This window comes from Dyadobacter sp. AC419, from assembly GCF_979253085.1.
In genome coordinates, this window is record NZ_CEEDCD010000019.1 from 228440 (window position 1) to 286110 (window position 57671).

43 protein-coding genes and 2 pseudogenes (2 of these 45 running past the window's edge) are annotated in these 57671 nt (G+C 48.1%); 18 read left to right on the plus strand and 27 right to left on the minus strand.

Annotated elements, in window-relative coordinates:
* The 6 genes from AC0IYG_RS14590 to AC0IYG_RS14615 all read left to right on the plus strand — a co-directional run.
* Nucleotides 1-1033, plus strand: partial view of an enolase C-terminal domain-like protein gene (locus AC0IYG_RS14590; RefSeq protein WP_471711795.1) — the 3' portion only. The gene continues 200 nt to the left of window position 1, outside the view; 1033 of the gene's 1233 nt are visible here — the last part of the coding sequence; its start codon lies off the left edge, out of view; its stop codon occupies nucleotides 1031-1033.
* 15 nt (nucleotides 1034-1048) lie between these two features.
* A complete protein-coding gene (locus AC0IYG_RS14595) occupies nucleotides 1049-2704 on the plus strand; it encodes a sodium:solute symporter (protein WP_471711796.1) in 1656 nt (551 codons plus the stop codon).
* Between the two features lie 137 nt (nucleotides 2705-2841).
* A complete protein-coding gene (locus tag AC0IYG_RS14600; protein ID WP_471711797.1) occupies nucleotides 2842-5919 on the plus strand; it encodes a SusC/RagA family TonB-linked outer membrane protein in 3078 nt (1025 codons plus the stop codon).
* Nucleotides 5919-7436, plus strand: coding sequence for a RagB/SusD family nutrient uptake outer membrane protein (locus AC0IYG_RS14605; RefSeq protein ID WP_471711798.1), 1518 nt, complete (start codon nucleotides 5919-5921; stop codon nucleotides 7434-7436). The genes AC0IYG_RS14600 and AC0IYG_RS14605 overlap by 1 nt, the downstream gene beginning before the upstream one ends.
* 42 nt (nucleotides 7437-7478) lie before the next feature.
* Nucleotides 7479-9827 carry a glycoside hydrolase family 95 protein gene (locus AC0IYG_RS14610; protein ID WP_471711799.1) on the plus strand — a complete coding sequence of 783 codons (2349 nt, stop codon included), beginning with the start codon at nucleotides 7479-7481 and terminating at the stop codon, nucleotides 9825-9827.
* Complete coding sequence (locus AC0IYG_RS14615) at nucleotides 9779-12835, plus strand: T9SS type A sorting domain-containing protein (protein WP_471711801.1); 3057 nt, start codon at nucleotides 9779-9781, stop codon at nucleotides 12833-12835. Before AC0IYG_RS14610 ends, AC0IYG_RS14615 begins: the two co-directional genes overlap by 49 nt.
* 62 nt (nucleotides 12836-12897) lie before the next feature.
* On the opposite strand, the gene AC0IYG_RS14620 is transcribed toward AC0IYG_RS14615, so the two are convergent.
* The 7 genes from AC0IYG_RS14620 to AC0IYG_RS14650 all read right to left on the minus strand — a co-directional run bounded on the left by AC0IYG_RS14620 (nucleotide 12898) and on the right by AC0IYG_RS14650 (nucleotide 22956).
* Nucleotides 12898-13563, minus strand: coding sequence for a VTT domain-containing protein (locus AC0IYG_RS14620; protein WP_471711802.1), 666 nt, complete (start codon nucleotides 13561-13563; stop codon nucleotides 12898-12900).
* A 106-nt stretch (nucleotides 13564-13669) separates the two neighbouring features.
* Nucleotides 13670-14071: a GreA/GreB family elongation factor gene (locus AC0IYG_RS14625; RefSeq protein WP_471711803.1), complete on the minus strand. Its 402-nt coding sequence runs from the start codon at nucleotides 14069-14071 to the stop codon at nucleotides 13670-13672.
* A 92-nt stretch (nucleotides 14072-14163) separates the two neighbouring features.
* Complete coding sequence (locus AC0IYG_RS14630; protein WP_471711804.1) at nucleotides 14164-15129, minus strand: hypothetical protein; 966 nt, start codon at nucleotides 15127-15129, stop codon at nucleotides 14164-14166.
* Between the two features lie 201 nt (nucleotides 15130-15330).
* Nucleotides 15331-17553 carry an alkaline phosphatase family protein gene (locus AC0IYG_RS14635; protein WP_471711805.1) on the minus strand — a complete coding sequence of 741 codons (2223 nt, stop codon included), beginning with the start codon at nucleotides 17551-17553 and terminating at the stop codon, nucleotides 15331-15333.
* A 161-nt stretch (nucleotides 17554-17714) separates the two neighbouring features.
* Nucleotides 17715-19193: a SusD/RagB family nutrient-binding outer membrane lipoprotein gene (locus AC0IYG_RS14640; RefSeq protein WP_471711806.1), complete on the minus strand. Its 1479-nt coding sequence runs from the start codon at nucleotides 19191-19193 to the stop codon at nucleotides 17715-17717.
* A 12-nt stretch (nucleotides 19194-19205) separates the two neighbouring features.
* Complete coding sequence (locus AC0IYG_RS14645) at nucleotides 19206-22361, minus strand: SusC/RagA family TonB-linked outer membrane protein (protein WP_471711807.1); 3156 nt, start codon at nucleotides 22359-22361, stop codon at nucleotides 19206-19208.
* A gap of 148 nt (nucleotides 22362-22509) precedes the next feature.
* On the minus strand, nucleotides 22510-22956 hold the full coding sequence (locus AC0IYG_RS14650) for an SRPBCC family protein (protein ID WP_471711808.1): 447 nt from the start codon (nucleotides 22954-22956) through the stop codon (nucleotides 22510-22512).
* Between the two features lie 150 nt (nucleotides 22957-23106).
* Here AC0IYG_RS14650 and AC0IYG_RS14655 point away from each other — a divergent pair, with 150 nt between their 5' ends.
* Together AC0IYG_RS14655 and AC0IYG_RS14660 are read left to right on the plus strand one after the other, a co-directional pair.
* Nucleotides 23107-23568, plus strand: a complete 462-nt coding sequence (locus AC0IYG_RS14655; RefSeq protein WP_471711809.1) for a DJ-1/PfpI family protein — start codon at nucleotides 23107-23109, stop codon at nucleotides 23566-23568.
* Nucleotides 23520-24086: a GlxA family transcriptional regulator gene (locus AC0IYG_RS14660; RefSeq protein ID WP_471711810.1), complete on the plus strand. Its 567-nt coding sequence runs from the start codon at nucleotides 23520-23522 to the stop codon at nucleotides 24084-24086. The genes AC0IYG_RS14655 and AC0IYG_RS14660 overlap by 49 nt, the downstream gene beginning before the upstream one ends.
* A 34-nt stretch (nucleotides 24087-24120) precedes the next feature.
* Here AC0IYG_RS14660 and AC0IYG_RS14665 read toward each other — a convergent pair whose 3' ends face one another.
* The 4 genes from AC0IYG_RS14665 to AC0IYG_RS14680 form a co-directional block, all read right to left on the minus strand.
* Entirely contained in the window at nucleotides 24121-25602 is a 1482-nt protein-coding gene (locus tag AC0IYG_RS14665) for a RagB/SusD family nutrient uptake outer membrane protein (protein WP_471711811.1), read from the minus strand.
* 25 nt (nucleotides 25603-25627) lie between these two features.
* Nucleotides 25628-28957: a SusC/RagA family TonB-linked outer membrane protein gene (locus AC0IYG_RS14670; RefSeq protein ID WP_471711812.1), complete on the minus strand. Its 3330-nt coding sequence runs from the start codon at nucleotides 28955-28957 to the stop codon at nucleotides 25628-25630.
* A 294-nt stretch (nucleotides 28958-29251) separates the two neighbouring features.
* Nucleotides 29252-30451: a FecR family protein gene (locus AC0IYG_RS14675; protein WP_471711813.1), complete on the minus strand. Its 1200-nt coding sequence runs from the start codon at nucleotides 30449-30451 to the stop codon at nucleotides 29252-29254.
* An 88-nt stretch (nucleotides 30452-30539) separates the two neighbouring features.
* Nucleotides 30540-31127 (minus strand): RNA polymerase sigma factor, encoded by a 588-nt coding sequence (locus AC0IYG_RS14680; protein WP_471711814.1) that lies wholly within the window; start codon nucleotides 31125-31127, stop codon nucleotides 30540-30542.
* A 239-nt stretch (nucleotides 31128-31366) separates the two neighbouring features.
* Between AC0IYG_RS14680 and AC0IYG_RS14685 the strand changes: the two genes are divergently transcribed.
* From AC0IYG_RS14685 to AC0IYG_RS14700, 4 genes are all read left to right on the plus strand, one after another.
* Nucleotides 31367-31516, plus strand: a complete 150-nt coding sequence (locus AC0IYG_RS14685) for a hypothetical protein (protein WP_471711815.1) — start codon at nucleotides 31367-31369, stop codon at nucleotides 31514-31516.
* A gap of 192 nt (nucleotides 31517-31708) precedes the next feature.
* Complete coding sequence (locus AC0IYG_RS14690; RefSeq protein WP_471711816.1) at nucleotides 31709-33556, plus strand: ABC transporter permease; 1848 nt, start codon at nucleotides 31709-31711, stop codon at nucleotides 33554-33556.
* Nucleotides 33481-34161: an ABC transporter permease gene (locus tag AC0IYG_RS14695; protein ID WP_471711817.1), complete on the plus strand. Its 681-nt coding sequence runs from the start codon at nucleotides 33481-33483 to the stop codon at nucleotides 34159-34161. Before AC0IYG_RS14690 ends, AC0IYG_RS14695 begins: the two co-directional genes overlap by 76 nt.
* Nucleotides 34162-34268: 107 nt before the next feature.
* Nucleotides 34269-36062: a hypothetical protein gene (locus tag AC0IYG_RS14700; protein ID WP_471711818.1), complete on the plus strand. Its 1794-nt coding sequence runs from the start codon at nucleotides 34269-34271 to the stop codon at nucleotides 36060-36062.
* On the opposite strand, the gene AC0IYG_RS14705 is transcribed toward AC0IYG_RS14700, so the two are convergent.
* The 14 genes and pseudogenes from AC0IYG_RS14705 to AC0IYG_RS14770 form a co-directional block, all read right to left on the minus strand.
* Complete coding sequence (locus tag AC0IYG_RS14705) at nucleotides 36043-37107, minus strand: response regulator (RefSeq protein ID WP_471711819.1); 1065 nt, start codon at nucleotides 37105-37107, stop codon at nucleotides 36043-36045. The genes AC0IYG_RS14700 and AC0IYG_RS14705 overlap by 20 nt on opposite strands.
* 20 nt (nucleotides 37108-37127) lie before the next feature.
* On the minus strand, nucleotides 37128-38357 hold the full coding sequence (locus tag AC0IYG_RS14710) for a PAS domain-containing sensor histidine kinase (protein ID WP_471711820.1): 1230 nt from the start codon (nucleotides 38355-38357) through the stop codon (nucleotides 37128-37130).
* A 78-nt stretch (nucleotides 38358-38435) separates the two neighbouring features.
* Nucleotides 38436-39800, minus strand: coding sequence for an oxygen-independent coproporphyrinogen III oxidase (gene hemN / locus AC0IYG_RS14715; protein ID WP_471711821.1), 1365 nt, complete (start codon nucleotides 39798-39800; stop codon nucleotides 38436-38438).
* 119 nt (nucleotides 39801-39919) lie between these two features.
* Nucleotides 39920-40624, minus strand: a complete 705-nt coding sequence (locus AC0IYG_RS14720) for a sulfite exporter TauE/SafE family protein (RefSeq protein WP_471711822.1) — start codon at nucleotides 40622-40624, stop codon at nucleotides 39920-39922.
* A 2-nt stretch (nucleotides 40625-40626) separates the two neighbouring features.
* Nucleotides 40627-41067, minus strand: a complete 441-nt coding sequence (locus AC0IYG_RS14725) for a FixH family protein (RefSeq protein WP_471711823.1) — start codon at nucleotides 41065-41067, stop codon at nucleotides 40627-40629.
* A gap of 18 nt (nucleotides 41068-41085) precedes the next feature.
* On the minus strand, nucleotides 41086-42450 hold the full coding sequence (gene ccoG / locus AC0IYG_RS14730) for a cytochrome c oxidase accessory protein CcoG (RefSeq protein WP_471711824.1): 1365 nt from the start codon (nucleotides 42448-42450) through the stop codon (nucleotides 41086-41088).
* Nucleotides 42425-43438 (minus strand): c-type cytochrome, encoded by a 1014-nt coding sequence (locus AC0IYG_RS14735; RefSeq protein WP_471711825.1) that lies wholly within the window; start codon nucleotides 43436-43438, stop codon nucleotides 42425-42427. Before AC0IYG_RS14735 ends, ccoG begins: the two co-directional genes overlap by 26 nt.
* Nucleotides 43439-43442: 4 nt before the next feature.
* Nucleotides 43443-45595, minus strand: a pseudogene (gene ccoN, locus AC0IYG_RS14740) (cytochrome-c oxidase, cbb3-type subunit I).
* Nucleotides 45596-45610: 15 nt separating this feature from the next.
* Nucleotides 45611-45793, minus strand: coding sequence for a cbb3-type cytochrome oxidase assembly protein CcoS (gene ccoS / locus AC0IYG_RS14745; RefSeq protein ID WP_471711826.1), 183 nt, complete (start codon nucleotides 45791-45793; stop codon nucleotides 45611-45613).
* Nucleotides 45794-45883: 90 nt separating this feature from the next.
* Complete coding sequence (locus AC0IYG_RS14750) at nucleotides 45884-48334, minus strand: heavy metal translocating P-type ATPase (RefSeq protein WP_471711827.1); 2451 nt, start codon at nucleotides 48332-48334, stop codon at nucleotides 45884-45886.
* Between the two features lie 107 nt (nucleotides 48335-48441).
* Complete coding sequence (locus AC0IYG_RS14755; protein WP_471711828.1) at nucleotides 48442-48711, minus strand: hypothetical protein; 270 nt, start codon at nucleotides 48709-48711, stop codon at nucleotides 48442-48444.
* Nucleotides 48712-48732: 21 nt separating this feature from the next.
* Nucleotides 48733-48870, minus strand: coding sequence for a DUF2256 domain-containing protein (locus tag AC0IYG_RS14760; RefSeq protein ID WP_471711829.1), 138 nt, complete (start codon nucleotides 48868-48870; stop codon nucleotides 48733-48735).
* 75 nt (nucleotides 48871-48945) lie between these two features.
* Entirely contained in the window at nucleotides 48946-49821 is an 876-nt protein-coding gene (locus AC0IYG_RS14765; RefSeq protein WP_471711830.1) for a sensor histidine kinase, read from the minus strand.
* On the minus strand, nucleotides 49778-50170 hold the full coding sequence (locus AC0IYG_RS14770; protein ID WP_471711831.1) for a hypothetical protein: 393 nt from the start codon (nucleotides 50168-50170) through the stop codon (nucleotides 49778-49780). The genes AC0IYG_RS14765 and AC0IYG_RS14770 overlap by 44 nt, the downstream gene beginning before the upstream one ends.
* A gap of 147 nt (nucleotides 50171-50317) precedes the next feature.
* Between AC0IYG_RS14770 and AC0IYG_RS14775 the strand changes: the two genes are divergently transcribed.
* On the plus strand, nucleotides 50318-51277 hold the full coding sequence (locus AC0IYG_RS14775) for a hypothetical protein (protein ID WP_471711832.1): 960 nt from the start codon (nucleotides 50318-50320) through the stop codon (nucleotides 51275-51277).
* On the plus strand, nucleotides 51258-51632 hold the full coding sequence (locus tag AC0IYG_RS14780) for an OmpA family protein (protein ID WP_471711833.1): 375 nt from the start codon (nucleotides 51258-51260) through the stop codon (nucleotides 51630-51632). The genes AC0IYG_RS14775 and AC0IYG_RS14780 overlap by 20 nt, the downstream gene beginning before the upstream one ends.
* Before the next feature lie 240 nt (nucleotides 51633-51872).
* Here the strand turns inward: AC0IYG_RS14780 and AC0IYG_RS14785 are convergent.
* Nucleotides 51873-52334 (minus strand): annotated as a pseudogene (locus AC0IYG_RS14785) (FAD-dependent oxidoreductase); the annotation flags it as partial.
* Between the two features lie 62 nt (nucleotides 52335-52396).
* Nucleotides 52397-52810 carry an FAD-dependent oxidoreductase gene (locus AC0IYG_RS14790; protein WP_471711834.1) on the minus strand — a complete coding sequence of 138 codons (414 nt, stop codon included), beginning with the start codon at nucleotides 52808-52810 and terminating at the stop codon, nucleotides 52397-52399.
* A gap of 94 nt (nucleotides 52811-52904) precedes the next feature.
* Between AC0IYG_RS14790 and AC0IYG_RS14795 the strand changes: the two genes are divergently transcribed.
* From AC0IYG_RS14795 to AC0IYG_RS14810, 4 genes are all read left to right on the plus strand, one after another.
* On the plus strand, nucleotides 52905-53744 hold the full coding sequence (locus AC0IYG_RS14795; protein WP_471711835.1) for a hypothetical protein: 840 nt from the start codon (nucleotides 52905-52907) through the stop codon (nucleotides 53742-53744).
* Between the two features lie 351 nt (nucleotides 53745-54095).
* Nucleotides 54096-54473, plus strand: a complete 378-nt coding sequence (locus AC0IYG_RS14800) for a hypothetical protein (RefSeq protein WP_471711836.1) — start codon at nucleotides 54096-54098, stop codon at nucleotides 54471-54473.
* 139 nt (nucleotides 54474-54612) lie between these two features.
* A complete protein-coding gene (locus AC0IYG_RS14805; protein WP_471711837.1) occupies nucleotides 54613-56982 on the plus strand; it encodes a TonB-dependent siderophore receptor in 2370 nt (789 codons plus the stop codon).
* A gap of 30 nt (nucleotides 56983-57012) precedes the next feature.
* Nucleotides 57013-57671 carry the 5' portion of a PepSY-associated TM helix domain-containing protein gene (locus AC0IYG_RS14810; RefSeq protein WP_471711838.1) on the plus strand. The gene runs 463 nt beyond the window's last position, so 659 of the gene's 1122 nt are visible here — the first part of the coding sequence; it begins with the start codon at nucleotides 57013-57015; the stop codon falls past the right edge of the window.

Sequence of the window (57671 nt, forward strand, 5' to 3'; positions counted from 1 at the left end):
AAAGCTTGTGGGCAAAGACATTGAAGAAATGATGGCCGATTTTGGAACGTTATTCAGGCAATTGTCTGATGATCAGCAGTTCCGCTGGCTCGGTCCGCACAAAGGCGTCGTGCATCTGGCGCTGGCATCTGTTACCAATGCGTGTTACGATCTTTGGGCCAAAAAGCGCGGCGTGCCACTCTGGAAGCTGCTCACGGATCTTGCGCCGGAAGCAATCATCAATACACTCGACTTCTCCTATCTGGAAGATGAGCTGACCAAAGAACAGGCACTAGGGATCTTAAAACAGGAATATGCGACGAAATCAAGCCGCGAAAGCACTCTAAAAACAGGTTATCCCGGCTACGACACGTCCATCGGCTGGTTCAATTATTCCGACGAGAAAGTGCGGGAAAATTGCAAAAAGGCCATTGCCGAAGGTTTTACCGCAATGAAATTGAAAGTAGGCTCCGCTGATCCCGAGCGCGACACTCGCCGCGCGCACATTGTGCGGGAAGTCGCTGGCGAAAATGTGAAAGTCATGCTGGATGCCAACCAACAATGGACGCTGCCGAATGCCATCAAAATCTGCAAAGAACTGGCAACCATGAATCCTTACTGGATCGAGGAGCCGACGCATCCCGATGACGTGCTGGCGCACCAGACATTGGCGCGCGAAATTGCGCCCGTAAAGCTCGCATTGGGCGAACATGTGCCTAATAAGGTTATTTTCAAAAATTATCTGCAAGCCAATGCTGCTGCATTCGTTCAGGTGGATGCGGTGCGGGTGGGTGGCGTGAGTGAATTCCTGACCATCAGTTTCTTATGTAAAAAGTTTGGCATTCCGGTCGTCCCGCACGTGGGTGATATGGGGCAGCTGCATCAGCATTTGGTCTTGTATAATCACATTGCAATGGGGCACGAAGCATTATTTTTGGAGCATATTCCGCATTTGCAAAAACATTTCGTTCATCCCGCGCGCATACGGAACGGCGTTTACGAAACACCACAGGAGCCCGGCAGCAGCTGCGACCTGATCGCTTTGCATAACTAATCGACTGACTATCATATGATCCACACCCTCGATATCACGATCAGCGCTTTGTACATCACGGCGATTTTTGTCATCGGTTTGTGGGCTGGGTTAAAACATAAAAAGCAATCAAAAAGCGGCGCTAATGAAGCGGGAGCTTACTTTTTGGCTGGAAAAACATTGCGCTGGCCTACGATCGGGCTGGCTTTGTTTGCGACCAATATTTCCTGTGTGCACCTGGTAAGCCTCGCACAAAGCGGCTTCGATACCGGATTGCTGAACGGAAATTTCGAATGGATGGCCGCATTCATTCTCATCCTGTTAGCGCTTTTCTTCGCCCCATTTTACATCCGTTCCGGCGTCTCCACACTTCCTGATTTCCTGGAAAAGCGTTATGACCGCGCAAGTCGTGACTGGCTGGCTGTTATATCGGTCGTTTCGGCCGTGATTGTGCACATCTCGTTCTCATTGCTGGCGGGCGGCATTGTTTTGCAGACATTATTCGGCGTGGATATGTACACCAGCATCATCGCCATTTCGATCATTACGGCCATTTACACCATTGTCGGCGGGTTAACAGCTGTCGTTGTCACGGAATCCATTCAAGCCATTGTGCTGTTGGTGGGTGCGGTGATTATCAGCGTGGCGGCTTATCACAAGATGGGCGGCTGGGAGCCGATGGTCAATGTGCTGCAGGCGACCGACCAGCTTGAAAAACTTTCCATGATGCGGCCGCATGGCGATGCCAGCGGAATGCCATGGTATGCAGTGTTCCTCGGTTACCCGATTCTGGGCATCTGGTATTGGTGTGCGGATCAGACGATTGTCCAGCGTGTGCTCGGTGCAAAGGATGAAAACCATGCGCGCATCGGTCCGTTGTTTTGTGGTTTTATCAAAATTCTGCCCGTCTTTATTTTCGTGTTGCCCGGCCTTTTTGCTTACACATTAGCACAATCCGGCGGGCTGGATATTTCGGCATTACAATCCGTTTCGGACGGCAAAACCGTCGTCAATAGCAAAGGGATTTACACATTAATGATCACCCAGCTTTTGCCCAAAGGTCTGGTCGGCATATTGGTGGCTGCGTTGCTGTCGGGTTTGATGAGCCAGATTTCCGGTGCGCTGAATTCGATCTCCACATTGGTCAGTTATGATCTCTATCAACGCCGCAAGCCCGAAGCCTCGGATAAGCAGCTCATCCGCGTGGGCAAGATTTCGGCGGGCGTTGCACTCATCGTTTCACTGGCCACATTGCCGCTTTTGAACAGTTATGAAAGCATTTTTAATGGTCTGAACGACATTATTGCACACATTGCACCGCCGATCACCTGCGTTTTTCTGTTAGGGATTTTCTGGAAAAGGGCTTCTGCGGCTTCTTCGAAATTTACATTGTGGATCGGTTCGGCAGTCGGTGTCATTGTTTTTACAGTCAATAAAGTTTATCCGGAAACAGCCGTCGGTCAGATTCCCTTCATGATGATGGCGTTCTATTTGTTTTGCTTTTGTGTTTTGATCCAAATTATTTTCTCCTTCATTTTTCCTGTCGAGCACACTTCTGAAAGCCTTCAACTCTACTGGAAATCACCGCTTGAACCGCTGCAAACTCCCGGCTGGAAAGGGTTAGGGAATTACAAAACACTTTCGCTGCTCCTGGCGGCCATCATGTGTTTCCTCTTCTGGTTTTTCAGGTAAAACTGATTGGCTGCAATCACAAAACCCTGCATTTTTAATAATCGTATTATCCATGTTTATATCAGGTTAGTCCATTTCAATGTGATTTTCCGCTTTCTAATTTTACCCCATCAAATAGTATAAATTAATGAAAGAATATGGAAAAATCTACCTTAACCAAATGGCAGCTTCCCAGGCTGCTGCTGACTTTTTTGCTGTGCGTCGTCAGTTTGATTTCCGCGTCCGCACAGGCGGTTGACATTACCGGGACCGTTACAGCCGGAGATAATGGCGGTTTGCCGGGCGTCTCGATTACGGTGAAAGGCACCAATTCAGGCACCGTAACCGATCTGAATGGTAAGTATACCGTGAATGTCGCGGACGGAAATGCGATTTTGGTGTTTTCCTACATTGGCTATGAGGCCGTGGAGCAAACCGTAGGCGGGCGCAGTGTGATTGACGTCGTAATGAAGGAAGATTTGAAACAACTGAGTGAAGTGGTCGTAGTCGGTTACGGAACGCAGAAAAAAGTGAATCTGACCGGCGCAGTCGCAACGGTGAGCGGCGACGAAATGATCAGAAGACCGGTTACTAACCCGACCGCGATGTTGCAGGGAACCATGCCCGGCGTGCAGGTGACGCAGGGGCGGGGAGAGCCTGGTAATGAGGGCGTTTCGGTGCGCATACGAGGCTCGGGCACGTTCAGCGCCGCAGGTTCCGATCCGCTTGTGCTGATCGATGGCGTGCAAGGCAATATGTCTGATTTGAACCCCAATAACATTGAAAGTGTGTCTGTTTTGAAAGATGCTGCTTCGGCTTCCATTTATGGAGCACGTGCAGCGAACGGGGTCATTTTGGTCACGACAAAAAAAGGAAGTGAAGGGAAATTAAGCGTGCAATACAGCGGAAATTATGCCATTAACAAGCCAACGAAGCTCTTCGACCTGATCACCAATTCAGCCGAATACATGGAGCTTTATAATGAGGCGCGTGTGAATTCGGGCCTGACGTCGGGCTTGTATTCGCAGCAGCAAATTGATGAATACCGCAATGCAACCGACCGCAATCTTTACCCGAATACGGACTGGCTGGGCCTTATTTTCCAAACCGCGCCCACGCACCAGCACAACCTCACATTCGACGGCGGCCGTGGCGGAACGCATTTCAACGCCTCGATCGGTTATGTGAATCAGAAGGGTGTGATGAAGGGTTTTGATTATGAAAAATACAATGCCCGGCTCAACATTGCGTCGCAGATCAACAAGAAGATCAAGTTTGGAGCGAACATTGCATTGAAATCGGGCAAGACCGAATCGCCTGTTTTTGGCTCGGAAGATATGTTTTTGTCCGCCATGTCGCAAGCGCCAACTTACGGTCCCAGACTGGCTGACGGCAGCGGCCGCTTTACTTACAAGGCGTATGATTTGGAATACAACAACAAAAACCCGATCGCGCTGCTGGACGGGCACATTAACCGTGACAAACTGGATTACTCGGCCAACACGCAGGGCTGGTTTGAAGTGAATCTTTTGAAAGGCTTGACCTGGTATGCGAAAGGCGCGGTGAATGCTGATTTTTACAAAACAAAATCCTTCAAACCGCCTTTGCAGCTTTACAACTTCCGCACCAATGAGTTCATGGCAACATTGGATCTCGGCGGCGGTCTGGAAGTGAAAGATGAGCAGAATATTTACACCAATTTGTTCTCCTACCTTGATTATGAGCACACTTTTGGTCAAAACCATGCATTCAAAGCGCAGGTCGGTTACAGCACCGAGAAAAATACTTTCCAGGATCTAGAAGCGATCAGGAGGAACTTCCCGACGGATGTTTTACGCGAAATAAATGCGGGCAGTCCGTCTATTCAATATGCCAATGGTTCGCAAAATCAATGGGCGATCAACTCGTTTTTCGGACGGTTGAACTACAATTTCAAAGAGCGTTATTTGCTGGAAGCCAACATGCGTTACGACGGAACTTCGCGTCTGGCTTCGGGTTCGCGCTGGGGTGTTTTCCCTTCATTCTCTGCGGGATGGCGTTTAACTGAGGAGGATTTTATCAAAAACCTGAACCTGAACTGGCTCAACAGCGCCAAATTCCGCGGTTCCTGGGGCCAGCTTGGCAACCAGAACATTGGAAACTATCCGTATCAATCGATCCTGAGTTTTACGGGCAATTATTCGTTTGACGATTCCAATTTGTCGTCCGGCGTCGCGCAAACGAACCTTTCCAATGCGAATATCAAATGGGAAACCACAACCATTGCCGATTTCGGACTGGACCTGACCATTTTCCGCGGCCTGAACCTTACGGCAGACTGGTATCGCAAAACCACAACCGACATTCTCAGAAGCTCGCAAGTGACTGGGGTTGTAGGGCTTGGCGCACCGACGATCAACAATGGCACATTGCAAAACACCGGTGTGGAGCTTGGACTGTCGTATAATCATCAGGTTAACAGCGGTGTTTTTTCTGGATTGAGCTATAATGTCGGCGTGAATTTGGAACATTATAAAAACAAGCTGGTGAAATTCGGTCAGCGCGAAATTGATGGTTACCGCATCCGCGAGGAAGGCAGGGAATACAATACGTATTATATGCTGGAAATGGAAGGCATTTTCCAAACTGCCGACGAGATCGCTGCTGCACCGAAACAATATAATGATGCGACTGTGCCGGGCGACATTCGCTTCCGCGATGCCAACGGCGATGGCAAGGTTAATGACGAAGACCGCGTGGTGATGACGGGCAATTATCCGGGTTTGAACTATTCATTCAACGCATCGACCAGTTGGAAAGGATTTGACATTGCGGCTCTCTTTCAGGGCGTTAACAATGTTAAGTTTTTTGTAAATGATTGGGGAACGGTTCCGTTTGTACAAGGTTCGCCGCCAACAACGGATTGGAGAAATCGTTGGACACCTGAAAATCCGTCAACGACCATGCCGCGCATTTACTGGGGCTGGGGCGCTCCCGACCGCATCCGCAGGGCATCGTCCTACTTCCTGCAAGATGCTTCTTACCTGCGTTTGAAGAACCTCACATTTGGTTACACATTGCCGCAAACGGTCGTGAAAAAGATCGGCATTGATAATCTGCGCGTGTTTTTCTCGGGTGATAACCTGCTCACAGCCACCAAATATCCAGGTTTGGACCCAGAGCGCGGCGGAAGCGGCAGCTTTGTGCAATATCCTCAAAATAAGATTTTCTCATTCGGACTAAATATCAAATTATAATGAAAAGTCAGAAACTAAAACTGTTCGTGCTGCTGACTTTGGCGTTCAGCGCGTGCAACGATTCCCTCGATCTGAACCCGCTGGACCAGATTTCATCTTCGACATTCTGGAAAACCAAAAGCGATTTTGACAAAGCTTTAACCGCCAATTACGCCTCCATGCAGGCCGATCCCTGGGCGGTGGAGCTGCCGGTCTGGAACTGTCTGACCGACGATGGTTTCGCACAGCACAACTCAGGCGCAGCCAAAGAAATCACTTCCGGCAGCATTAGTCCGTCCACAGGCGGTTACGTTTCAGGTGTTTACAGCGAAAGTTACAAAGCCATTGCGCGGGTGAATATTTTCCTGGCGCAGCTGAATGCTTATACAAATTCGGATATTACAGAGGCAAACAGGAAGCTGTACGAAGCCGAAGTGCGGTTTTTGCGTGCTTATTATTATTTCCAGCTTTACCATTTGTATGGCGATGTGCCGCTGGTTTTGGAGCCGCTGACATTGGAAACGCAGAATCAGCCCAAAGTGCCAGCTGCCGAAATCCTTGCGCAGATCAATGCAGACCTGGATTTCGCGATTGCTAACCTGAATGCGAATGCATATCCGCAGAATGGCGGCCATGCTGCCGTGACTTCCGCGCAAGCATTAAAAGCGCGCGTGCTCGTTTTCGCTGCTTATGGAGAAACCGGAACGCCGGATGTGGCCATGTTAACGCAAGTAAAAGCCCTGACCAGCGCCGTAATGCCGAAATACAGTTTGAGCCCGAACTTCGAAGACGTTTTCCGCGACGCCGGCCAGAAAAACAATCCCGAGATCATTTACTCAACCAACTTTCTAGCGCCCAACAACACCCGGCCGTGGGATATGTATTACGGCGACTGGCTGGTTGCGAGTCCGTTACAGAATTTTGTGGATGCATTTGAATGTGTGGACGGATTGCCTTACGGCGTGTCGCCGCTAACGGATAAGAAAGAGCCATTCAAAAACCGCGACTCACGCCTGGCTAAAACCGTGTTTGTCGATCACCCAGATTTTGGTGGCGGCAGGGTGCACATTCCGTCCAACAGCCGGCCGTCGGGTTATGGTGTGATGAAATTCCTTGCACCTGAGAACATTCCATTTGGTTTCTCGACATTAAGTCAGCAAAATGCAGTAGTGCTGCGTCTGGCGGAGGTTTTATTGATGTATGCAGAAGCGCAGAACGAAATCGCCGGTCCGGATGCAACGGTTTACAAAGCAGTAAACGACATTCGCCTCCGCTCCAAAATGCCAGCATTGCCTGCCGGACTGACCAAAGCACAAATGCGTGAAAGAATCCGCCACGAGCGCCGCATTGAACTTGGTTTTGAAGGATTGCGCTATTATGATTTGAAAAGATGGCACATTGCCGAGCAGGTTTTGAACAATGTTAAAGACAGCTTCGTGCCTTATAAATTTGAAGAAAAGTTCTACAAATGGCCTATCCCGCAGCCTGAGATTGATAAAAGCGGCGGCGCTTTGAAGCAGAATGAGGACTATTTGTAAGCCATAATTTTTTGTAAAATATTCGGATCAATTGCCATTATAATGACTCAAAAATATTCAATCAGCGCATTATTTATTATTTCGATATCAGTTAATTGTCTGGCTCAGGTTAAACCGCAGCGACTTTGGTTTAACAAGCCTGCTGCGCAATGGGAAGAGACCATTCCGGTTGGTAACGGGCGGCTGGGGATGATGAGTGATGGCGGGGTGATGCGCGAGAATGTGGTGCTGAATGACATTACGCTGTGGTCTGGCGGGGTGCAGGATGCAAATAATTACGATGCCCATAAAAGCCTGCCTGAGATCCGCAGGCTGCTTTTGGAAGGCAAAAATGATGAGGCTCAAAAGCTTGTAAACCAAAATTTTGTGGCCAAAGGGGCGGGTTCCGGGCATGGCGATGGGGCGAATGTGCCTTTTGGCTGTTACCAGATTTTGGGCAATCTCCGGATGCAGTTTGCTTACAAAGGTGTTGATTCTTCAAATGTTCAATACAAGGATTACAAACGCGAATTATCGCTTAATGATGCGGTGGCAAACGTTGTTTACAATGTCAATAGCGTGAATTACAGACGCGAATATTTCACCAGCTTTGGTGACGACATTGGCATCATCAGGATCTCTGCCGACAAGCCCGGACAACTTAATCTGCGCCTGAGCCTGGATCGTCCCGAACGGTTTCAAACCATTGTAAAGAATAACGCCCTCGAAATGTCGGGGCAGCTGAATAATGGAACAGACGGCAAGGGAATGAAATATTTGACCAAAATAAAGCCGCAAGTTAAAGGCGGAAAATTGGCCGTTTCTGGCAAGCAAATTGTTATAACGAGCGCGGACGAGATCATTCTTTACATATCAGCCGGAACCGACTTCAAAACTAAAAACTTCAAATCGGAAACGCAGAAGCTAATTGATGTCGCTGCAAAAAAATCTTACACTGTTCAGAAACGAAATCACATTGCCAATTATCAGAAATTCTTCAATCGCACGACATTACATTTAGGCGGTTCAAGAGGTGATGATTTACCGACTGATCAGCGGCTTTCTGCGTTCCAAAAAAATCCCGGTTCTGACAATGAATTGCCCGTTTTGTTTTTCCAATATGGCCGTTACCTGAGCATTAGCAGCACACGGGTTGGACTATTGCCGCCGAATCTGCAGGGACTTTGGGCGAATCAGATTCAGACGCCCTGGAATGGCGATTATCATTTGGACGTGAACATTCAGATGAACCAGTGGCCGGTGGAAGTGGTGAATCTTTCGGAGTTCAACTTGCCGCTTGCTGATCTGGTAAAAGGATTGGTAAAACCGGGTGAAAAAACGGCGAAAGCATATTACAATGCCGATGGCTGGGTGGCACACGTGATCACCAATGTATGGGGTTTTACGGAGCCGGGCGAAGAAGCTTCCTGGGGCGCGAGTAATGCGGGTTCGGGCTGGATCTGCAACAATCTTTGGGAACATTATGCATTCACATTGGACAAAGATTATCTCAAAGACATTTACCCGATCCTGAAAGGCGCGGCAGAATTTTATAACAGTGCATTGGTGAAACATCCGAGAACGGGGTGGCTCGTGACTGCTCCGTCCATTTCTCCGGAAAACTCATTTTACCTTCCCAATGGCAAAACAGCCGCCATTTGCATGGGCCCGACCATTGATAACCAGATGACCCGCGAGCTTTTCACCAATGTCATCACGGCTTGCGAAGTGCTGGGCGTGGATGCGGCGTTGAAATCAACATTGCAAAACAAATTGAAACAATTGCCACCTCCCGGCGTGGTTGGAAGTGACGGCAGGCTCATGGAATGGCTGGAAGAATACAAGGAAGTGGAGCCGAAACACCGTCACATTGCGCATTTGTACGGGCTTTTCCCGGCGCCGCTCATTACACCCGAAAAGACGCCCGAGCTCGCTGCGGCGTCTGCCAAAACGTTGGAAGCACGCGGCGATGACAGTCCGGGCTGGTCGAAGGCTTATAAATTGCTTTTTTGGGCGAGATTACACGATGGTAACCGCGCTAATAAGTTGCTGAAAGAACTCCTCGTGCCCACGCTGGACACCAACATGAACTACGGCGCAGGCGGCGGGGTGTATCCCAACATGCTCGTGGCCGGCCCGCCGTTCCAGATCGATGGAAATTACGGCGGCACGGCTGGAATCGCCGAAATGCTGATCCAAAGTCACGACGGTTATATCGACATTTTGCCTGCGATGCCGGACGCCTGGAAAGCTTCTGGTGAAGTGAAAGGCTTGAAAGCACGTGGGAATTTTACCGTAAATTTTAAATGGGAAAACGGTAAAGTGACGGATTATCAGGTTTTATCAAAAACACCTCAGAAGGTGTGGGTGAAAGTGAATGGGGAGAAAAAAGAAATTACATCAACACATTAAAAGCGCTCGTTATGCTGGCTATTTCTAAACCAAAAAAATATTTAAGGTTCTTCACAATGAGCATATTACTGCTTGTTATTGCTTCTTTCTCATCATTTGCACAAAACTTTGAAGCAGAATCCGGGACGCTGGCGGATGGTGCTGATATTCAGAATTGTGACGCTTGTTCGGCACAGAAATTGGTGGGTAACCTGGGCGGCGGCTCGGTAACCGTTCCGGTGAATGTGGCGACGGCGGGCAATTACAGACTCACGCTTTCGTATGCAACGGGCGACCAGCGCACGATCAATGTGACGCCGAATGGAGGAGATTTCGTTGCCGTAACGTGTCCTGCTTCCGGCGGCTGGTCGGCGGTTGCGAGCATTGGTGTGAATGTTCCGCTGAATGCGGGCAGCAACAGCATTAAGCTCGATAATGCGTTTGGTTATGGTCCGAATGTGGACAAAATTGTGCTTACGCCACTTCAAGCAGCCAACATGCAAACCATCGCTTTTGGTACAAACAGCCGCATTGATTACGACCTGAATAACGGGACATATGATGTGTATTTTGACAATGTGAAAACCATTGGAGAAGCATTCGCAACGGCTAATTCGGATGCAATGGTCAACAGCACAGCGGGTTACATAAGCAGGACTTATGCTTCTGCCCCAATTACTGATGGTTTCGGTTCCGGAACGCGGCACGTGATCACATTAACCGGTGGCGGACAGCTCGAAATGCAGCAGGTTTTTTACACTTACACAGGGAAAAATCACTTTTATACAGAGCTCATTCTCAACGGATCCGGCGCTAATTCTTACAAAATGACGCCGCTCACTTCCAATGCGGTAGACATTCATTCCAATGGTGATCGCCGCGGACTTTTTGTGCCTTTTGATAATGACAAATGGGTGCGTTATGAAGCAAAAGAAATCGGTTACGCCAATTTTACATCTTCGGAGGCGGGCGCAATTTATGACAATGCGAGCCGTAAGGGGTTGATTATCGGCTCCGTAGAACATGAAGTCTGGAAAACGGGCGTGAATCTGGCTGGCGAAGGCCGGACCGCAACTTCGTTTATTTCCGTGATTGCAGGCTGGACGAGTGAGAATGTGACGCGCGACAAAAGGGGCCACGGATGGGTAGGCGTGGGGCAGCAAAGTTGCAAATCGCCCCGCATTATGGTGGGTTATTACAACGACTGGCGCGACGGTTTTGAACAATACGGAAAGGCCAATGCATTGGCTGAGCCGCGTTACATTTTTGACTGGACTGCCGCCACACCATTCGGCTGGAACAGCTGGGGCGCCATTCAATCGAACCTGAATTTACCCAAAGCGAAAGCCGTTGTCGATTATTTCTCAACGCAGGTTCCGGCTTTCCGGAATGGCGATAATACATTGTTCGTTGACTTGGATTCCTATTGGGATAATCTGGCTCCGGGCGGCATGACGGGTGATTTTAGTCAGTTGACCGAGTTTGCGAATTATTGCAAATCGAAAGGTTTGAAGCCGGGCATTTACTGGGCGCCTTTTGTGGATTGGGGCAAATCGGCACGGCAAATGGAGGGCAGTTCTTATCAATATGCGGATGCCTGGACCAAAGTGAATGGCGCGCCACTGGACCTGGATGGTGCTTATGCGCTCGATCCAACGCATCCGGGAACGAAAGCCCGCATTGCTTATCTGATCGCAAAATTCAAAGCAAGCGGATTTGAAATGATTAAAATTGACTTCCTCGCCCACGCTTCGCTCGAAGCGGACAGCTTTTACGAATCCGGCATTCACACCGGAATGGAAGCATATAAAATCGGCATGGAATATCTGACCGACCAGCTGGATGGCTCCATGCTCGTGTATGCGGCCATTTCACCCAATCTTGCGACCGGCCGTTATGCGCATATGCGGCGCATTGCGTGCGATGCTTATAAAGACATTAGCGAGACGGCTTACACGCTCAACAGCACCAATTACGGTTGGTGGCAAAATCAGATTTACCAATATATTGATGCCGATCACATTGTGTTTGGAACCGAAAATGCAGGTGAAAATCGCGCACGGCTGGCTTCTTCCATCGTAACCGGAACCATCATCACAGGCGACGATTATGCAGCCGACGGTGCCTGGAAAGCCATTTCTCAAACATTGCTTCAAAATACTGATCTGCTTAATCTGGCCAAAGACGGCAAAGCATTTCGTCCTGTTGAGGGAAATACGGGCTGGGATCCGAATGCGATTTTTGTCAAAACCATTGGTGTTAATAATTACATTGCTGTTTTCAATTACGGAACGGAGGCAAAGGCTTTTTCCATCGATCTGGCCAGAGCTGGTTTGAGCGGATCGGTTGAATATGCAACCAAAGAACTGTTCAGTGGAAATGACGCGTCCGCGAAGAAAGCGGCGGTTTTGGTGCAGGGAACATTGTCGGTCAATGTGCCTCCGCAGGACGCAATGATCATTCAATTGAGAGATTCCGCATTGCCTGTAACGCTTGTTAGTTTCAATGCTGAAAAATCAGGAACGGGAACACTGCTAACTTGGCAAACGGCTACTGAAACCAGCAATAAGGAATTTGTGATTGAGCGGAGTGTCGAGGCCCGCAATTTCAAAGCGATTGGTAAAGTGCCCAGCAACGGCGATTCCAAATCGGCGCAGCGTTATGCATTCACGGATGAGGCTCCTAATGCGGATTCCACGAATTACTATCGATTAAAACAAGTTGATTTTGACGGAAAATTCGAACATTCGCGCATTGTTGCGTTGAACTTCGCCAACGAAGATTCGGTCACGTTATTCCCAAATCCAGGCAACACGCAGCTCAATGTGCAAGTGCCAAAAAGCTTTTCGGGCGAACTGCAAGTGACGGTGATGAGCACAGACGGCAAACCGGTTTTGACCAAAAAATTTAATAAATACGCTGAAAAAGGACTGACAATCAGCGTTGGACAGCTGGATAAGGGAATGTATTTGATCTCCGTCAAAGACAGCAAGGGAAACAGCCAGCGGACCAAGTTTGTGAAGAATTGATAAGTTGAATCTTGCTCGGAATTGCACCGGTGACCAAGCGGCCACCGGTCATAAATGCAGTTTTACTTCACAACCGCTGGTGTAACGAACCGGCTTTTAACCAGCTGCCACACGATTGGCAATGTGGATAATACAACAATTCCGAGCACCACTTTTTCGAAGTTGTCTTTCACGATCGGGATGTTGCCCAGAAAGTAGCCCGCGAAGGAAAGGCTTACGACCCAAAGAATTGCACCGACAATGTTGTATTTGAAAAAAACGCGGTAATTCATTGCGGCAACACCGCCCACAAACGGCGCCAGAGTGCGGACAATGGGGACGAACCTGGCAATGACGATGGTTGATGCGCCATATTTTTCATAATAACCGTTGGTTAGCGCAATGTGCTCGGGTTTGAGCACACGGTTTCCGTTGAAGCGCACTTGCTGGATTTTATTACCAAAATGCCTTCCTATGAGATAATTACAGCTGTCGCCGAGGATGGCTGCAATCAACAGCAATGCAACAATGAGCCAGATATTGAGCGAATCGGGATACTTGGCTGCCATCATTCCAGCGGCAAACAACAAAGAATCGCCAGGTAGAAATGGCATGAAAACCACACCGGTTTCAATAAAAATGATCAAAAAAAGGACAATGTAAGTTAGTGCCCCGTATTGCTCAATAATTTCTCCCAAATGCTTATCGAGGTGAAAGAAAACATCCAGGATCTGGTTAAAAAACTCCATTATAAACTAGTTAAGGTTTGCCAGCAAAAGGCAAATCGTGATATAAACAAGCATGATGATGAATGCGTAAAACATCGCCGTATGCATCTGCTTTCTCTCGCTACTTTCATACTTTTCCATGATTTTCGGATTTAAGTGAAACTTCCATCACTTCAAACTTTTTCATTCCGGCAGGCATTTTCCACTCCACCGTTTCACCTTTGCAAAGGCCTATCAAAGCGGCGCCCATCGGTGTGAGCACGGATATTTTCTTTTGCTTAATGTCGGCGAAAGCGGGCATGACGATGCAAAACTCCATTTCCGTGTTGCTGGCAAGTTCTTTTACACGCACATGCGAATTCAGGCGAACGCTATCCGGCGGCAGCTGATCATTTTCCACGACCACGGCCCGGTTCAATTCGTAGGACAATGTCATTTCGTTCGGATTGGCTGGAAGGGTTTCGGCAAACTGCTTCAACAAGCGAAAGTCATCTTCGCTAAGCACGACTGTGTTTCTCTGATTGTTCATATGGATATATAGATTTATGCCTTAGCTGCCGGCCCGTTTGCTAACTGTCACGCAACTAAGACAGGGCTGAAATGCCCGTTATAGCATTATTATTAAATTAAGGAACTGGCTGCAAGCTGGTGAAAAACCTTCTCGTCGAGCTTGTAACGGTCATTGAGGGTCAGGCTGCTGCGGGCGTTGAAGAGGGCGTGGTTCACCGCGTTGTACATCAGCCAGTAAGATGAGTCGAGGCCGAAAACCCGCTGTTCGAGCTTAAACCGCTCATTGGCTTGCTTGGCCAGTTGGACCGGAATCGGAAGCGCTTTCAGTATTTTCTCATCCGCTTTGCCCAGTGGTTTTTGCTGAAGATGTTCATAAACCTTCGTCGTCAGCGTCGGACTTTGAAAATTCTGACTTACAAGCAATTCGGTCAGCTGTTCCTGAAAAAGGGCAGGGGTTGGTCTGCTGTTATGTGGTTTACGGTTGCCCGGAGCTTTTTTAAGGTCACCGCTGCCGCCGCTTACCGGACTTTTTTCTTTGCCAGAAGTGCGGTCTTTGAGCCAGGATTGATAGGTGCTCAGTTCATGAAATGAGTCAGCCCAGCCCATCAGCCCATTTTCACACACTTCGCGATACATGCTGGTTCCGGGTGTGACTGCGTTATCAAGCATGGCCGCTAATGTCTTTCCCTGCACGCTAAATGGCGTTTTTCCATTATAACTATTGGTCAAAATCAGGCTCCGCAGCAATGGATCGCTCCCTATGGACAGCTTTTCGGGAAGAATGATATTAATGCTGAACTCTCCGGTGGTCGTGTATTTTATCCTGAGCTTGTAATCAGTAAAAAGCTTGTCGACAACCTCTTTGATCAAAATATTCGGAATCACGGCATAATCGCCACTCTGAATGCCAAAAACGGTTTTTGTGCCACGAAATGGCTGACCGACAATTAGTTGCTGCTTGTCAGTGGACATTATCTCGTAGTCAGGCAAAAGGTCAGCCAGCCACACCGAATTAACCGGATAGCAAATGTCGTCCCAAGAATCACTGAATTGCGGCTGAGCACTAAGATATGTCATAATCCAAGCAGTTTTATTTTTACAGTTGTAAATTTACCATAAATAAAGTTGTAAACAAATTGAATGTCGAAGTTTTGAGTTTTGAAGGATTAATTAGCTGAGCAAAAAAGGAAACACTGCTAACTGCAACGTAATTGCTCATTAGCAGTGTTTCTAGAAAATTCGAATCAGCACTTATATTGATTTGTTAATGGAAGTTGGTCACTTATTTGCGCTTTCTCTTTCTGTTTTGGTAAAATCAAAATACTTGTAATCACCAAGGACAGACATTTCCAGCTTCAACTTATAGGTGCCCCAGTCATATTTAGCTTCTGTCGAGATCACCTGCTTTTTTGCATTTGCTCTTGCTTTTTTTCCTTTTTCCAAAAATTCTGACAATGCACGGCCGTCCATTTCCGAGGGCGCTTTCAGGTCGTATAGCGCCAGGACGGTGGGCGCAATGTCCACATTTGAAGTCGGGAGCTCACTGGTGACTGCATTTTTGAAATCGGGGCCGTCCGCGAAGAGCGCAATGTTGATCTCGTACGGACTTGAACCGCCGTGACCGGCCACGCCACCGGAAAAGTCTGTTCCGGCAAAACCTTTGTCGTTTTTAGCATCATTCCAGTTTGGAGCGACGAGAATGTCGCCGGAGCGCGTTGGGTGGTTGTAGTGGATCGCGTCGAAAGATAATGTCCCGTTTACCCAACCCGTCATATCACCTTTCTTTTTGGGTTTGGTAAAAACGGCACCGATCCAGTCCGTTTTGTGCAGGGTGGCCACGATCTTTTTAACGACATTTTCGTCGTGGTTTTTAACATAGATAGCTCCTTCTGAAATGACCACGTCGTCCGATTCCTTATCTTTTTTCAAACCTTCCGAAATAAGCAGATCGCTCAGGTTTTGTTTGCCGGTATGGGTCACAAAACCGTGGTCTGTCGAGATAATAATGTTGAAATTCTCCCTTAAACCTTTGCTTGCCAGCGAATCGAGAATGCGGCCAAACTGCGCGTCCACATATTTGATAGCCGCCACGGCCTGCTCCGAACCAATGCCGTAACGGTGTGCCGCGCCATCAGGATCCGAAAACCAGACCGCGCTCACAAGTGGCCCGTCCTTTTTCAGACCATAATGCAACAAGGCATCGGCGATCCATTTATGTTTGATAAACACATCGCCAGTTCCTTTGGGCATCGGGCCAATGTCCGACATCACCTGCGCCTTAAATGTCTCGGGAAGGATCAATTCCTGATTGATGATCGCGCCTTTGCCTACTTTATGATTTTGCAAAAAGGCCTGGCCGGTCGTTCCAGAGCTAAAAACCATCATTTCCTCGCCAGCCGCATCCAGCACTTCACCCAGCGAAACGGCCGTCAGCAACTTGCCGTTTTCAGAGTCCTGCACTTTGATAAGCTCCTCATAAGTGGTGCCGATTGCTTTATTGGGGCTTACTTTGGGAAAATAAATGGAGTTACCCAGCAGTCCGTGCGTGCCTGGATAAGAACCCGTTGCATAGGAAGAAGAATTGACACGCGTCACAGTCGGGAATACGCTGTGATGATTTTTTGCGTACGCCGCTTTTTGCTTAAATGCATACAAATTTGGCATTTGCTCCGCAGTAATGTAATCCGGGCGAAGCCCGTCGAAGAACACGATGAGCGTTTTATTTTTATCAGCTGCCGCTTTATCTTTGGTTGACTTCTGTCCTACGTTTTTTGAAGCTGGATAACTTGGACTAACCATTTGAACTCCCGCTGCTTTGGCTGCCGGAATGAAATCTGCCACATTGTTAACCAGCACAAAATCAACACCTTCTGCATACAATTTGCCGAGCTCGTCGGGTGATTTAGCATAAAAGTAATTTACTTTCACATGGTTTTGCTTCAAAGCCTGCATGGAAGCGGTCCGGTCTTCACCGGGTTCGTGGCGCAGGAGTTGAATGAAGTCGGCCTTCATATCGATCGTTGCCTGCACGTATTTGGGCGTGTCTTTTCGGTAACTGTTTTCACCATTGCAGATCTTAATGTTCGGGACAGTCTGCCGCGCTGCCTTCGCAGCTTTTTCCGAGCAGGTTAGGAATGCCTGGTGCAGCCGGCCTGATTTTGCAAGGAGCGCGGCTGCTTTGGCACCCACGGCTTCATCGCCTTTCAGGTGGCAGTTAAGCCACACATTATCAGGCATCATCGCCAGCGTTTCTTCAAATGTCGGCACTTGCGTTCCCTTGAATTGTTCCGACTTTTTGATGCCCGCATCCAGCGCCCGAATTTGTGCAAAAGTCATTTCCGAAACCTTTCCCGATCCACTCGTTGTGCGGTCCACACCGTCGTCGTGCATGATCACCATCGCGCTGTCTTTTGTCAGCTGAATGTCAAACTCGATCATTTGCGCACCTAACCTGACCGCCTCTTTAAATGCGGGCAATGTGTTCTCCGGATGCGTATCCATACAGCCACGATGTGCGCACAATCCGCGCCCAGGCATTTTTATGGCGGTTTTTTGCGCTATTGCGCTAGTTGCCGCGAAGGCAGTCCACAGTATCAGGACTGCCCTGGCGGCGATTTTTTTACTAAAAATCATATTGATAAAATAAAAATGAACCCGAAAAACTATTTATCCCACCAAACCTTAATATCGCTGTCGTCACCGCCCATGGAAGCCACGGCTCCCGCCAGCGCCTCCGGGTTAAGCGATTGCAGGTAAGTAGGATAGGGGACGCGCGAAGGGAATGTGTTTTCCGCCGGAATGCCAGCGCCGCGTGGCAGCACAGGATAGCCGGTTCTGCGTTTCTCAAACCACGATTGATAATCCACGAAAAAGTACGCATAATACTTTTGCAGCATGATCTGCTCCAATTGCTTTTCCGTAGAAGCCGCCGCATTGAATGCGATGCCGGGCTGGCTCAGGAAACCTGCGGGAATGGTGGTTCCCCACTGCGTCATGGAAGCGGTAATGCCCGCCTGGTAATGCTGCTCAGCGGTGGAGCCGGTTTTGAAGCCTTTCAATGCAAGTTCGGCTTTGATGAATTCGACTTCCGCCAAAGTCATCATCACACCCAGTTGCGGCAATGTTTTCAATGCATCCGAATAGCTGGAATTGCTTCCTACGGCATATTCCAAAGTGGTCGGATAGCCGCTTTCGATGCCCCGAAATACATTTTCAGTCCCGGATTTCACCTGCGTTGCCCATGCCGCGCGACGTGGATCGCCCAGGTCGTTCATGCGGTCCATGAAGAATTTGGTGTAATAATTTCCATCACGCCAGTCCACTTGCCGTGCATTATAGAATGGGTTGAAAAAGGGAAATGTGCCTGGATATCTGAAAATAGCTTCGTCTGCATTGGTCGTGAAAACCGGATTTGCGCTTGGGTCTGCAAGCATGGCCGTCAGCTGTTGCTTTACATTTACTTCGCCCTCGCGCTTGGAAATACGCAGCAGTAATCTCAATCTGAGCGAGTTGCAGAACTTCTTCCATTTAACGATTCCCGGATTTTTGCCACCCGATAATGCATTCGCATTGTAAAGCATATCGCCGCCGTACGTGAGCGCTTTTGTGTCGTCGAGCAGGCCATTGGCTGTTTCCAGATTTTTCAAAAGCTGTATGTAAATGTCCTTTTGTTTGTCAAAAGTTGGCTTGAAATTTCCTTCGATCGCCTTGGTTGCCTGCGAGTAAGGCACGTCGCCATACAGGTCGGTAAGAATGGAATAGGCCCAGCTTTTGTAGATCAGCGAAATGGCTTTGTAATTGTTCTCATTCAGGCGATCGGCGATGAGGTAAATGTCCTCAATGTCATTGAGATACGTATAAAAATTACTCCAAACGGCGCTGCCAGGATTCACAATGTAACGGTGCAAACCACCGCCACCCGCACTGGCCCGCGGCGCGTCCACCTGCATGAGCTCGTGCGTAAAATTGCGGCTCGCATTCACATTGCTGTTTACGATCTGATATTGCAGTTGTCCCAGCATCACGCCCGGCGTAATTTCTTTCGGGCGGTTCGGGTCTGTGTTAAGCTCCTCAAAGTTGTTGGTGCAGGACACCAGCAGCGTGAGCACGAGCAGAAAGGGGATATATGCTTTTCTAAACATGATTTCTTTGGATTAAAATTTCAGGGTAAGGTTCATTCCCATCGTCCGCGTGGAAGGGAACTGGGCAAGCTCGACGCCCGGTGTCAATGTGCCATTGTTCAGGTTTCCGCCTTCCGGATCGAAGCCTGGAAACTTGGTAAAATTGTAAAGGTCGCGTCCAAAAATGGCCAGGCTGGTCTGGCGCACGCCGATTTTGGAGAGCAATGCCTGCGGCAAATTAAACTCAACCCGTACCTCCCGTATTTTCAGGAAAGAAGCGTCGAAAATGTTTGTTTCGGCATTTGCGATCTGGTAATAGTTGTCATAATAGGAGCTGGCGGGCACTTTTACCGTGTTCGGCGTGAAGCTTCCGTCCGGCTGTTTTACCACACCCTGACCAATGATGCCATCCGCACGGCCCGGCAATGTTATTTTGGTTTTACCCAGCGTGTTGTTTTTGTGAGAAGTCTGGGAGAACATGTCACCGCCTTTTTGCCCGTCGAGTAAGAGGCTTACGCGCACATTTTTGATTGTAAATTCATTGGAAAAACTGGCTTTCCAGTCGGCAAAAGCATTGCCCCATTTCTTGGCTGTCGGGTCCAATGTCGCAGGAAGCCCTACGGACGAATAAATGATCTGACCGTCCGGCGAGCGCTGGAAACCGCGGCCATACATATCGCCCATTAATCCGCCGACGCGCGCTTCAATGCTCACATTGGTGTTATGTGCGTAAATGACTTGGTTCGTGATGCCCGAGGCGAGTTCTTTGACATAACTTCTGTTTCTGGACCAAAGCAATGTCGTATTCCAGCTGAAATTCTTTGAAGTTACCGGCTTACCCGTCAGCTTAATCTCCACGCCGCGACTGTTAATGAGTCCGGCATTGATCAATGCATTGTTGTAACCCGAAACCGGGTCCAAAGGAATCGCCAGGATCTGGTTGCGGCTGTTGTTATTGTAGTAAGCCACGTCCAGCCCGACCAGATTTTTCAGCAGGCGGACATCCAATCCGAATTCATAGCTGGCCGTGATTTCGGGTTTCAGTTCCGCGTTGAAAAGTGTGCTGGAATTGGTGAAGCTGTTACCGTAAATGCGGTCGTAGTAACGCGCTGTCTGGTAAGGTCTTGTGTCATTTCCAACCTGCGCCCATGAAGCTCTGAATTTGGCAAAAGAAATCGCTTGCGGCAATGTGAAAAGCTCATTCAGCAGAAAGCTTGAACTTACGGAAGGGTAAAAGAAGGAATTGTTACCATAAGGCAATGTGCTCGACCAGTCATTCCGACCCGTTACATCCACAAATATTTTTTCGTCCCACGAAAACTGTGTGGCTGCATAAAAGCTGTTAATCGCCTTTTTGGTTTTCAAAGGATCGGCAACGGCCTGATCTAAACTGTTGGAAATCTGATAAATGCCCGGCTGCGCAAGCTGATCGGCATACATGCCCGCGAAGTCATACGACTGGCGCATTGCATTGCCACCAACGGAAGCCGTAACATCGATGAGGTTGGCGATTTTGTCTTTGTAGTTCAACAAAAAGTCCGTGTTAGACTCGTAGGTGAATACATTCTGCTCGCGATACATGCCTCGCGGATAACGCGTCATGCTGAAAGGGCGCTGCTGCGAACGGAATTCAAAGGCCATATCGAGTCCGGTGCGGACCATCAGATCTAGTTTTGGAGAGATCTCATAGTTCGCGGACACATTCCCGATGAAACCGTGCTTGTTCATCTTGTTGAGCATTTCGTACATGCCCAGGTAAGGATTATCAGGTGTTGGGTTGAATGGGCTGCGCTGCTTCACATTCTCCAATCCCGGCTCCCAGTAAGGCTTAAACCATTCCGGTTTAATGTTCGGTGTGGTGCCCAGGATGAGGAAATACATGAGCGACTGGTTGTTATACCCCGCCATCGGCAGGTTGTCGCTTTTCTTATTGGTATAATTCGCTTTCCCGTTTATTTTAAGTCTTTTTGAAACTCTTTGATTGACCGAAAGTGCTGCATTAATCCGTTCAAAACCTGTATTTGGGATGATCCATTTGTTTTTCAAATGCGTCAATGACAAGCGTGCAGAGCCATTTTCACCGCCGCCTTCGATTGAAATGCTGTTTGAAAAAGTAGTCCCTGTTTGGAAAAACCCTGAAATGTAATCTTTGTTGGCAACCCAAGGCGTGCGAACCGTCGGGCGGCCGTCTGGTGCGTCGGGGTTATATTGGTAATACATTTGACCGTCAAACTTAGGTCCCCATGCCCGTCCTGCTGCAACGGTTGTGGCTGTGTTAGGACCATCTTCGCTGTCCAGATAGGAAAAATAAGCACTGCTTCTTCCTTCACCATATTCAAATTGATAGTCGGGATAGCGGTTGATCTGCTCAACACTGAAATTAGAATTGACCGTTACACCAAGTCCTCTGTCTTGTCTGGCGCCTGATTTGGTCGTGATAATGATGGCACCGCCAGCGGCCCGGCTTCCGTACAAAGCCGTTGCGCCCGGTCCTTTCAGCACCGTAACTTTCTCGATGTCATCAGGGTTAATGTCCGATAAGCTCGATCCGTAATCCACCGGACTATCGGCAGAAAGGTGTGAGTTGAAGCCCGTTCCGGTAATGCGGCTGCTGACCGGCACACCGTCGACTACGATCAATGCTTGGTTGTTGTCCAGGTTCAGCGACGATTCACCACGCAATGTAATGCGAGCGGAACCCATCGGTCCTGCGCCTGCGCCCTGAATGTTCAATCCGGCCACTTTTCCCGAAAGCGTGTTAACCCAGTTGTTGGATTTGGCATCTTTCACGGCGTTTTCGTTGATGGTTTGTGCCGCAAATCCAAGTGATTTTTCTTCTCTTTTGATCCCTAATGCGGTTACGACCACCTCGTTGAGCAGCTTGTTGTCTTCCTTCAAAGTAATGTTAAGCACGCTTTTGTTGCCAATCGGATGTTCCTCCGTCAGAAAACCAATGGCTGAAAAAATGAAAGTAGCGCTCGTTGAGGGTGCAGAGAGGCTGTATGCGCCATTTCCATCTGTTGTAGTTCCGGAGTTGGTGCCTTTGATGAGAATGCTGACGCCGGGAAGCGCCTCGCCTGTGGGTGCGGTTACCTTACCGCTGACGGTAATGGCCTGTGCGAATGTTTGCAGCGAAATGCAGCATCCGACCAGCAGAGCAAAAATTGCTCGCAGTAAACATTTTTTCATTGGTAATAGGGGTTAAGTGAGAAGTCGGGACGCGAAACTGCGCCCCGCCCGTTTTTGAAACCCCAAAGGTATTTCGATGATGTCCAGACGCTTGTTAAGCCTGGATTATCGATTTGTTATGAAAATGATGCTTAGCGCATGCGGCAGCCTAGTTCCAGTTATCAATTTTGATATCGTCCGGATCTGGGTTGCCTTTTCCGTTTTCGATCAGCGATTTCAGGCTCATTAAAAATAAGGCCCATTTGGTGCTGCAATGATGCATGAATTCTACCGGCTCCCGCCAGTTAGCATGCTTGAAGAGCACGATTACCGAATCATTGTCTTGTTTTAAATCGAAACTGATCGTCGTTCCCATCCATTCCTGAGGGCCGTCTGCCAGCTCCCACACGACGCGGGTTGGCTCTTCAAGCTCGGTGACTTTCATATCAAAACCGCCTGCGCCGAACCGGAATGCGATGATGTTGCCCACCTGGTCGCCTGCGCCCTTCGTGTCCGTTGTCCACCAGCCCGCCAGGCCTGCCTGGGTTGTCAATGCCTGATAAACGTCCTGTAAAGATTGTGTTCTGATCCCGACTCTGTGTAAGATATCTGACATAAGTGCTGGCGTTTTTGGTTTTGAATGATGGTTTGAACAACTAATGTTTTCTCAAAAGTATGGCCTTAACCGCATAATCCCGCAGTGTAAAATAGACATTGTCACGGGTTGATTTGGACATGCTCTATTTCATATCTTGCAATAAAAAAGATGAAACATATAACGATCCTTGTCCCTGAGGGTGAGAACAATCTGAGCAGCATCATTGGTGCTTACAAGATTTTGAAAAGGGCAAATACATATTGGCAGGAAAAGCATAAAAAGACATTATATCAAATTGAACTCGCCGGATTGTCGGAACAGGTGGACTTTCACGAAGGTCTGTTTTCAGTCAGGCCGCATAAGCACATTGCTGACATTGATCAGACTAATCTGATCATTATTCCTTCTTTAAATCATCAGTTTCAGCAGGCTGTTGAAAAAAATCAACCTGTAATTGAGTGGATTGGCAGCCAATATCGGACTGGGGCGGAAGTTGCGAGCATTTGCACGGGTGCTTTTTTACTGGCTTCTTCCGGTTTGATCAATGGAAAACGTGCTCGACACATTGGGCATTTGCAGATTTGTTCAAAACCATGTTCCCGGAGGTTAATGTCCAGAAAGACAGGCTGATCACAGATGAAAATGGCATTTACACAAACGGCGGTGCCTTTTCATTCCTTAACCTGATCATTTACCTCGTTGAAAAGTATTTTGATCGGCAGACTGCGATTTTCTGCTCCAAAGTTTTCCAGATTGATATGGACAGGGAAACGCAATCGCCTTTCATCATCTTTGCCGGTCAGAAATCGCATGAAGACGAGATCATCAGACAGGCCCAGGTTTACATGGAGGACCATGTCGAAAGCAAAATATCCATTACGGAACTGGCGTCCAGATTTGCTGTGGGGAGGAGAAATTTCGATCGGCGGTTTATCAAGGCCACGGGCAACACGCCCATTGAATATGCGCAGCGTGTGAAGATGGAAGCTGCCAAAAAAGCCTTTGAAACGAATGGCAAGAATATTAAGGAAGTGATGTACGAAACAGGCTATTCCGACATGAAGGCTTTCCGGGAAGTGTTCAGAAAAGTGACGGGAATGTCGCCGCTCGAATATCGCTTGAAATACAACAAGGATGCTTTAAACTGAAAAAAGAGGGTGCCGATGACACCCTCTCTGAAATTTACTTGTAAGCAGGATGCTGCCGTAAGTTTGGATTTACGTCCAGCTCGTCCTGTGGAACCGGGAAAGCATAATGCTTCTCAGCCGGTTTGAAATTCGTAATTCTTCTGATAATGGCGTTCTGACGTTTCAAGTCAAAAAAGGCATGACCTTCTTCGCAAAGTTCCCACGCGCGTTCCTGAATAATAGCTTCTCTTAACGATTCTTTGGTCATAGCAGCGGGTTTCAAAGGCCCAAGTCCTGCTCTTTCCCTCACTGCATTAATGCCGCTTACTGCGGTAGCACTTGGACCTTTTGCCTCATTTTCAGCTTCTGAATGCATTAGCAGCACATCTGCATAGCGCGTAATGGGCAGGTTTGTAGCATAATCGCCTGTGCCCGTTGCCTTGCTGTCATCCTGATTGATCAGCTTGTTGAAATGCGGCAATGTGATTGTTTTTGGATATTCGTAGACGGTGCCGTTGCCGCGGATGTCCGGGTAGGAGATCACAAATGTCTTGTTGCGTCTCTTATCTTTTGGATCCATGGAATTGAAAAATTTCTCTTCTGCAACCAGTGAGGACCAGCCGTCGAGCCGGAGCTGGTTTCCGCTGCGGATTCCGGTGAATGTTGGAAAATCCTTGCCCAGTCCGATGCCGCTTTCCAGTTCCAGGCTGAAAATGTACTCTTTGCCGTGCTCATTCGCAAGCGTGAAAACATCGTCATATCGCGCATGCAAACCGTAGCCATAAGCTGCATTGTTGATAATCTTATTGGCTTCATCGGCGGCCATTGCCCAATATTCGGTCTTGTTCCAAGGCTTTCCCGCTCTTGTCAGATACGCCTTTGCCAGCATGGTTTGAGCTGCGCCTGCTGTTGCTTTTCCAATATTTTTTCCGGTTTGTACGGCTGGTAAAATGGAAGTGGCATATTTGAAATCATCAATGATCAATGCCCAAACCTGCTCATCCGTGTTCTCATTGGATGGACTGAGTTCGGTCGCATTTTCTACCACAACATAGGGCACATGATCGAAAAACCGAACGAGTGTCAGGTAGGCAAGGCCACGCAAAAATCTCGTTTCTGCCAGGATCTGTTCCTTGTTTGCCGGATTGGCATAAGTCACCTGATCCGCATACTGGATCACCGTGTTAGCCCGGTTTACCATTTTATACAAGCCGCTCCATATTTGTTTAAATCCGGTCGAGCTTGGTGTCCAGTTATATTGATCGAGCTCTGTGCGCCATGCTTCGCCGGAGTTGTTGGGCCAGGATGCTTCGCCTGGATATTCTGCTGCCAGCCAAACCTGGCGTCCCCAGCAGTCAAATGCGTGCATTGCGCTGTAAACAGAAATGACCCCTGCCTGCATGTCTGCTTCTGTCTCATAGAAATTTTGCGGGGTAAGCGTATCGTAAACTTTTTCTTCCAAAAAACCTTCATGGCAGCCAAACATGCTGGTCACGAAAATGGCGGAAGAGATCCATATTTTGAAATTCGTTTTCATATCTTTTTGTGTCAACATTGATAAATTAAAAACCCACATTAACCCCAACAAGGAATGTCCTGGCGGCAGGGTAGGCGTTATAGTCTACACCGAGTTGCAGATTGTTATTTCCTGGTGAATTCACTTCCGGATCAAACCCTGAGTATTTTGTAAAAGTCAGCAGGTTCTGGCCAGACACATAAACGCGGCACGAACTGATGCCTTTGGAAGGTTTAAATGTATAACCCAGTGAGGCTGTTTTCACACGCAAAAATGATCCGTCTTCGATCAGCCACGACGATTGCACGAGCAGCGGATTTACCGTTACGCGGGCACGTGGAATGTCCGTGTTCGTGTTGGCGGGTGACCAGCGATCCAGGATTTCGCGTCTCTGATTTCCCCACGGCCCGGACACATTGCTTTCTGCACGCTGAATGTTCAGGATGTCGTTTCCGTATGTTCCCTGCATGTAAACCGACAGATCAAATCCTTTGTAAGAGAAATTGTTCGACCATCCGAAAATGAAATCCGGGTTCGGGTCACCGACGATCATCCGGTCTTCGGCGAGGTTAATGGAACCGTTTCCGTTGCGGTCCACAAACCGTGCATCACCCAATTTATCATTGCTGGTCGATCTCGGCCCTCTGTCAAGCTGATCCTGATCCTGGAACACGCCGTCGTATTTCAGCAGGTTCCAGACTCCCACAGGCAGACCCGGTGCGAGCCAGCTTCCGTTGACTTTCAAGTGGCCGGAAAGCTCGCCTTGCGAAGTTGGCGTGTAACCCGGAATGGCCAGGACCTTATTCCGGTTCATTGACCAGTTTGCCTGCGAATTCCATTTGAACTCATTGGCAAAAATTTCGCCGCCGATGCTTAGTTCAAGCCCTTTGTTTTGCAGACTGCCAACGTTCCTGAAGATGAATGCAAAACCGGAAGTCTGCGGAATGCTGATGCTCCATAGCAAGTCGGTGGTTTTTTTGTAATAATAGTCAGCCACAAAGTTCAGACGATTGCCAAACAGATCCAGATCAATCCCGAAATCCGTTGTTGCCGTTGTTTCCCAGCGCAGGTCCGGATTGGAGATGTTGGCTGGTGCCAGACCCGAAACAAGCGCACCGCTGAGGTCATAATTGTACACATCCAAACGGGCAAGCGACTGATAATTGGGGATATTCTGATTACCCGTTTTACCATAACTTGCGCGTACTTTGAGGTTGCTGATCGCTTCGATGGATTGAATAAAGGATTCTTCCGAAAGCTTATATCCGACAGCAACGGATGGGAAAAATGCCCATTTGTTATTAACACCAAACTTCGAGCTGCCATCCGAACGGCCGGTTACCGATAACAGATATTTGTTATTAAAAGTATAATTGATCCTCCCCAGATAAGAAACCAGCTGGCTTTGGTTCTTGTAAGAATCCGGGCTGGTGAATGCAGCGCCGGCACCCAGTTTGTCTGCTCCATACAAGTCCGTCAGGAAATTGCTTGAAAAGGCGCTGAACCGCTGGTCTCTGTCCATTTGCAGCGTATATCCGGCAACAACATTGAATTGATGTTTGTCAAAAGCCTTGTTATAGGTCAAAATATTTTCATTCAGATAAGACACCGAACGGCGGTTTGACTGACTTGCGCGGCCGTTTGCATTGTAACCATTCACAGTCTGGCGCGGCTCATAAGTTTCGCGGGCCGCATTGGACATATCCGTTCCCACAGACACTTTTAATGACAAATCCGTGATAATGTTCCAGGTAAAAGCCATTGTTCCCAGGAGGCGGTCAATGTTCTGAAAATCCTTTTGGAATAAAACAATGGGAACAGGATTGTGGACCGTAGATCCGCCCGGCGTTGGGTTTAAGCGCGTATAAGTCCCGTCTTTCTGGAAAATAGGCACAGTAGGAGGCATAATCAGCGCAGCATTAACCGTATTTGCATTTCCTCCGCCGTCACCTTCCGAACGTCCGTTGTTTCCCCACACTTTGCTTGCAGTAAGGTTGGTGCTGAACATAATGTTCTTGCTCAGTTTTGTATCAATGTTTGCCCTGATCGACCCGCGTTTGAAATCGGATCCTTTCAGCACACCTTTTTGATCAAAATAGCTTCCTGATATGGCAATTTTGGTGTTCTCATTCCCACCTGAAATGCTCAGTGTATGGTTTTGAATGGCTGCCGATCTGAAAACTTCGTCCTGATAATCAACGCCTTCACCGAGTGTGGATGGATCCGGGAAGTTGTATGTGTCAGCCGGGTTCGGATAGGCCGGTGTAGCCACGCCGTCATTCGCTCTTGCTTCATTTACCAGTTCAGCAAATTCCCTGGCATTCATCATATCCAGTTTTTTGATCACTTTTTGCACGCCATAATAACCGTCATAAGTGACCGAAGTCTTTCCTGCTTTTCCACGTTTTGTGGTGATCAGCACAACGCCATTCGCACCACGCGAGCCGTAAATGGCTGTGGCAGAAGCGTCTTTCAGGATTTCCATAGAAGCAATGTCGCTGGGGTTAATGGACGCAAGGGGATTCTGACCGGCACCATTGCCTCCCGCCGTTCCGCCCGCCGTAATTGGGTAGCCGTCAATCACATACAATGGCTCGTTACCGCTGCTTAGCGAGTTTCCACCCCGGATCCGGATTGAAACGCGTCCGCCCGGAGCCGAAGAACCTTGTGTTACCTGAACACCCGCTGCTCGTCCCTGGATCGCTTGGTCAAAAGAAGTCGTTGGCAATCTTTTCAGGTCTTCCGCTTTAATGGAAGAAATGGAACCTGTCAAATCGCTCTTCTTCTGCGTTCCGTAACCCACAACCACGACTTCTTCCAATGCTTTATCATCGGTTTTCAAAATTACATCGAGCGTTGTTCTGCTGCCTGCCTCGATTTCCTGGGTAAGATAGCCCACATAGGAGAAGACCAGCATGGTGCCCGGCTCTGTGATTTCAATTTCATATTCTCCGGAAGTTGCGGTGGTTGCTCCTTTGGAAGTGCCCTTTATGACAATGTTCACGCCCGGCAGCGCTTCGCCTTTTTCGTCCGTCACTTTTCCGCGCAATGTCTGCACGGCGGCTTGCTTTTGCGCAGGCGTAACCTGCGTTTCTTCTTTCGTCTTCTCTTTCTTTTTGATTACAATGTTCTTTTTGAACACCTTATAACTAAGCGGTAAATCAGCAAAAAGCTGGTTCAGAGCCTGATCGATTGTTGCATTTTTCAGATTGACTGACACCAGCTGGCCAGTTGGCAAATCCAGTTTGTCGTACAGAAAAAGATATGCTGTCTGGCTTTCGATGGCGGTAAAAGCAGCTTCAATGGATATGTTTTTTTTCTCCATTGAAATGTTCTGGCTGTAACCGTTGGCAGTCACCTGCGTCAAGGTTGCCATGAGTAATAGCGTTACCAGTTTCATGGTTAAAAAAAGTTTAGCTGGTATGGCTAGCCGGTCAGATAGTCCACGCCGGAGTAAAGATTTTAATATCATATATTTGAAAGAATTTAGGTTTATACGTTAATCGCTTTTTGCACAGCATTTGACAGAATGGCCTGGGTTTATACAGGGGAGATGTTCGTAGCATTTTCCCTGTTTTTAAAGGCCCTTAATCTAAGTCGGTGGCTTCCTGATTCGTCTCATATCTTGCATGATTGGTTATGTAAAATCTTGAACGTTATATGTTATACGTCATTTCGTTTTTGCAGAAACAATAATGGCCCCGTTTTCCATGCTGCACGCCACACCTGCATAGTTGAGCATTTGCAGCAGCTCTGAAATATTCACGTCCATCGGGATTTTCCCGGTAAACTGCTTCACCGGAACAGTGCCCTGATAGGAAACCTTCACGTCATACCACCGGGCCACTTTCTTCATAATCTGCTGAACACCGGCGTTTTGGAAATAGAAAAGTCCTTTTTTCCAGGCAATGGCTTCTTCCACATCGACCATTTGTGTGGTAATGTTGCCTGATGCGCCCACAGACGCCTGCTGACCGGGTTTTAGTCGTTTGTTAGTATTTTTATTGGTCAGGGAAACAGCTCCTTCAACCAGCGTCGTTCGTGATGTGGAATCATCCTTGTAGGCCATTACATTGAAGCTCGTCCCCAGCACTTCCACCTCAGTTTCGCCAAAAACCACTTTGAATGGTTTATGCTTGTCCTTTTGCACTTCAAAGAAAACTTCACCCGTGACCTCCACTCTGCGCTCGTTTTTCGGGAAAGCGGCGGGATATTTTATGGACGACAAAGAGTTGAGCCAAACCTTACTGCCGTCGGGAAGGAAAATCTGATATTGCCCGCCTTTCGGTGTTGATAGCATATTCATCTGGCTCAGAGACTGGACATTATCGCCATTTTCGTACACCAGCTGCCCATTCCCTTTTTTACTGATTTTGGTGGCACCCTGCGTGGCCAGTAGGCCGTTTGCTGCACTGTCGAGAACAATCGTAGAGCCGTCTGCCAGCGTGAGTAATGCACGGTTCCCGCCCGGTGGCAAATCTTTGACCGCGGGTTTCACAACTGCGACTTGCGCTTTGGGCTTGGTCAGTTTGTAATTATAAAACACCCCGAATCCAGCGATTAATATGACGGCTGCCGCGAGCAAGCGCCATAACCCAAAAATTTTGAATGGCTGCTTCTCCGGATCCCCATTTTCATCCGCATTCCCATCAGCAAGTATGCCATTGAGAATCTGGTCACTTTCTTGTTTTGTAAAAAAAACATTATCACCCGCCTGATTTTTCCACGCTTCTTCCAGCAAAGCATCCAGCTGGCGATCGTGCTTTCCTTCCCTGATTATATTCATCAGCTCCGCCGTCTGCTCACTGGTGGCTTCTCCGGAATAATACAGATTAAACAAATAGATCAATCTCGTAGAATATTCATTCATAGGAAACAGTTTTGCAGACTATGTAACATTGCGTTTGTATAGAAGACAAAACGGTGGCCGAAACGGAGGCATTGAAATGTAATTATTTTCAAAAAAATTTGAACATAATTAACAGGGTGCTGATAGTGAGGTTTTTACGAATGTAGCAGGTGATCGATTCTGTTGAAATCTGCAAATATTTTTTTACAGTTTTCGGTGAAATGCTGAGCCGGTTGGCTATCTCTGCATATTGCAATCTTTCGTGGCGGCTTAGTAAATAAACAATTTTTTGTTGCTTTGGAAGCCGGTCAATGGCCTGATCAACAAGCGTATATCGGTCGCTGCCGTCGTTGGTTTCGTCCGGCTGCGGCTCATAATTACACTCGTCCAAATGTGCAGTGAGTGCTTGTTCGGTGGCTAACTTTTTAAGGCAGTTCAGCGCGTGGTTTTTAGAAATGGCGAACAGATATGCCTGGAAATTATTGATTTCGGCGAGGGAATCGCGGTTTGTCCATATTTTCAGGAACACATCCTGCACGGCTTCCTGTGCAAGTTCCTGAGATTTCACAATGTGGAAAATATAAGTCCCCAGCCGATGGTGATAGGAGTCAAACAGCGCCCGGAATGCCCTTTCATCGCCACAAGCCACTAGCTGCAATATTTCCTTTTCATTATTTAATGAAGCCAGATACGACATTTTGGTTAGATGTAGACATTAGGTAACATATATCAAATTTATATGTCGGAGTAACAAATGTAAGCGGTTTGCAATAATAAATATTTTATATATAAAGCTGGGATATCAATACTTCTATCGTATTAAATTGGTAAAAAAACACGCATTTCCCCGCATTTGAATGCCAATTCATTTCGGCACGATTTTTATTCTTATGGGTTACAACCGTTACAAATCACTTCATCCTAATAACCAAAGCAATGACAACTAATTCAGATTTTATTTCGGAGCAAGCATACGTTAATACGAATCCATTCAGCTCAAACGATGAAAAGAGCCGACACACTGAAAAGAAAGATGGCAAGCGGCCGAGAATCCAGAAGCCGATTTACTCGGTTAGACTTTCCTGAATGCCAGTGCACACACATTGGCTTACAACTGAAAAGCGGCACTTGCCGCTTTTTTTTTGCTTAATAAGATATCATTGGTCGATAAATCTTGCTATCTGTCGCCGTTCCGCATCTGCATTTACTTTCGTTTACGCATTCCTGGTATTCTTGTCTTGAAAATAGGCGTATCTCAACGCATAACAAGACCCCGGGATGTTTAGAAATTATCTCAAAATAGCCAAAAACGAAACTTACTGCGACACAAAAGTTTTCTCCCTCATTAATGCCCTTGGATTGACGATCGGATTGACCTGTTGCTTCCTGATCATGGTGTTTGTGCGTCATGAGCTCAGTTATGATACATTTCACAAAAATTCCGACCGCATTTACCGGCTGACTTACTTACCCAAATTCGCTGGTTACACGCGCTTCCTGGCATTGACGCCACCCGTTGCGGCTCCCTTATTGCCCGATTATTTTTCTGAAATTGAGAAAACGGCACGTGTTTACAGAAACAATGCGACGCTGGAAGTTCCGGTCAGCTCCGGTGCCAAACCGGTCAAGTTTGACGAGGACCATTTTTACTTCGCCGATTCTTCACTGATTGATATTTTCACATTTGATTTTTTGGAAGGGGACGCCCGAATGGCGCTGCGCAATAAATATTCCGTTGTCATCACCGATGAAGTGGCGGCCAAATATTTTGGGAAGGAACCGGCGCTTGGTAAGACCATTATTTACGAAGGAAAACATCCGCTCAAAGTGACCGGTGTGATCCGGCCGCTGCCCAATCATTCGCATATCCGTATCGATCTGCTTTCGGATTATCAGACCATGTTTGCGACAGAAAGTGAAGCAGCACGCACCACACTTCCACAGAATTGGGTGATCACGCATTCGTCTACTTATGTACTGCTGCGCCCCGGAAAGTCGGCTGAGCAAGTTAATGCGCGCTTTCCCAAATTCCTGGCAACCCATGCGGATCAGCAGCTTGCAAAAGATATCGTTTACAAGTTACAGCCGCTCGCAGACATTCATTTAAATGCAGAAGTGGATGAAAATCAGGAAGTTTCAGGCAGCATGACTTATATCTATGTTTTCGTGGGCATCGGATTACTAACCTTGCTGATTGCCTGCATTAATTTTGTTAACCTCTCCACAGCGCGCTCGCTGCGACGAGCGAGGGAAGTGGGAATCCGCAAAACGCTGGGCAGCGAAAAGAGTCAGATCGTCGCTCAATTTTTGGGTGAATCGTTGCTGATGAGCGGTTTGGCGCTAATTTTTGCCATTATTTTTACAGCACTTTTAATGCCCGTGCTCAATAATCTGACGGGCAAGCAGCTGCCTGTTTCCTATCTTTTTTCAAGTCCCGCATTGCTGGCTGCATTTACAGGCATTGCGGTTGTTGCAGGACTTCTTTCGGGAAGTTATCCTGCATTTTTTGTCTCCCGTTTCAAGCCCATAGCCACATTAAAAGGCAACTTTGGCGGAGGAAAAGCCAGGGGCGGTGCGATGAGGCATGTTTTGCTAGCCATGCAGTTTACAACTTCCATTGTGCTGATCATTGGTGCGCTCGTAACATTTCAGCAGCTTAATTATCTTTTACAAAAGCCCCTGGGTTTTGATAAAAATCTGATGGTCACAGCGAATATCAGAAACGACAAGATTACGAATGTTTTTGCCGCAGACAACGACAGCGCCTATCAGCGTTTGAAAACATTTAAAGAAGCGCTCATGCAAAATGCCGCCATTACGGATGTGACATTTTCCACCGAAAGAATGGGTGCAGGAGTTGTGCGCCGCAATGTGATACCGGAGGGAAAAACGGAGGAAACGAGCCTTTTTATGGGCACACTCGGAACGGATTTTGATTTTGTAAAAACATATAAATTAAAACTTGCAGCCGGTCGTGCGCTTTCCGAGGCCTTCTCAACGGACAAAGACGCGGGTTTTTTGATTAATGAAACGGGTGTGAAGCAGCTAGGGTGGAAATCTGCACAGGAAGCGATCGGCAAGTCGGTGAACATGGAAGGAAAGGAGGAAGGATTGTGGGCGTTTTGAAGGATTTTCACAGTCAGTCGCTGCAAAATCCCATTGACGGCGTTCTTTTACACATCGATTTGCCGCACCTGAGCCAGGTGTCTGCCAAGTTAGCGCCGCGGAATGTGAGCGAAACTTTGTCTTATATGGGTGCCGAGTGGGACAAATATTTCCCCGAAAAAGGTTTCGATTACGCATTTCTGGATCAAAGTTTGGCAGACGCATATGAAAGTGAGCAGCGGCTGAGCAAACTGATCGGTTACCTTGCCGGATTGGCCATTCTGATCTCCTGCCTGGGTTTATATGGACTTGTTTCCATTGTAACGCAGCACCGAATCAAAGAAATAGGCGTACGAAAAGTGCTAGGCGCCACCGTGATCAACATTGTGCAGCTGCTGTCCCGCGACTTTGTGATTCTGGTAATTGTTTCTTTCGTTATCGCGAGCCCCGTTGCGTGGTATGCGCTTGATAAATGGCTTGCAAACTTTGCTTTCAAAACAACCATTTCTTGGTGGATTATTGCCATTGCCGGGGCCGTTGTGATCGTGGTGACTTTGCTGACAGTGAGTTTGCAGAGCATTAAAGCAGCTTTGTTGAACCCCGTAAAAACCCTGCGCTCGGAATGAGGCTGTCGTTTTTCGCTATGACCTTAATCATTTCTGGCTTCCACTTTAATCAGTCCTGCTGAGCATTGCCGGGGATAACTTTGTCAAAAAAGTTTAATCCTGATTCAATGCTTCACACCTTTCATATTCCCGTTCTCGGCCTCGGTTATTCTGTTGATACGCCCATAAAAGTTGCGCATCTCGGCATTTCGTCGGTCATGTCGATTGTCGATGATGTGCTGATCGAGCGCATCCGAAAGTATCATTGCGTACATTCCGGGGAAGCGTATTTACCGATTCATGCCGATGAGGAAGATTTTCGAGCGAGGCGCATTACCGCTTATCTGGATCTGGTTCAAAGGATTGCGGTTAAGAATTTTGAAAAAATCAAACAGCAGTCCTTTGAAGAAGGCTCGGAGCTGACCCGTTATTTTCAGCTGCTGCCCAACCACATTGCATTGAAAGAAAAGTACGCGGAAATGCTCGCGATGCAACCCGGAGAAGAAAAGCAGCGCTTGCAGACGGAACTTCGAAACGGCATGTGCATGGGGGCGATCGATGTCAACATTATGTCCAAAGTCGATAAGCTGAACCGTGACGTAAATGGCCTTGCATTACCTGATCCGTTTTCGGATGCTTCGGCAGCATTGCGTGGATTTGCCAATAGTACACTCACTTCTTCGCTGATTTTATCCGCCGGAATGAATCCGCGACTTTATAATTACCTGGAAAACTTTCCTGACTTTTTCCCGGATCAAAATGGCCGACTCAAAAAGCGCATCATTCTAAAAGTGAGTGACTTTCGTTCCGCGTTGATCCAAGCCAAATATCTTGCCAAAAAAGGAATCTGGGTTTCTGAATTTCGCATTGAATCCGGGCTGAACTGCGGCGGTCATGCCTTTGCGACCGAAGGTTATCTGCTCGGCCCAATCCTCGAAGAATTTAAATCGAGACGCTCCGAAATGCTTTCCGAATTGTTTGCCCTCTATCAAACCGCTCTCATTTCGCGTGAAATGGATATTCATGCCGCTCCGCAGCAGCACATTACGGTTCAGGGCGGGATCGGGACGGCCGAGGAACATGCATTTTTACTCGAACATTATCAGGTCGATGCGGCAGGCTGGGGGAGTCCGTTTTTGCTGGTGCCCGAGGTTACCAATGTTGATGAACAAACTTTGCAGGATCTGGTGCGCGCCGAACCGGCTGATTACTATGTGAGTGATTCCTCTCCATTGGGCGTTTTGTTCAACAATTTCAAAAAGAGTAGTGCCGAAAAGCAGCGGTTGCAGCGCATTGCAGCAGGCCGACCGGGCAGTCCGTGCAAGAAGAAATATCTGGTTTCTAACACCGAATTCACTTCTGAGCCGATCTGTACGGCATCGCGGCAGTTTCAGAATTTGAAGATCAAACAGTTGCAGGCCGCTGAAATGTCGCCAGTTGCGTACGAAGAAGGATTTAAAGCGATCACTGAAAAACTCTGCTTGTGCGAAGGATTGAGTACGGCTGCTTTGATCAAAAATAAATTGATCATGCCGCGGGAAAACCATGCCGTCTCAATCTGTCCGGGACCAAATCTGGCGTGGTTTAAGATGATTATGTCCCTTGACGAGCTTGTAGGCCACATTTACGGAAAGATCGATTTGCTCGCTGGCGCATCCCGGCCCAACATGTTCATCAACGAGCTGAACCTATATGTGGAGCATTATAAGAAGGATATGGAAAAGCAAATGCAACAGTTCAACGAGAAAAAGCAGAAGTCTTTGAGCAAATTCCGGGAGCAGCTTCTTGCCGGAATCCAGTATTACATTGGTCTGGTGCCCGCATTGAAAAGTCAGACCGAGGCTTACCGGGAGGAAATGCTTGCGCAGTTGCAGGCCGTTGAGCTGCAACTGCTTGCAGTGCCTAGTTTCGCATCCGTGTAAGTTTCTCGTATTCGAACACCGTAATGAGGCTGCCTTTCATGTCGATCAGCTTTTCTTCTTTGAAATCGGATAACGTGCGAATGACCGTCTCGGTGGCAGTACCGACCATCGAGGCGATGTCTTCGCGTGTGATCGACATGGAGAAAGGCTTCGTTTTATCATCCTGATAACGCTGGACGAGCATCACCAGCGCCTGCGCCACGCGTTTCCGGACCGAATTATAAGCAAGCTGCAATAGCCGTTCCTCCCGTTCTTTCACCTCGTTCGAAAGCATTTTGATAAACCGCGACGACACTTCCCGGTTTCCTTGCAAAAGGTTGAAAAAGTCATCTTTCGGGATCAATGATACTTCGGCTTCTTCCAGTGCAATGGCCGTTTCCTGATAAGGTTCGCCTTGCAAAAGGTCGAGGTAACCGAAAAAGTCGCCTTCCTTATAAAGTTCGGTAATGTATTCTTTCCCGGTTCCGTTTGATTTTGACGCTTTTACCTTGCCTTTTTGCAGGAAAAACACACTCGACGGATAGCTGCCTTCGGTGTAGATCGTATCCTTTTTCTTCAAAACCTTCACCTTTTTGTCTTCCGCCAGTTTCGCGATCGGATCGAGCGAGCGGGCTTCCTGGATAAACTGGTCGAGTCCCTGCGCCGAGCGCTCAAATTGGCGACGCAGCCTTTCGCTTTTTTTAAGGCGCATTTCCACAATGTTGAGCAGCTCAATGTCGTCATAAGGCTTGGTCAGATAATCGTCCGCGCCCATGGTCATGCCTTTTCGGTAATCCGCTTTTTCCGCTTTGGCAGTCAGAAAAACGAAGGGGATACTTGCCGTTTTTTCATCTTTTCCAAGCATGTGCAGCACGCCGTAACCATCCAGTTCGGGCATCATAATGTCACAAATGATCAGATCAGGCACGAAATGGCTGGTAAGTTGCACGCCTTCTTTCCCATTCCGCGCCGTCATTACTTTATAATTGGCGAGTTCCAGGATTTCGGCCGTATTTTCCCGCATTTCAGGATTATCCTCGATCAGCAAAATTTTCTTAGCTTCCACAGTTTTGTTATAATGCGATTTTAAACTTCATTTTTGACGACCTGGTTCGGCAGGTGAATTGTAAACGTCGTGCCCTTCCCGGTCTCGCTCGAAAACGCCACTTTGCCGCCCATCAGCGTCACGTAATTGCTTACAATGTTGAGTCCCAGGCCCGTGCCCTGCGTATTCCCGGCATTGTGCGCACGGAAAAACCGGTCGAACACGTTCGGCTGATCTTTTTCAGGGATGCCAATGCCTTCGTCGCGGACTTCAATGGTTACCTCGTCTGCTCCGGCGCTGACCGTCAGAAAAATGGGCTGACCTGCGTCCGAATATTTAATGCCATTGGAAAGCAGGTTGAATAAAATGTTGCGCAAAAGCTGCTTATCCAGCCACACTTCCGCCATTCCCGAGTAGTTGAAAAAAATCTGCTGGCCTTCTTTGCAAAGCCCCTGGATCTCGTCGATCAGCGTTTTGCAGAATGTATCGAGCTCCACAAGCACCGGAATGCTGTGCACGCGTCCCTCTTCCAGTTTCCCGATCGACAGAAAATCATTCAGGATTTCGGTCAGGTTGGTCACCGCCGATTTGATCCGCTGCACGTGTTTCTGGCGTTTGTCTTCTTCCTCGGTGGTGCCATACCGGCCAATGAGCGAGGCGGAAGACAGGATCGTGGCGAGCGGCGTGCGGAATTCGTGCGAAGCGATCGTCACAAACTGGCTTTTCATGTTGTTGAGCTCCTTTTCTTTCTTCAAAGCCCGGATCACTTCTTCCTGTGATTCTTCCACTTTTTTCACCGCTGCCGCCAGTTCATTTGTTCGTAACGCCACCCGTTCTTCGAGCTCGGCGTTCAGTTTTTGTATTTCAAGGTTCGCTTCCCGGATACGGTTTTCCTGCTTTTTGCGCTCTGTAATATCGATCACAAAGCTCACCACAAACTCGCCATCACTGGTTTTGAATGGGCTCAGACTTACTTCAACAGGAAATTCGCTTCCGTCGGCCCGTGTTGCAAACAGGTCCATTAAGTGTCCCATGCCGCGCGCCCGGGGCGATTCCAGATATTCGTCGCGGTAATGCACGTGGTTTCCCTGGTAACGCCTGGGGATCAGTGTTTCAATTTTTTTTCCGATCAATTCAAGATCCGTGTACCCAAAAAGCTCCTTCGCTTTCGGGTTCAGCATCACAATTGTCCCCGCTTTATCCACCACCACAATGCCCTCTGTCGCGTGTTTAAAAAGCGCATCGAGCATTTCAATATGCCGTGTAACCACCTTTGTTTGTGTTAAAATATCCCTATCGAACATAGAAAGGTACGTTACATCGGTGAAATGGGCAAGTTGCGGGGGTTATCAGACGGTTTGACTAAATAGTTGCGTTTCTGGCTGGTTTTCCCACAAACGGGCATCAAAAGCCATACAAATGTTGCGGATAAATGGCTTTCCTTTCTCTGTAACCTTGACGGAAAACGGCTGGAATTCAACCAGTTCATCAAACTCCATTTCAGCAAGCCGCTCTATGGATTTAAAGATATCCAGACAGACTTCTCCGGATTTCGGCCACGACGTTTCGAACTGTGTCATGAGCCGTAAAATGTGTTTCCGAAGGACCAGATCTTCCCGCGTAAGCTCGTGGCCGCGCATAATGGGAAGCTCGCCGGCATCGACGCGGTCGTAGTATGCTTCGACTGTTTTTTCGTTCTGCACATAACCGTCCCAGCTGTCACTGATCGCAGAAGCGCCGAGGCCGATCAGCAGCTGTGTGCGGGTGTCGGTATATCCCATAAAATTCCGGTGGAGCCTTCCTTCCTGCTGCGCCTTGAACAATTCGTCCGTTTCCAATGCAAAATGGTCCATACCAATGTCGTGGTAACCGGCCATTTCGAGCATATTCCTGCCCACTTCGTAGATCGCCATTTTCTTATCCGCATCGGGTAAATCCTTTTCCGTAAAACTGCGCTGACCGGGTTTGATCCAGGGGACGTGGGCATAACTGTAAAAGGCAATGCGGTCGGGGCGGAGCTGGGCAACGCGGTGCATGGTTTCTACCATGTAACACGATTTCTGGTAAGGCAACCCGTAAACAATGTCAAAGTTGACCGAAGTGTAGCCGATTTCGCGCGCTTTCAATGTCAGTTCTTTAACCTGCTCGTAAGTCTGTTTGCGGTTGATCACAGCCAGGACAATCGGGTTAAAATCCTGCACACCAATGCTGATCCGCCTGAAACCCAGCTCAAAAAGCGTTTGCAAATGCGCCTCGGTGGTGTTGCCGGGATGCGCCTCAAAGCCAAACTGTGCTTTCGGGTGAACGGTTGCATTTTCCAGCAAACCATTGATGAGCAAACGAAGGTTATCGGGACTGAAAAAAGTCGGTGTGCCGCCGCCGAGATGGATTTCGCGCACGACAGGTTTTGTTTTACCAAAAACCGAAATGTAAAGCAGCCATTCTTTCAGCACAGTTTCAATGTACTTTTTCTCCACGCCATGATTGATCGTGATGCGCGTGTTACAGCCGCAATAGGTGCACAGACTTTCGCAAAAAGGCAGGTGAATGTATAGACTAATGCCTTCCTTTTCATTCGAAGCGGAAAAAGCATTCAGCGCCAAGTTCTTCCATTTTTCTTGCGTGGGAGGCGTTTTTTGCCAGTAAGGAACAGTCGGGTAGCTGGTGTAGCGCGGGCCGGGGGTGTTATATTTGAACAGCAGATCCTTGTCCATGGTAGTCGATGTTTTGATTGTAACCTGAAATCAAAACTAGGGAGTCGGGGAGTTGAAAAACATGACTTTGGTCAGGATTTGAACTAACATCGGCCGGTTTTGGGAAGGGCAAAAGCAGGTTATTTTCCGTGGCAAATGGTAATCGCTTTCCCGGTAACATCGTCTTTTTCATACTCGAATGTTACTCCGCGAACGATAAGCCAGATTCCGGCTGCCGCTACAAAAACGGGGACGGTTTTGTGTAAATGTTTGCGCAACATGGGCGTAAGCCTGGTTTTGAGAAAACCTACCAGCATCATTCCCGGCAATGTTCCAAGCCCGAAAGTGAACATAAATAGTGCGCTGCCCGCCATGCTGCCGCTCGCCGCCGAGCTCGCCAGTGCCAGATATACAAGTCCGCAGGGAATCAGGCCGTTGAGCATCCCGAGAAAGACTTTCGTGTACAGCCGCCGGTTTTGCAGCAAGCCCGACATGTGGCGTTTAAGCGCATTCACGGGACGTATCCAGAGGTTTGGTGCCGTAAATCCAATGCTCTTTTTTGGCCATAACACATAAAAAAGCATGAAAATACCCGTAACAATGGTCAGGTATTTAAGATAACCAAATAATGCCACCGCACTCCCGAAAACGCCGATTACAGCGCCGAGAGCCGCATAAGAAGTCGCACGCCCCAGATTATACAGGATCAATCCGCCTGTCTTTTTCCATGCATTCCCATTCGCAGCCGGGACTGCGAGCGCAATCGGGCCGCACATGCCGATGCAATGGAAACTGCTCAGCAAGCCCATTGAAAAGGCGAGATAGGGGAATGCCTGAAATTCCATGATTAATGCGTGTGGCTGATCAGGATGACGTCTTCATTCCAGTAACTTTCACCGCCGCTTTTCCAGTCGATCTGCAATTTGTAAGTGCCTGCGGGAATGTCTGCGGATTCGATAAACTGCCGGTCGTTTTTAGACAAAATCGTAAAATGCCGGTCGTTCTTATCGTTTGATGGACAGTATAGATTGATCTTGCCTGTAACCTGTTTTTTGTCAGGATAAATGATCGTAATGCCCGCGTCGGTCACTTCCCATTTGATCGGTTCAGCCAATGCTGCGGAGCGTTTTGTTTTGTCAATTTTCTCCTGAAATCCTAGCTCTTCTTCGTAATAATGTTCGGTAACGAGATCGATTTTTTGAGATAAGCTCATGCCCACCAGCAGGAGGATCATGGCAACGAAGCCGGTGTATAGCATGGCGATTCCAGCGCCCCAGTTGATTTTCATGATTTCAATGTGTTTGCGTTAATATTCGGGTGCCATAAAAGTGGTTTCAAAGCTTTCGAGCAATTGATTCTCCTGCGAAACTTTCAAGCGCAGCTTCGTTTTGCGTGCGCTCAATGCGGATTTTGGCATAATGATAAACAAGGTGCCCTGCGCCATGCCGGCCGGTTCGAGAACAATGTCCGATGATCCTGCAAAAGCCAGCTTCCCAGCCGCATTTTCCAGTTGGATCCTGGGTTTCACAAGTTTATTCGTTTTGTTAAATATCTTGAATGTGTACAGGTTACTTACCGTTCCATCCTTGTTTTCAATGAATTGGCTGCCCGGTGCGCGAAGCAAAGTCGTTTGTGTATCCGTTCTTGAAACAATGACAAACCCCAGCGCCGACCATAGCAACAGCAGCACCGCAGCGTAGCCGACAACCCGGGGCGTCACAAGTTTTTTGCTTCCACTCACAATGGCACTTTCAGAGGTGTAGCGGATCAGCCCTTTTTGAAAACCTACTTTGTCCATGATGTTATCGCAGGCGTCAATGCAGGCTGTGCAGTTTACGCATTCCATTTGGAGGCCGTTCCGGATGTCTATTCCGGTGGGGCAAACGGCCACGCATTGATTACAGCTGACGCAATCGCCCTCATCCCGGTCCTGGTTTTTATGGATTTTCCCGCGGGGCTCGCCTCGTTTGTAATCGTACGCAACGGCAACCGTGTTCCGGTCCATGAGCACACTTTGCAGCCTCCCATATGGGCACACAACCGTGCACGCCTGGTCGCGCAGCCACGCAAAGTTGAAGTAAAAAAGTGCGGTAAATGCAATGATCCCCGAGAACAACGGAATGTGGTCGGCGAGGGGCTCGCGGATGATTTTTGAAAGCTCATCAACGCCCAAAACATAGGATAGCAGCAGGTTTGCAATCACGAAAGACACGATCAGGAACACCGTGTATTTGACTCCCTTTTTCAACATTTTGTCTGGTGTCCAGGCAGCCTTATTAAGCAGTTTTTGCTTGGTCGCGTCACCTTCAATGGCGTATTCGATCTTGCGGAAAACCATTTCCATAAACACCGTTTGCGGACAAGCCCAGCCACACCATAACCGCCCGAAAAGGGTCGTGAACAGCACGATGAAAACCATAAACGACAACATGGTTAACCCGAAAAGCCAGTAATCCTGAGGGCCTATGAACATTCCGAAAATGATGAACTTCCGCTCCATGACATTGAAAAGCAGCATCGGTTGTCCGTCGATCCGGACCAGCGGGCCGGCAAAAGCAGGCTCAGTATCGCGACCGTAAACCAGGTGCGGCGCGCGTGCCATTTGCCTTTTGGCTTCTGCGGATAGATCCAGTTGCGTTCCGTCATCATTTCGCAGCCACCTGATCTGCATGAACGAGTTCCCCCTGCGGTTCTTTCGGATTGGCGGGCTTGGTGCCTTTCAGCGAAAGGACATAGCTGGCCACTTTTTGAATGTCGGTAGGCGAAAGCTGCTTTTCCCAGGAAATCATCCCTTTTTCAGGCACGCCATATTTAATGACTTTGAACAAATTCTTAATTCCCGCACCGTGCAGCCAGTAGTCGTCCGTCAGGTTAGGCCCCACAGATCCGCCCGCTTCGGCGCCGTGACAAGCCGTACATTTCTCCTGAAAAATGGCTTTTCCCTGGCCGATTACCGCCTGATCGGTGATGGCCGTCACCGTGTTTTCATCCATGCTGGCGCCTACTTTTTCCATGTAAGCTTTTTTATCAATTTCCGCCTGGGCAACTTCTTTTTCTAGCTCCCTGAGCTGTAAGTCGCCCAGGCCACTGAAATAGAATGCGGCATAAGCCAGACCAATGGCGATCGTCCCTGCGAAAAGGGTTTGCAACCACGGCGGCATGCCATTGTCGAGCTCCTGAATGCCATCGTAGTCATGCCCTTCGATGAGAATGTCTTTGTCATTACTGGGCGAAACGCTCATCCCGCCAAACTTTTTCCACCAGCTTACGGATGGTTTGCTTTCAGAAACATTCGCGTTTTTAATCTTTTTCAGCAAAGCCAATGTCTCCCCCAGCAGGATCACCCACAGGATCGCTATGAAAAACAGCACGCCAAGCACCATATAAAGGATAATTTCAGTGCCTGTAATGGCTCGGACAGGCTCAGCCATATCCTGTGCGGAAGCATTGAATGTAATCGTCAGCAGCAGGATTGATAAAACACCCTTCCTGATAACGCCGTCCTGCAACGGCAGGCTCCCGATCTTGCGCACCGCTTTTTTATCCATACCCATCACAAAAACAATGAGTGAAACAAAAAATGCAAAGAATATAATCAGGGAAATCAAAGGATAAATGCCTATCCCGGCGATGGTTTCAAGGTAAGTTCGAAATTTCATGGATTCAATGGTTTGTTTTCACATCCGTCCCAAGTCGTTGCAGATACGCAATGAGGGCTATGATTTCTTTGTTTTCGTTTGCTTTGATGCCGCTTTGCTTCAATCTGGCCTGTATTGCTTTGGCTTGTTTTTGCAGATCGTTGTTGGCGGTTTTATCGTAATCTTTTTCGTAAGGAACGCCCAGTTTTTGCATCGCCCGGATCTTTGCTGCGGTGGAACTCGTGTCGAGCTCGTCTTTCAGCAGCCAGCCATAACGCGGCATAATGGAGCCGGGTGACATGCTTTCGGGATCTTCCATGTGGTTGTAATGCCAGGAATCCGGGTATTTTCCGCCGACGCGGTGCAGGTCGGGTCCTGTGCGTTTGGAGCCCCATTGATGCGGGTAATCATAGACAAATTCTCCTGATTTGGAATAGTCACCATAACGTTCGATCTCAGAACGGAATGGCCTTATCATCTGGGTATGACATACATAGCAGCCTTCCCGGATGTAAATATCGCGTCCCTGCAATTCCAGCGGCGTGTATGGTTTTACGGCCGCAATCGTCGGCACATTGGACTTGATCATAAAGGTTGGGATCATCTCGATCATCCCGCCAATGGCGACTGCAACCAATGCGAACACGGTAAGTGCCAGCGGCTTGCGTTCAAAAAGTCGGCGGTGCCAGTATTCGCTTTTTTCGGCAGGCCAGATCGCATTAAGCGGCATTGCTCTCGCCGTTTCGGTTGCGATGAGTTTGCCTTTGATGGCCGTCATCCACAGGTTATAAATCATCACCACAAAACCAATGATGTATAATGTGCCGCCGACGCTGCGAAGGAAATAAAGTGGTTTGAGCTGCGTAACGGTTTCAAGGAAGTTCGGGTATTTCAAAAGTCCTTCCTGCGTAAATTCCTTCCACATCGAGCTTTGCACCCAACCCGCCCAATACATGGGAATGGTGTAAAACAAAATCCCTAAGGTGCCGATCCAGAAGTGGAAGTTGGCAGCCTTTTGCGAGTATAACGGTCGGCCGTATATGCGCGGGAAAAGCCAGTAAAGAATGCCGAATGTCAGGAAGCCGTTCCAGCCCAATGCGCCTACGTGCACGTGCGCCACTATCCAGTCGGTGTAATGGGCAATGGCATTTACGTTTTTGAACGAAAGCATTGGACCTTCGAAAGTAGCCATTCCATAAGCTGTGATCGCCACGACCATGAATTTCAGAACCACATCTTCGCGCACACGGTCCCATGCGCCGCGCAGCGTCATCAATCCATTAATCATCCCGCCCCAGGAAGGTGCGATAAGCATCACTGAAAATACGGTTCCGAGCGTTTGCGCCCATTCGGGCAACGATGTGTAAAGCAAATGGTGCGGGCCTGCCCAGATGTACAAAAATATCAAAGCCCAGAAATGCACGATCGATAACCGGTAGGAATAGATCGGCCGGTTTGCGGCTTTTGGTAAAAAATAATACATCATGCCGAGATAGGGCGTAGTCAGGAAAAAAGCCACGGCATTGTGCCCGTACCACCATTGAACCAATGCATCCTGCACACCGGCATACACGGAATAGCTTTTGAAAAGCGAGATCGGCAACGCAATGCTGTTCACCACGTGGAGCATGGCAACGGTTACAAAGGAGGCAATGTAAAACCAGACCGCGGCGTAAATGTGCTCGGTGCGGCGGTTGATCGTGGTCATCACGACATTGACAAGCGCGGCAACCCACACCACGGCGATCGCAATGTCAAGCGGCCATTCCAGCTCGGCGTATTCTTTACAGAAGTGGTAATGCCCATCGGCAGGGTTATGGCGGCTGCCAGAATGATAAATTGCCACGCCCAGAAATGGATGCGGGTCAGCGCCGGGCTCCACATGGGCGTTCTGAGCACACGCGGAACGGAATAGTAAAGTCCTGTGAAAAAGCCGTTTCCGACGAATGCGAATATGACCGCATTGGTATGCAGCGGCCTGATCCGGCTGAATGTGAGATACGGCAAGTCCATGTTGAGGTTGGGAAATACAAGCTGCAATGCGGCGAGCAAACCGACGAGCATGCCGATCAGACCGAACAGAATGGTGGCGATGGCGAAGTCGCGCACGATCCGGTTATCGTATTGGAACTCATCCAGTTCAACCGCTGCGAGGTCGGGATGGGGAACGTTTGACATAATTCTAGGTAAAATTTAGTGAATGGCTTTTGTATCGGTTTTCGAGGTCTGGCTTTGTTGCGGGTCGTCGAGTAAGATCCGGACGGATGGCGTGTAATCGTCGTCATAATGTCCCTTCCGCACCGACCAGATGAATGCACCCAGGAATACGAGAGCAATGGAGAGGCTGGCGGCGATCATGACAAATAATGCACTCATGGCAGGAATAGGGGTTGTTTTTATCCTCCAAAACTACCGGATGCAGCTGGCGGGAATGATGATGGCGGCAAGGTTAAGAAATGACTTTGGTCAGTTTTTCAATGCTTTCCTGGCTGCGAGGCTGCTGGCAAGCGTGGTAAATCCGACGATGGAAATAAGACTGACGGGCATCAGAATGGCTGCGAGCACAGGTGATAATTTTCCGCCGATGGCAAAAAACAGCCCGGCCACATTGTAGATCAGCGAAATACCAAAGCTGCCTTTGATGATAAGCTGCCCGTAACGAGCCAGCTCGATAAATGCCGGGATCCTGGCAAGCTCACTTCCCTCTATAATGAAGTCGCAGGAAGGCGTGAAATTGTTGATATCGTCTGAAACGGCAATCCCCACATCACTTTGCTGCAATGCGCCGGCATCATTAAGCCCGTCACCGATCATGAGCACATTTTGCTGCTGTTCGGTTTGCAGACCGGCGATGAATGCAAGCTTGTCTTCGGGTTTTTGTTTGAAATAAAGATTTGATCTATCTCCGAAAATGCCTGCTAGGAAATCCTGATCCGTTGGTTTGTCACCCGAAAGGAGATAGGTTTTATAATCGTGTTTACGCAGCTGATCAATGGTTTCTGCAAGATTTTTCCTGTATTTACTTTTGACCAAAAAATAGCCGCGGACCTCTCCATTGATCGAAATACAAACCCTTGAAGATCCGGTTAATGCGGTTTCGTTTTGATCTGCAATGCTATTCACCCAGGCTGCTGAACCGAGTTTTACATTGTACATTCCAAATAATCCGTGCAACCCTGCGCCGCTTTTTTCAATAAAATTCTCCGGCCGCTCGCAAATGGAAGTGGAGGTGAGCCTTTTTTCAATGATCCTGCTTAATGGATGAGAGGATTGAGCGGCTAGTGTTTTGACCATTCCTAGTTCTGCGGGGGAGAGCGATTCGCCAATAAATGTGACTTCCGCCTCTTCCGAGCGCGTAATGGTCCCGGTTTTGTCAAAAACGATGGTGTTGATTTTCGAAAGGCGTTCCACAGCTTCTGCGTTTTTGGGATAGCACCGGTTTTTGCCAAACAAGGCAAGCAAATTCCCGTTGGTGAAGGTCGAGGAAAGCAGCAAGCCGCACGGACAGGCGACTAGCAAACACGTCGTGAATGCGCGGAATGCAGTTTCAGGATTATCATTTACAAAATACCAAACCAAAAATGTGACGGTCGCAATAATGAGGACAATCACCGAAAAATAACGGTTAATGCGGGTTGCGAGCGTTTTATTCTGGTTTTCTTTGGGTTTTGAGAATGTATCGGTGTTCCAGAGCTGGGTAAGGTAACTTTGGGAAACCTGTCTGAGCACTTCCAGCTCAATCGCCGGGCCGGTTTGCTTGCCGCCTGCATAAAGCGTATCTCCGCGCCGCTGCCGCACAGGTTCCGCTTCTCCCGAGACAAAACTGTAATCAATAAACGCTTCGTCGCTGAGTAAAACCGAATCGGCGGGGATCAGTTCGGCATTCCGGACTAGCATAACGTCTCCCGGTGCTAGACTTGTCACCGGTTTTCGTTCTTCGGTTTTGCCTGTCAAAACGGTTACGGCAATGGGGAAATAGGATTTGTAATCGCGGTCAAACGAAATGCCTGCGTAGGTTTTATCCTGAAAAAATCGCCCGACGAGCATGAAAAACACGGCTCCGGTGAAGGAATCGAGGTAACCCGGACCGGTGCCTGAAAAGATCTGATAAATGCTCAGCGAGAAAATGGAAAGCAATGCAATCACAATCGGCGCGTCAATGTTCAGATATCTTCCACGCAATGCAGCCAGGGCGGATTTAAAAAAATCATGCGCACAATAAAAAAGCACGGGCAGGCTTAATGCGACATTCATCAAACCGAATGTTACCCGTAGATCCTGATCAAATGCTTCCTGGCCCAGATGAAAATACTCGGGGAAGCTGAGCATCATGACGTTACCGAAGCAAAATCCGGCGATGCCGATCTTGTACAACCGGTTGCGGTCCCATTTCTTGACGCGTTTTCCGTCGAGGTCATTCAAGCTGATATACGGCTCGTAGCCGATCCGCGAAATGAGCGTGGCGAGCTCGCTGAGGCTGATTTCATTCGCATTGAATGTAATGCGAACCTTCTTTTCGGGGAAATTAACGACCGAGCTTCTGATCGCCGGGTTGAATTTGTAAAGCTGTTCGAGGAGCCAGATGCAGGAACTGCAATGCATTTTGGGGATGTACCAATTGACTCGGGCGAGCTTGCCGTCGGTGAATTCGAGCATTTTTGTGCGCACGTCCGGCAGATCCAGGTAATCGAATTTTCCTTTGAAGAATGCCTTGTCCGGCGAGTTACCCGACGCCTCATTGATCGCATAGTAATCGCACAATTCGGAGGTTTTCAACAAATCATACACATGAAAACAGCCGTCGCAGCAGAATGCATGGCCATCATTGCTGATCACTTCCGACTCGCACGGGTCGCCGCAATGATAGCAGGTGGTGTGAACGAGTTCTGGTTCGGGTGCATTTAAAATATGCTTCATAAGATCCGTGTCAAAAAAGAAAGCGTCCCGTTGTCGGAACGCTTTCAAAATTGGGGCAGGAAAACTTGAACTATGACGACCAATGTCTTTCGGAAAACTGACTTTGATCAGGATTTACCTTCGGCCTCGGCTTCCAGCAAGGCCTTATATTTATCCACCTGACTTTCGAATTTCCTGATGCTGGTTTCGTAGATGTATTTGAGCGAATCCAGGTCTTCAATGTCCTTTTCGTAATCGGCTGGCCCATCCACTTTCCGGTCGAGCGCTTCTAGGAGCGCCAGTAATTTCTCTAATGAACCCGCGTTTTCCTCTGCGCGATATTGATACCATTCCAGCAGTTTGCCGTAATTTTCTTTTAAGGTGTTCTTTTTTGCCATGAAGGTTGATAGTTGAAAGGGTTATTTATTCTGACGGCACCGGTCGCTGCAATATTTGACTTCGTCCCAAACCTTCGCCCATTTCTTTCGCCACGTGAACGGTCTTCCACATACCACACATATTTTCTGGGGAAGGTTTTCTTTTTTTATCTGAGCCACGTTGCAGGCGCTTTACGCATTTAAGGTTTGCATGTCCTTTAAAAATTCCATACCCGGATTTTGCGAGTGGTTAGCTTATTCATCTACCGTCGGAAATGTAAGCGTCACTTTTGTAATGTTATCGCTGGATTCCATGAATAGGGCAATGTCTAGCAGTGAAGTAATTTCTTTCACAAGAATAAGCCCGATTCCCTGCGTTTCTGTGGTGCCGACGGGAGGATAATTATGTTGTGATTTGAGATTAACCCAATCCACGATTTCCTGCGAAATGGATCCCGTATTTTCAATGGTTAATGACGATGCGGTCAGCTCGGCAAGCGCAGTTATTTGGATAAATCCGTTGCGGATGTTCTTGTTTGCATTGTCAAGCAGGTTATGAATGATAATTCCCAGAAAATGCGCATTGCTCGTCACCACGATTTGCGGATCAATGCTGCGTTGCACTGCATTGTTATTTGTGCTGATAATGCCTTCAAATAATGCGACTTTATCTTTTACGATCTGTCCTAAATTAATCCGTTCGGACCGGTCTAGCTTTTGGTGAACGGGAAGCTTGGTGAATTCCAGGATGTTGTCGACAAATCCGTACATCGTTTCGAGTGCCTTGTGCAGCTCCATTGTATAGTTGCCAATCTGCTCATAATCCCTGTTTTGCGCCAGATTGCGGATTTCCTCCGAAAGAATGATCAGGAACCTGAACGGCCCGCGGATGTCATGCGTAATGGATGCAACCAGTCGCGACTGAATGTACAATTGATGTTCCAGCACTTCCTGCGACATTTCCAGGGTGCTCAATGTTTGCTGCAAGGCTTGTGTGCGCTCGGTAACTGCCTGATCCAGAAGTCTGTTTTCGATTTTCACCTTTTCAATTGCCAGCCGCTCATTTTCCTTGCGCTGATGACGCGCATCACGGTCCCGCTTCAAAAAGTAAGCGGCCGGAATCAAGATCATGCTCATCAGAACGCCCCGGCTGGACAGCATTAAGATCTTTATCACAATCGGATTTTGCGCCGTCCGGAATGGGAAATCTTTGAAAAATGGATTGAATGTGAAATAGAATACATTGGAAAGTCAAGCAGCAGCACAGAACGGATAATACAAGCCCCGGCCAGCGCCGGAATCGCTGCTGGATCAGATTAATGGCATACCAGCAAGCCAAGCTCATCATAAAAATGACTATTTCGGAGCCGATCAGATTTACCGGGTCGTTCCATTGTCCTTCGGAAATGCGTGCGGGTAAAATAAAGAGGGGAATGCTGGCCGCGACGATGAGGCCGGTTCTGTGCAGATATTTGTTCATTCAGTAATGGGTTATTCCAGACCGGTAACTTGTAAGTAATTATCGGTGACACAAAGCTAATAAGATTACGACTTAAGGGAGGGTTATATGTCGGTTTATGTAACTTTGGGCCTACTTTGCGGATCGCTCATACTTCCCACTTTTGAAATGAAAAAATTACTGATTGCCATTTCATTCTGTTTTTACGGCACAACAGGCCATGCACAACTTTTGGACCGGATCAAAAACAGGGTGGAACAAAAGGCCGTTGACCAGGTCGACCGTTCGATCGATAAGGCATTGCAAAAAAAGAAAAAGGAGAACAAAGGAACAGAACCGGAAACTTCCAGTGAGAGTGAGGCCAAGCCGGAAAACGAGCAGGCGGAAAGTCCATCAAGTGTTGAAACGGGCAATGCTCAGCCGGTCGTTGCCACTGCAAAAACGACATCCGACATCAAGGCTTATTCCCGTTTTGACTTCGTGCCGGGAGATAAGATCATTATGCAGGAAGATTTCTCTCAGGATGCGATCGGCGATTTTCCTGCAAACTGGAACACGCGTTCGGGAGGGGATGTCGTGAACATTGCGGGCAGTGAAGGCAAATGGCTTCGCATGAACCAGGACGGGGTTTTTTATCCCGAGAATCTGACCGGTGATCTGCCTGAAAATTTCACGCTTCAACTGGATCTGATCGCGAATAAAGACGTTTCCAACATTGGTGAATTGATGATCAGCCTGATGCAGACGGGCGATACGGATCAGAAATTTGCATGGGGCGAAGCAGACAATGTTTCGACGCCAAGCTTCAAAATCAACTTTCAACCCACTTCATCTGATAAAGGGAGCCTTAATTATTCTTCCAATCTCATTGGTAGCCAGCACAAGTATGGTGTTCCTGAATTTAACCTGGAAAAAAATGTGACGAAAGTTTCCATCTGGCGGCAAAAACAACGGATCCGCGTTTACCTCGACAGCACCAAAATATTAGATCTGCCCCGCGCACTCAATGCTGCGGATGCATTGAATTCGCTCGTTTTTACAGCAAACAATCCCGATTTTAACCAGAAAGGCGGTGCATTTTACATTGGCAATATCCAACTGGCTGTGGGTGCTGCAAGCACAGCGTAACAAGCTGCTGACCGAAGGAAAATTTGTCACGCGCGGGATCCGCTTTGCTGTAAACAGCGATAATGTCCTTCCACAATCCTACGGCAGCCTGAAAGACATTGCTCAGGTTTTACAGGAAAATGCTTCGCTTCGGGTCCAAATTGTGGGGCATACGGACTCAGATGGCAACGAAGCAGACAACGAAAATCTCTCGAAAAAGCGCGCAGCGGCTGTAAAAGAAGCCCTTATCGCAAATTTCAACATTGATGCCGCCAGACTCGAAACAGACGGAAAAGGGAAAACACAACCTGTCGACTCCAATGATACGGCTGTGGGCAAGGCCAACAACCGCAGGGTTGAATTCATCAAGTTGTAGTTTTCGGCTGACGTAAACGACGTGTGCGCCGTTAAAGAAATTAAGGAATATTTCCAGGCTGTTTTCGGACAGCATGGCATCCATCATTTCCAGCGCTTCCGTGGTCGCCAGGGAAGTTCTGGGGAACATTTTGGCCTCAAAAGATGCAATGGCTTCTGTTATGGAGCTGAAATTTTCTGAACAAAGAGCTTCGGACAGTTCCAGCGCATCAAGCATGGCCTGGTTAACGCCGTCGCCCGACGGTGGCGTCTGATGTGCAGCGTCACCGATAATGGTCAGGTTATGAACGGTTTGCCAAGATTGATCGGAAGGAAAATAATATAGCGGCCGGACCACGAAATAAGATTCGTCCGTTGAAAAGATTTCGTGCCAATCGCTGCTCCAATCCGAAAAGCGTTGCTTGAACCATTCAAAAACCTCTTCGCGTTTCGAAAAATCAATGTCTGCCGTTTTTAACCATTCCTGGGTTTCGCTCGTGATGGTATAAAAAGAAAGAGAGCCTTCCCCTTTGGCGCTTAACACAATGGTTTTTCCCTGCCAATGCGCAAAGATTTTTCCGCCGCTCGTGAGCGCCCATAAGTGTGGCGCATTCATGGCCGCATTATAAATGTTTCCTTCCACAATCGTAACGCCGGAATAAATGCGCTCAATATCCGTGACATGTTGCCTGATTTTTGAATTGGCACCATCCGAAGCGATCACCAGATCAGCATAGGCGGTGTTTCCGTTCTCAAAAACCAGGTCCCAGCCTTCACCATTCGCTTTCAGTTCCGTGAACTTGGAATTCCAGACAACCGTGTTTTCATGCAGCGAAGCAATGAGCAAATCCCGCAACGGACCCGGTCTATCTCCGGCCTTGCATAAATGCTGTTCAGATCTTGCAGCGGATCATTGTCCCGTTCTGTGTAATGCACGGCTGCCTTATTGTCCACAACTGTAACTCTTTCCGCGCCCGGCCTGAAATGCTTTTCAAACTCGTCCATCAAACCGGCTTCTGTCAACGCTTTCAAACCCGACTCGAAATGCAGGTCGAGCGTAGCGCCCTGCTGACGCACATATTGATCGGCATCCCTTTCATAAATTTTAACATCAACGCCTTGCTGTTGTAATAACCGCGCAAGCGTTAATCCGCCCGGGCCGCCGCCCACGATGGCCACTTTTTTATTTGCTAATAACATATCGTTTTATTGGTTAAAGTGATTTTTAACATGCACAAAACTAATACTACCTTTATAGTTAAAATAACCCTTAATGCTCATAAAATAGTCGCAAATGAAAATCGCTATCACCGACAAAGGATCTGGGATCACGCAGGAATTTGCCAAAGCCATCGGAGCAATTGTTAAAGGTCGGTTTGTATATATTCCTGAAAACAAAGGGGCGGGTTACCTGACCGGCTTTGCCTGGGGCCGTGATTTGCGGATGATGATCCGGAATTATCATCTCAAAGAAGATGTCGTCATCGAGCGCACCAATGTGCTGGCTGAAAGTCAGGAAGATGTTGTTTTTCTGCTGAGCGGCGTTTTTCCTTCGCTCGCTGATGCTTCCGGGCAGTTGTCGGCCGAGCAAGCGAATATCATGATTTGCAGGCATGCGGTTTCCACAATCATGGCCATGCCGTCGCACACCACATTCGAAAGTGTGACGATAGCAGCGTCCAAAAGCTATTTGCACCAGTTATTCGGTTACATTGAGCATCCCGTGGTAAGAAGTGTTTTGCAAGCGAGGGATAATTTTGTGTTTGAGACCAATATTTCGCCTGAAATAATCAATGCAGCGAGTGACTTGTTGGGTCAGTCTATGCCGGAAAGCATTGAAAGTCAATATTATAAGCTAAAATGTAAAGAGCTGCTTTGTCATATTTTCGCGATCCTGTTGCAGCGCGAAGCGGTGCCCGCGAGCGCGATGCATATAACTGATATCAAAGCCATTTATGCCATCAAAGCACATTTGCAGGCAAATCCTGATCAGTCGCCTAACATTGCAGCGCTGGCCCGGCAGGCAGGCATGAGCGAGCCGAAGTTGCGAAAACTCTTCAGGCAAACATTTGGGGGAAAGGGGTTTTTGAATATTATCAATCGCGCCGGATGCAGCAGGCCGCCCAATTGTTAAGGGAAAAGAATCTGACCGTCTCCGAAGTTGGTTATCAGCTCGGATTCACAAAATCTAAGCCACTTTTCACGTGTCTTCGAGCAATATATCGGCGTCAAGCCCAAAAAATACTCAGCAGGAGAAGAGCCCAAAAAATCTTAAAGAAACGCAAGGCGTATCAGGCTGATAATGTCAAGCGAAGCAGTCGCCAGCATAATCCAAAAGTTAGAGCGCTTTTTCTTTTCCATAAATCACAGCGTTTTTTTGGCAATATGGTTAGGGGTTTTCTGGGAGAAAAGGAATTTTTGATGAGTGGGGAGTTTTTTTGATTGTGTTCGTTTGCATTCCGTCGCTATATTTGCCCGTCATACGATGAGAGCATTTATAGTTTACATATGGCTTGTTACTACTATTCTGCCGACTTTTAGTCAGTGGGGCACCATTGCGTATTACCAGATTAATAAGGAATACATTACGCGGGTGCTTTGTGAAAACAGGGATAAGCCGCAAATGCACTGTAATGGTCATTGCTATTTGGCCAAAAAATTGAAAGCCCAAAAGGAAAAGGAAGATCAGCAGACCGGCGAACTTGTTCGGAATATGCCTGTTATCCAGCTCTTTACTTCTCCATTATCCTCTTTTGCATTTATATCCGCGCATTTCACGCAGCAAAAGCGCCTTTTCTTTGCCTATCGGATGGCCCGCTATCAGGCTCCGCTTTCCATTACAGTTCCTCCGCCCTGCGCGTAACAGACATTTACGTCTGAAAAAGCATTTTTGACCGGTGGACCATGCGTTCGTCTGGTCACAACATTCATATCCACATCCAGAAATTTTAGTTTACCTATTCCATCGCGGGATCGGGTGCATTGCTAATTATGTCATCCAAATGAAAATCAGATATATTTTACTGTTACTAATGAGCATTGGTAACTGCATCAATGCTTTTGCCCAATCAGAGCTGGGAGCCTTGCAGGGCCGGATTATTAATGCTTCGGGAGAGCCTATAAACGGCGCTTCAGTCACCTTGCAGAACACGACGCTGGGCACAATTACCGATTCCAAAGGCCAATTTAGACTGACTGGAATTACGCCTGGATCGCACATACTTTCGGTTTCCAATGTCGGCTATACTGCTTATACACTAAGCATTCGCATTTCGAAAGGGAAAAATGCGTTTCTTGATCTGCAACTTTCTGAAAGCAGGCAGGAACTGGCGGAAGTGGTGGTTAGCACGGCTAAAACGAGTTATCAGGTGCTGACTTCCAACACGTCAACGCGCTCCAACACGCCGCTGCTCTCGACGCCGCAGTCCGTGCAAGTGATGTCGTCGGCTGTGCTGCGCGACCGGCAGGCTTTTACATTAAATGAGATAGCAGGCTCATTTACAGGCATGAAAGCCAATAATGGCAACGGAAATTTCCAGATCCGCGGCTTTACGGCTTACTCGCCCAATGATGCCAGTTTTTTGCTTTATAATGGAATCCGGGGGAATTTGTTTTTGTGGAGCCAGCAGCCGTTGCTTTACAACATTGAATCCGTTGAATTGCTTCGCGGGCCATCGGGTGCATTGTTTAGCGAAGGTTCTCCGGGCGGTGTGGTCAATTTTGTTACAAAAAAACCTTTGGCCGAAAAACGCGCAAGCGTGGATTTATCACTGGGCAGCTGGGGTTTTGGGCGCGCTTCGGCGGATTTTTCAGGACCGGTTGATGGACGGAAGAAGCTTTTATACCGCGCCATTGTCGGTTATGACCGCTCAGAAAGTTTCAGGGATTATCAGAAGAAAGAGAATGTTTTCATCGCGCCGTCGCTGACTTATCTTTTTAACCGAAAGTCTTCACTAAACCTTGAACTGAATTACGCTGACCAGAAAGCAGTCCAGCAATATGATAACGGAAGCTTTATTTATTCGCGACCAGACGGCACTTTTGACTTCAATTATTATCCCAACAACCTGACCATTCAGAGCCCGACGGATTACGGAAAAACGCATAATGCTTCGGCCACATTAACCTTTGACCATCAGATCAATGACAATCTGAAACTGACAATCGTGGAGCGGGCAGTGCGTAATAAGCTGGATTTTACCGATCACATTCCGGTGGGGAGGATCAGAAATGACAGCATTAGTCGTGCTTATCAGGATTGGCTGACGGACCGGTTTAGTCTTCAAACCACCGCTTTCGCAACTTATACAACAAAAACTGGCTCAATAGGCCATCAGATCATTGTCGGGGCCGACTACAATCGTTACGGCTGGACCCAGAATGATTATCAATACAAGCCTTCAACACGGATCTCGATCCTTAATCCGGATTATGCTGGCAGCGTGCCGGATGCCAATGTGCCAGCTGAGGAATCGGATGATAACAAGCGTGTTACTAATTTGCTCGGAGCATATATCCAGGATCAGGTGAGTGTTGGTAACCAGTTAAAAGTGCTGCTTTCGTTGCGTTATGATGATTACAATGGCAAAGAAACGCCGCTGTCCGAGCGAGACAATAAGCAGGGGGACGAGCTTCAAGCATCGGGCTGGATTCCTCGGATCGGACTGGTTTATCTGCCTTTGAAGAACGTCTCTGTTTACGGGACTTATTTGAAATCATTCAATCCGCAAACTTCCAATAATGTGCTCGCGGGCGGCCCGTTCCCGACGCGCAAGGCCACGCAATATGAAGTCGGTTCCAAGGCGGATCTGTTCAGCAACCGGTTATCTGCAACATTATCATTATACCAGATTGATTATGCAAACATCCTGACGGCGGCTCCAACGGAACAAAATTCACACCGACAAGCTGCAATCGACGGAACGCGGAGCAGGGGCGGGGAATTTTCGGTAACCGGCAATTTGAATGCGCTGAGCCTGATTGCGGGTTATGCATTCAACGAGCATGAGCTGGTGAGCACCACGACGTACGGCAAAAAGGGCGACCGTTTTGCAAATGCGCCGAAACATCAAATCAATTTCTGGGGAAAATATGTGGTTCCTTCCAATGCACTCAAAGGCTTCGGCATCGCTGCGGGTGTTCGCTACGTGAGCGATCAAGTGGGGCTGCTAAGCAATCAGAACTTCATTTTTCCGTCCTACACGGTCGTAGACGCTGCGCTTTCTTACCAACGCAACCGGTTCCAGTTTCAGGTTAATGCGTACAACCTGGCCAACAAGCATTATTTCACGGGAAGCCGTTCGGGTGTGACTTTGGGTGGATTAGGCGATCCGTTCAATGTCCGGTTAGGGGTTAGTTATCAGCTCTGGTAATTTCTTTTTGTCTAATTATCAGGCTATTGTATGAATAATTCAACATTGCGCCGTACCCTTTTTAGGCTGCACAGCTGGCTCGGACTTTTTACAGGCATATTTTTGATCCTGCTCGGACTGAGCGGCTCCGTTCTGGTTTTCAGAACGGAGCTGGATCATTTCTTTAACCAGGATCTGCTTCACCTTTCAACTTCGGGAAATGTGCTGCCTGATAACGCGTTACAGCGATGTTACGACAACATCACCAGCCGATATCCCAATCTGGACGGCATTGCCTGGGTTAATCCCGATGCCGGGCCCGGCGAGGCTTATAATTTCAGAATGTATTTCAATGACACACGTCTGATGACATACGATCTGGCGTTGATTTCCTTCAATCCTTACACCGGCGCCATCCTGCGCGAAGGGCCGGCGAGTGATTTTACGCCCAGCTTTATTGAGTGGTTGTTTCAATTTCATTTCAGTTTTCAGTTGGGCATGCCGGGCGCTGCATTAACGGCCATTTTTGGAATAACAATGCTGTTTTCACTGATTACGGGCGCTGTTGTTTACCGGAAAATGCTTTGGAAAGTGCTCACATTCAAGGTTGCGCTTAACCGGAAAAACTGGCGAACCGTCAGCTCGGACCTTCATCGTATTGTGGGTGTTTGGTCTTTGCTGCTGAACGCTGTGATTTTCTTCACCGGTTT

Bases quoted from the DNA above. Each gene is read 5' to 3' on its own strand.
- AC0IYG_RS14595 (WP_471711796.1), top strand. From the start codon at position 1,049: ATGATCCACACCCTCGATATCACGATCAGCGCTTTGTACATCACGGCG.
- AC0IYG_RS14600 (WP_471711797.1), top strand. From the start codon at position 2,842: ATGGAAAAATCTACCTTAACCAAATGGCAGCTTCCCAGGCTGCTGCTG.
- AC0IYG_RS14605 (WP_471711798.1), top strand. From the start codon at position 5,919: ATGAAAAGTCAGAAACTAAAACTGTTCGTGCTGCTGACTTTGGCGTTC.
- AC0IYG_RS14610 (WP_471711799.1), top strand. From the start codon at position 7,479: ATGACTCAAAAATATTCAATCAGCGCATTATTTATTATTTCGATATCA.
- AC0IYG_RS14620 (WP_471711802.1), bottom strand. From the start codon at position 13,563: ATGGAGTTTTTTAACCAGATCCTGGATGTTTTCTTTCACCTCGATAAG.
- AC0IYG_RS14625 (WP_471711803.1), bottom strand. From the start codon at position 14,071: ATGAACAATCAGAGAAACACAGTCGTGCTTAGCGAAGATGACTTTCGC.
- AC0IYG_RS14630 (WP_471711804.1), bottom strand. From the start codon at position 15,129: ATGACATATCTTAGTGCTCAGCCGCAATTCAGTGATTCTTGGGACGAC.
- AC0IYG_RS14635 (WP_471711805.1), bottom strand. From the start codon at position 17,553: ATGGATACGCATCCGGAGAACACATTGCCCGCATTTAAAGAGGCGGTC.
- AC0IYG_RS14640 (WP_471711806.1), bottom strand. From the start codon at position 19,193: ATGTTTAGAAAAGCATATATCCCCTTTCTGCTCGTGCTCACGCTGCTG.
- AC0IYG_RS14645 (WP_471711807.1), bottom strand. From the start codon at position 22,361: ATGAAAAAATGTTTACTGCGAGCAATTTTTGCTCTGCTGGTCGGATGC.
- AC0IYG_RS14650 (WP_471711808.1), bottom strand. From the start codon at position 22,956: ATGTCAGATATCTTACACAGAGTCGGGATCAGAACACAATCTTTACAG.
- AC0IYG_RS14655 (WP_471711809.1), top strand. From the start codon at position 23,107: ATGAAACATATAACGATCCTTGTCCCTGAGGGTGAGAACAATCTGAGC.
- AC0IYG_RS14665 (WP_471711811.1), bottom strand. From the start codon at position 25,602: ATGAAAACGAATTTCAAAATATGGATCTCTTCCGCCATTTTCGTGACC.
- AC0IYG_RS14670 (WP_471711812.1), bottom strand. From the start codon at position 28,957: ATGGCAACCTTGACGCAGGTGACTGCCAACGGTTACAGCCAGAACATT.
- AC0IYG_RS14675 (WP_471711813.1), bottom strand. From the start codon at position 30,451: ATGAATGAATATTCTACGAGATTGATCTATTTGTTTAATCTGTATTAT.
- AC0IYG_RS14680 (WP_471711814.1), bottom strand. From the start codon at position 31,127: ATGTCGTATCTGGCTTCATTAAATAATGAAAAGGAAATATTGCAGCTA.
- AC0IYG_RS14685 (WP_471711815.1), top strand. From the start codon at position 31,367: ATGACAACTAATTCAGATTTTATTTCGGAGCAAGCATACGTTAATACG.
- AC0IYG_RS14690 (WP_471711816.1), top strand. From the start codon at position 31,709: ATGTTTAGAAATTATCTCAAAATAGCCAAAAACGAAACTTACTGCGAC.
- AC0IYG_RS14700 (WP_471711818.1), top strand. From the start codon at position 34,269: ATGCTTCACACCTTTCATATTCCCGTTCTCGGCCTCGGTTATTCTGTT.
- hemN (WP_471711821.1), bottom strand. From the start codon at position 39,800: ATGGACAAGGATCTGCTGTTCAAATATAACACCCCCGGCCCGCGCTAC.
- AC0IYG_RS14720 (WP_471711822.1), bottom strand. From the start codon at position 40,624: ATGGAATTTCAGGCATTCCCCTATCTCGCCTTTTCAATGGGCTTGCTG.
- AC0IYG_RS14725 (WP_471711823.1), bottom strand. From the start codon at position 41,067: ATGAAAATCAACTGGGGCGCTGGAATCGCCATGCTATACACCGGCTTC.
- ccoG (WP_471711824.1), bottom strand. From the start codon at position 42,450: ATGCAGATCAGGTGGCTGCGAAATGATGACGGAACGCAACTGGATCTA.
- AC0IYG_RS14735 (WP_471711825.1), bottom strand. From the start codon at position 43,438: ATGAAATTTCGAACTTACCTTGAAACCATCGCCGGGATAGGCATTTAT.
- ccoS (WP_471711826.1), bottom strand. From the start codon at position 45,793: ATGAGTGCATTATTTGTCATGATCGCCGCCAGCCTCTCCATTGCTCTC.
- AC0IYG_RS14750 (WP_471711827.1), bottom strand. From the start codon at position 48,334: ATGAAGCATATTTTAAATGCACCCGAACCAGAACTCGTTCACACCACC.
- AC0IYG_RS14755 (WP_471711828.1), bottom strand. From the start codon at position 48,711: ATGGCAAAAAAGAACACCTTAAAAGAAAATTACGGCAAACTGCTGGAA.
- AC0IYG_RS14765 (WP_471711830.1), bottom strand. From the start codon at position 49,821: ATGATCTTGATTCCGGCCGCTTACTTTTTGAAGCGGGACCGTGATGCG.
- AC0IYG_RS14770 (WP_471711831.1), bottom strand. From the start codon at position 50,170: ATGAACAAATATCTGCACAGAACCGGCCTCATCGTCGCGGCCAGCATT.
- AC0IYG_RS14775 (WP_471711832.1), top strand. From the start codon at position 50,318: ATGAAAAAATTACTGATTGCCATTTCATTCTGTTTTTACGGCACAACA.
- AC0IYG_RS14790 (WP_471711834.1), bottom strand. From the start codon at position 52,810: ATGTTATTAGCAAATAAAAAAGTGGCCATCGTGGGCGGCGGCCCGGGC.
- AC0IYG_RS14795 (WP_471711835.1), top strand. From the start codon at position 52,905: ATGAAAATCGCTATCACCGACAAAGGATCTGGGATCACGCAGGAATTT.
- AC0IYG_RS14800 (WP_471711836.1), top strand. From the start codon at position 54,096: ATGAGAGCATTTATAGTTTACATATGGCTTGTTACTACTATTCTGCCG.
- AC0IYG_RS14805 (WP_471711837.1), top strand. From the start codon at position 54,613: ATGAAAATCAGATATATTTTACTGTTACTAATGAGCATTGGTAACTGC.